The organism is Pseudomonas sp. c313 (assembly GCF_055407145.1).
In genome coordinates, this window is the sequence record NZ_JBUZRD010000002.1 from 909,324 (window position 1) to 966,994 (window position 57,671).

At 60.1% G+C, this 57,671-nt stretch carries 50 protein-coding genes and 1 pseudogene (2 of these 51 cut by a window edge); 23 read left to right on the forward strand and 28 right to left on the reverse strand.

Features of this window, described 5'->3' with window-relative positions:
* The 5 genes from ACZRKZ_RS09145 to codA form a co-directional block, all read left to right on the forward strand.
* Nucleotides 1-234, forward strand: partial view of a patatin-like phospholipase domain-containing protein gene (locus ACZRKZ_RS09145; protein ID WP_463981406.1) — the 3' end only. 846 nt of this gene lie to the left of the window's left edge; the window shows 234 of its 1,080 coding nt (coding positions 847-1,080); the start codon falls outside the window, past its left edge; the stop codon is at nt 232-234.
* A gap of 77 nt (nt 235-311) precedes the next feature.
* Nucleotides 312-668 (forward strand): 6-carboxytetrahydropterin synthase QueD, encoded by a 357-nt coding sequence (queD, locus tag ACZRKZ_RS09150; RefSeq protein ID WP_019692825.1) that lies wholly within the window; start codon nt 312-314, stop codon nt 666-668.
* Between the two features lie 111 nt (nt 669-779).
* The gene (locus ACZRKZ_RS09155; protein ID WP_463981407.1) at nt 780-1,403 is read left to right on the forward strand and encodes an NUDIX hydrolase; all 624 of its coding nucleotides are present in this window, start codon (nt 780-782) and stop codon (nt 1,401-1,403) included.
* A gap of 207 nt (nt 1,404-1,610) precedes the next feature.
* On the forward strand, nt 1,611-2,879 hold the full coding sequence (gene codB, locus ACZRKZ_RS09160; protein ID WP_463969333.1) for a cytosine permease: 1,269 nt from the start codon (nt 1,611-1,613) through the stop codon (nt 2,877-2,879).
* Nucleotides 2,880-2,945: 66 nt separating this feature from the next.
* Nucleotides 2,946-4,181 (forward strand): cytosine deaminase, encoded by a 1,236-nt coding sequence (gene codA, locus ACZRKZ_RS09165; protein ID WP_463981408.1) that lies wholly within the window; start codon nt 2,946-2,948, stop codon nt 4,179-4,181.
* Between the two features lie 2 nt (nt 4,182-4,183).
* Here the strand turns inward: codA and ACZRKZ_RS09170 are convergent, their stop codons facing one another.
* The 6 genes from ACZRKZ_RS09170 to ACZRKZ_RS09195 form a co-directional block, all read right to left on the reverse strand.
* Nucleotides 4,184-6,340 carry a lipase family protein gene (locus tag ACZRKZ_RS09170; RefSeq protein ID WP_463981409.1) on the reverse strand — a complete coding sequence of 719 codons (2,157 nt, stop codon included), beginning with the start codon at nt 6,338-6,340 and terminating at the stop codon, nt 4,184-4,186.
* 12 nt (nt 6,341-6,352) lie between these two features.
* Nucleotides 6,353-7,147 (reverse strand): hypothetical protein, encoded by a 795-nt coding sequence (locus tag ACZRKZ_RS09175; RefSeq protein ID WP_463981410.1) that lies wholly within the window; start codon nt 7,145-7,147, stop codon nt 6,353-6,355.
* Nucleotides 7,140-7,988 carry a DUF4123 domain-containing protein gene (locus ACZRKZ_RS09180; protein ID WP_463981411.1) on the reverse strand — a complete coding sequence of 283 codons (849 nt, stop codon included), beginning with the start codon at nt 7,986-7,988 and terminating at the stop codon, nt 7,140-7,142. The genes ACZRKZ_RS09175 and ACZRKZ_RS09180 overlap by 8 nt, the downstream gene beginning before the upstream one ends.
* Nucleotides 7,988-10,033: a type VI secretion system Vgr family protein gene (locus ACZRKZ_RS09185; RefSeq protein ID WP_463981412.1), complete on the reverse strand. Its 2,046-nt coding sequence runs from the start codon at nt 10,031-10,033 to the stop codon at nt 7,988-7,990. The genes ACZRKZ_RS09180 and ACZRKZ_RS09185 overlap by 1 nt, the downstream gene beginning before the upstream one ends.
* A 336-nt stretch (nt 10,034-10,369) precedes the next feature.
* A complete protein-coding gene (locus ACZRKZ_RS09190; RefSeq protein ID WP_463981413.1) occupies nt 10,370-11,350 on the reverse strand; it encodes a diaminopimelate epimerase in 981 nt (326 codons plus the stop codon).
* Nucleotides 11,347-12,108 carry a FadR/GntR family transcriptional regulator gene (locus ACZRKZ_RS09195; RefSeq protein ID WP_463969326.1) on the reverse strand — a complete coding sequence of 254 codons (762 nt, stop codon included), beginning with the start codon at nt 12,106-12,108 and terminating at the stop codon, nt 11,347-11,349. Before ACZRKZ_RS09195 ends, ACZRKZ_RS09190 begins: the two co-directional genes overlap by 4 nt.
* A 234-nt stretch (nt 12,109-12,342) precedes the next feature.
* On the opposite strand from ACZRKZ_RS09195, the gene ACZRKZ_RS09200 reads away from it, so the two are divergent.
* From ACZRKZ_RS09200 to ACZRKZ_RS09230, 7 genes are read left to right on the forward strand one after another with little or no spacing between them, the layout of a single operon-like run.
* Nucleotides 12,343-13,083, forward strand: a complete 741-nt coding sequence (locus tag ACZRKZ_RS09200; protein ID WP_463969325.1) for an SDR family oxidoreductase — start codon at nt 12,343-12,345, stop codon at nt 13,081-13,083.
* A gap of 28 nt (nt 13,084-13,111) precedes the next feature.
* Entirely contained in the window at nt 13,112-13,957 is an 846-nt protein-coding gene (locus ACZRKZ_RS09205; protein ID WP_149494034.1) for an ureidoglycolate lyase, read from the forward strand.
* A 20-nt stretch (nt 13,958-13,977) separates the two neighbouring features.
* On the forward strand, nt 13,978-15,255 hold the full coding sequence (locus ACZRKZ_RS09210) for an L-fuconate dehydratase (protein ID WP_463981414.1): 1,278 nt from the start codon (nt 13,978-13,980) through the stop codon (nt 15,253-15,255).
* Nucleotides 15,256-15,292: 37 nt separating this feature from the next.
* Nucleotides 15,293-16,153: an amidohydrolase family protein gene (locus ACZRKZ_RS09215; RefSeq protein WP_463969322.1), complete on the forward strand. Its 861-nt coding sequence runs from the start codon at nt 15,293-15,295 to the stop codon at nt 16,151-16,153.
* Entirely contained in the window at nt 16,150-16,923 is a 774-nt protein-coding gene (locus ACZRKZ_RS09220; protein WP_463981415.1) for an L-fucose dehydrogenase, read from the forward strand. Before ACZRKZ_RS09215 ends, ACZRKZ_RS09220 begins: the two co-directional genes overlap by 4 nt.
* Nucleotides 16,920-17,267 carry an L-rhamnose mutarotase gene (locus ACZRKZ_RS09225; RefSeq protein WP_463981416.1) on the forward strand — a complete coding sequence of 116 codons (348 nt, stop codon included), beginning with the start codon at nt 16,920-16,922 and terminating at the stop codon, nt 17,265-17,267. Before ACZRKZ_RS09220 ends, ACZRKZ_RS09225 begins: the two co-directional genes overlap by 4 nt.
* Nucleotides 17,268-17,318: 51 nt before the next feature.
* Entirely contained in the window at nt 17,319-18,542 is a 1,224-nt protein-coding gene (locus ACZRKZ_RS09230; protein ID WP_463981417.1) for a sugar MFS transporter, read from the forward strand.
* Nucleotides 18,543-18,592: 50 nt separating this feature from the next.
* Here ACZRKZ_RS09230 and ACZRKZ_RS09235 read toward each other — a convergent pair whose 3' ends face one another.
* Nucleotides 18,593-18,844, reverse strand: a complete 252-nt coding sequence (locus ACZRKZ_RS09235) for a hypothetical protein (protein ID WP_463981418.1) — start codon at nt 18,842-18,844, stop codon at nt 18,593-18,595.
* Here ACZRKZ_RS09235 and ACZRKZ_RS09240 point away from each other — a divergent pair.
* Nucleotides 18,834-19,985 carry an MFS transporter gene (locus ACZRKZ_RS09240; RefSeq protein WP_463981419.1) on the forward strand — a complete coding sequence of 384 codons (1,152 nt, stop codon included), beginning with the start codon at nt 18,834-18,836 and terminating at the stop codon, nt 19,983-19,985. The genes ACZRKZ_RS09235 and ACZRKZ_RS09240 overlap by 11 nt on opposite strands.
* A 54-nt stretch (nt 19,986-20,039) precedes the next feature.
* Here the strand turns inward: ACZRKZ_RS09240 and ACZRKZ_RS09245 are convergent, their stop codons facing one another.
* From ACZRKZ_RS09245 to ACZRKZ_RS09285, 9 genes are all read right to left on the reverse strand, one after another.
* Complete coding sequence (locus ACZRKZ_RS09245) at nt 20,040-21,002, reverse strand: hypothetical protein (protein ID WP_463981420.1); 963 nt, start codon at nt 21,000-21,002, stop codon at nt 20,040-20,042.
* 241 nt (nt 21,003-21,243) lie between these two features.
* Nucleotides 21,244-22,116 (reverse strand): hypothetical protein, encoded by an 873-nt coding sequence (locus ACZRKZ_RS09250; protein ID WP_463981421.1) that lies wholly within the window; start codon nt 22,114-22,116, stop codon nt 21,244-21,246.
* 354 nt (nt 22,117-22,470) lie between these two features.
* The gene (locus tag ACZRKZ_RS09255) at nt 22,471-24,876 is read right to left on the reverse strand and encodes a TonB-dependent siderophore receptor (protein ID WP_463969314.1); all 2,406 of its coding nucleotides are present in this window, start codon (nt 24,874-24,876) and stop codon (nt 22,471-22,473) included.
* Between the two features lie 96 nt (nt 24,877-24,972).
* Entirely contained in the window at nt 24,973-25,944 is a 972-nt protein-coding gene (locus tag ACZRKZ_RS09260; protein WP_463981468.1) for a FecR family protein, read from the reverse strand.
* Between the two features lie 32 nt (nt 25,945-25,976).
* Complete coding sequence (locus ACZRKZ_RS09265; RefSeq protein ID WP_463981422.1) at nt 25,977-26,477, reverse strand: sigma-70 family RNA polymerase sigma factor; 501 nt, start codon at nt 26,475-26,477, stop codon at nt 25,977-25,979.
* An 80-nt stretch (nt 26,478-26,557) separates the two neighbouring features.
* The gene (locus tag ACZRKZ_RS09270) at nt 26,558-27,913 is read right to left on the reverse strand and encodes an MATE family efflux transporter (RefSeq protein WP_463981423.1); all 1,356 of its coding nucleotides are present in this window, start codon (nt 27,911-27,913) and stop codon (nt 26,558-26,560) included.
* 94 nt (nt 27,914-28,007) lie between these two features.
* Nucleotides 28,008-29,306 (reverse strand): NAD(P)/FAD-dependent oxidoreductase, encoded by a 1,299-nt coding sequence (locus tag ACZRKZ_RS09275; protein ID WP_463981424.1) that lies wholly within the window; start codon nt 29,304-29,306, stop codon nt 28,008-28,010.
* A complete protein-coding gene (locus ACZRKZ_RS09280) occupies nt 29,303-30,391 on the reverse strand; it encodes a polyamine ABC transporter substrate-binding protein (protein WP_463981425.1) in 1,089 nt (362 codons plus the stop codon). Before ACZRKZ_RS09280 ends, ACZRKZ_RS09275 begins: the two co-directional genes overlap by 4 nt.
* Before the next feature lie 79 nt (nt 30,392-30,470).
* Nucleotides 30,471-31,829: a glutamine synthetase family protein gene (locus ACZRKZ_RS09285; protein WP_463981426.1), complete on the reverse strand. Its 1,359-nt coding sequence runs from the start codon at nt 31,827-31,829 to the stop codon at nt 30,471-30,473.
* A 162-nt stretch (nt 31,830-31,991) separates the two neighbouring features.
* On the opposite strand from ACZRKZ_RS09285, the gene ACZRKZ_RS09290 reads away from it, so the two are divergent.
* Nucleotides 31,992-32,903, forward strand: coding sequence for a helix-turn-helix domain-containing protein (locus ACZRKZ_RS09290; RefSeq protein WP_463981427.1), 912 nt, complete (start codon nt 31,992-31,994; stop codon nt 32,901-32,903).
* Nucleotides 32,904-32,966: 63 nt separating this feature from the next.
* On the opposite strand, the gene ACZRKZ_RS09295 is transcribed toward ACZRKZ_RS09290, so the two are convergent.
* From ACZRKZ_RS09295 to ACZRKZ_RS09305, 3 genes are read right to left on the reverse strand one after another with little or no spacing between them, the layout of a single operon-like run.
* The gene (locus tag ACZRKZ_RS09295) at nt 32,967-34,076 is read right to left on the reverse strand and encodes an acetoin dehydrogenase dihydrolipoyllysine-residue acetyltransferase subunit (RefSeq protein ID WP_463981428.1); all 1,110 of its coding nucleotides are present in this window, start codon (nt 34,074-34,076) and stop codon (nt 32,967-32,969) included.
* Complete coding sequence (locus tag ACZRKZ_RS09300; protein ID WP_463969307.1) at nt 34,073-35,092, reverse strand: alpha-ketoacid dehydrogenase subunit beta; 1,020 nt, start codon at nt 35,090-35,092, stop codon at nt 34,073-34,075. Before ACZRKZ_RS09300 ends, ACZRKZ_RS09295 begins: the two co-directional genes overlap by 4 nt.
* Nucleotides 35,093-35,131: 39 nt before the next feature.
* Entirely contained in the window at nt 35,132-36,109 is a 978-nt protein-coding gene (locus tag ACZRKZ_RS09305; protein WP_463981429.1) for a thiamine pyrophosphate-dependent dehydrogenase E1 component subunit alpha, read from the reverse strand.
* Nucleotides 36,110-36,418: 309 nt separating this feature from the next.
* Between ACZRKZ_RS09305 and ACZRKZ_RS09310 the strand changes: the two genes are divergently transcribed.
* A complete protein-coding gene (locus tag ACZRKZ_RS09310; RefSeq protein WP_463981430.1) occupies nt 36,419-38,284 on the forward strand; it encodes a sigma-54-dependent Fis family transcriptional regulator in 1,866 nt (621 codons plus the stop codon).
* A gap of 119 nt (nt 38,285-38,403) precedes the next feature.
* On the opposite strand, the gene ACZRKZ_RS09315 is transcribed toward ACZRKZ_RS09310, so the two are convergent.
* Nucleotides 38,404-39,183 (reverse strand): acetoin reductase, encoded by a 780-nt coding sequence (locus ACZRKZ_RS09315; protein WP_463969304.1) that lies wholly within the window; start codon nt 39,181-39,183, stop codon nt 38,404-38,406.
* Nucleotides 39,184-39,386: 203 nt separating this feature from the next.
* On the opposite strand from ACZRKZ_RS09315, the gene ACZRKZ_RS09320 reads away from it, so the two are divergent.
* The gene (locus ACZRKZ_RS09320; RefSeq protein WP_463981431.1) at nt 39,387-41,591 is read left to right on the forward strand and encodes a TonB-dependent siderophore receptor; all 2,205 of its coding nucleotides are present in this window, start codon (nt 39,387-39,389) and stop codon (nt 41,589-41,591) included.
* On the opposite strand, the pseudogene ACZRKZ_RS09325 reads toward ACZRKZ_RS09320, so the two are convergent.
* From ACZRKZ_RS09325 to ACZRKZ_RS09340, 4 genes and pseudogenes are all read right to left on the reverse strand, one after another.
* Nucleotides 41,592-41,857, reverse strand: a pseudogene (locus ACZRKZ_RS09325) (carboxymuconolactone decarboxylase family protein).
* Between the two features lie 123 nt (nt 41,858-41,980).
* Entirely contained in the window at nt 41,981-43,423 is a 1,443-nt protein-coding gene (locus ACZRKZ_RS09330) for a mechanosensitive ion channel domain-containing protein (RefSeq protein ID WP_463981432.1), read from the reverse strand.
* Nucleotides 43,424-43,634: 211 nt separating this feature from the next.
* Nucleotides 43,635-44,261 (reverse strand): isochorismate family cysteine hydrolase YcaC, encoded by a 627-nt coding sequence (ycaC, locus tag ACZRKZ_RS09335; RefSeq protein WP_133100476.1) that lies wholly within the window; start codon nt 44,259-44,261, stop codon nt 43,635-43,637.
* A gap of 135 nt (nt 44,262-44,396) precedes the next feature.
* Entirely contained in the window at nt 44,397-45,263 is an 867-nt protein-coding gene (locus tag ACZRKZ_RS09340) for a pirin family protein (protein ID WP_463981433.1), read from the reverse strand.
* Between the two features lie 106 nt (nt 45,264-45,369).
* Between ACZRKZ_RS09340 and ACZRKZ_RS09345 the strand changes: the two genes are divergently transcribed.
* Nucleotides 45,370-46,278: a LysR substrate-binding domain-containing protein gene (locus ACZRKZ_RS09345; protein ID WP_463981434.1), complete on the forward strand. Its 909-nt coding sequence runs from the start codon at nt 45,370-45,372 to the stop codon at nt 46,276-46,278.
* 82 nt (nt 46,279-46,360) lie between these two features.
* Here ACZRKZ_RS09345 and ACZRKZ_RS09350 read toward each other — a convergent pair whose 3' ends face one another.
* A complete protein-coding gene (locus tag ACZRKZ_RS09350; protein ID WP_463981435.1) occupies nt 46,361-47,596 on the reverse strand; it encodes a M20/M25/M40 family metallo-hydrolase in 1,236 nt (411 codons plus the stop codon).
* 68 nt (nt 47,597-47,664) lie between these two features.
* Nucleotides 47,665-48,723 carry a diguanylate cyclase gene (locus tag ACZRKZ_RS09355; protein WP_463981436.1) on the reverse strand — a complete coding sequence of 353 codons (1,059 nt, stop codon included), beginning with the start codon at nt 48,721-48,723 and terminating at the stop codon, nt 47,665-47,667.
* 240 nt (nt 48,724-48,963) lie between these two features.
* On the opposite strand from ACZRKZ_RS09355, the gene ACZRKZ_RS09360 reads away from it, so the two are divergent.
* The 3 genes from ACZRKZ_RS09360 to ACZRKZ_RS09370 all read left to right on the forward strand — a co-directional run bounded on the left by ACZRKZ_RS09360 (nt 48,964) and on the right by ACZRKZ_RS09370 (nt 53,248).
* On the forward strand, nt 48,964-50,352 hold the full coding sequence (locus tag ACZRKZ_RS09360; protein WP_463981437.1) for an amidase: 1,389 nt from the start codon (nt 48,964-48,966) through the stop codon (nt 50,350-50,352).
* A gap of 95 nt (nt 50,353-50,447) precedes the next feature.
* Nucleotides 50,448-51,800, forward strand: coding sequence for a citrate-proton symporter (locus tag ACZRKZ_RS09365; protein WP_463981438.1), 1,353 nt, complete (start codon nt 50,448-50,450; stop codon nt 51,798-51,800).
* Nucleotides 51,801-51,901: 101 nt separating this feature from the next.
* Nucleotides 51,902-53,248, forward strand: a complete 1,347-nt coding sequence (locus ACZRKZ_RS09370) for an OprD family outer membrane porin (protein ID WP_463981439.1) — start codon at nt 51,902-51,904, stop codon at nt 53,246-53,248.
* Nucleotides 53,249-53,308: 60 nt separating this feature from the next.
* Here ACZRKZ_RS09370 and ACZRKZ_RS09375 read toward each other — a convergent pair whose 3' ends face one another.
* Nucleotides 53,309-54,214 carry a LysR family transcriptional regulator gene (locus tag ACZRKZ_RS09375; protein WP_463969292.1) on the reverse strand — a complete coding sequence of 302 codons (906 nt, stop codon included), beginning with the start codon at nt 54,212-54,214 and terminating at the stop codon, nt 53,309-53,311.
* Between the two features lie 208 nt (nt 54,215-54,422).
* Between ACZRKZ_RS09375 and ACZRKZ_RS09380 the strand changes: the two genes are divergently transcribed.
* From ACZRKZ_RS09380 to ACZRKZ_RS09390, 3 genes are all read left to right on the forward strand, one after another.
* Nucleotides 54,423-55,286 (forward strand): LysR family transcriptional regulator, encoded by an 864-nt coding sequence (locus ACZRKZ_RS09380; RefSeq protein ID WP_350615855.1) that lies wholly within the window; start codon nt 54,423-54,425, stop codon nt 55,284-55,286.
* A 105-nt stretch (nt 55,287-55,391) separates the two neighbouring features.
* Nucleotides 55,392-56,078, forward strand: coding sequence for a sterol desaturase family protein (locus ACZRKZ_RS09385; RefSeq protein ID WP_463981440.1), 687 nt, complete (start codon nt 55,392-55,394; stop codon nt 56,076-56,078).
* Nucleotides 56,075-57,172, forward strand: coding sequence for an SMP-30/gluconolactonase/LRE family protein (locus tag ACZRKZ_RS09390; RefSeq protein WP_149413174.1), 1,098 nt, complete (start codon nt 56,075-56,077; stop codon nt 57,170-57,172). Before ACZRKZ_RS09385 ends, ACZRKZ_RS09390 begins: the two co-directional genes overlap by 4 nt.
* 135 nt (nt 57,173-57,307) lie before the next feature.
* Here the strand turns inward: ACZRKZ_RS09390 and ACZRKZ_RS09395 are convergent, their stop codons facing one another.
* Nucleotides 57,308-57,671 carry the 3' end of a lipocalin-like domain-containing protein gene (locus tag ACZRKZ_RS09395; protein ID WP_463981441.1) on the reverse strand. It continues 704 nt past the right edge of the window, so 364 of the gene's 1,068 nt are visible here — the last part of the coding sequence; its start codon lies off the right edge, out of view; its stop codon occupies nt 57,308-57,310.

Genomic DNA, 57,671 nt, shown 5'->3' on the forward strand with positions numbered 1-57,671 from the left:
GGCAGTCAACAGGGCCTACAGAATGTATTGCTACTGTCACCGTCGAGGGAATACCTGGCCCGCCTGCCCCACGGCAAACTGCCAGACCGTAGCGACTTCAAGCGTTTCATGGGCGATGACGCGAGCCGCAATAAATACTGGCAAGCAGCAATGAGCGAAAGCCGTCGATTGGGCGATGAGTTTCTGGCGTTGGCCGATAGCGGACAATTGGGTGAACGCCTGACGCCCCTCTGATCAGCCGGTGTGCCCTGCGCCGGATCAAGCTGTTAAACTCGCCGCCTGCCAGACACCTGACCGAGCTGAAAAACACTGTGGAAATTTTTAAAGAATTTACCTTCGAGTCCGCCCACCGCCTGCCTCACGTGCCCGAAGGCCACAAATGTGGGCGCCTGCACGGCCACTCGTTCAAGGTGGCCATCCACCTGAGCGGCGACCTCGACCCGCATACCGGCTGGATCCGCGACTTCTCGGAGATCAAGGCGATTTTCAAGCCGCTCTACGAGCGCCTCGACCACAACTACCTCAACGACATTCCAGGCCTCGAAAACCCAACCAGTGAAGTGCTGGCCAAGTGGATCTGGAATGAGTTGAAACCGTTGTTGCCGGAACTCAGCGCGATTCGGATTCATGAAACGTGCACCAGTGGCTGCATCTATCACGGCGAATAAGCCGGCGTTGTGAAAAACCACCTTTATAGGTGGTTTTTTTATGCCTGCCGGCCTTGCTCCGCAGGCCAGCAGCGATTAAAACGGGACTTCCCGGCATTCAAGGACCCCACCATGGAAAATACCTGGCTGGCTCAGGCCAAACGCCTGCAAGCATTGGCCTCAACAGGGTTGCACTTTTGCAAGGATGACTTCGAGCGTGAGCGCCTGGAGGAAATCGCTCATATTGCCCACAGCATGCTGGCGCAGTTGGGTAACTTGCCGCTGGAGCGCATCACCGGGCTGGTCTCGGACTTTGCCCAGCGCTATTCAACGCCGATGATTGATGTGCGCGGTGCGGTGATCGAGGGCGACCGTATCCTGCTGGTGCGGGAACTGACCGATGGCTGCTGGGCATTGCCCGGTGGCTATGCCGATATCGGTTTGTCGGCCGCTGAAAACATCATCAAGGAAATCCGTGAAGAGGCGGGCTTAACCGTCACCGTACGGGCGCTGTACAGCGTTACCCATAAAGCCAAAGGCTTATACCGGCCCGATGTTCGGGACTTCTACAAGCTGTACTTTCTCTGTGAGCGAATCGATCAGGCCGCACCAATGGCCGGTTTCGAGACCACGGATGTCGGCTTCTTCAGTCTGGATGACCTGCCGCCACTGTCACGGGGCCGGACCATTGAGAGTGATCTTGAGGCAGCGTTTGCGTTTCATCGCGGTGAGACGACTCACACCCTCTTCGATTGAGGCAACGGGGCGGTGATCCAATTTGTATCACCGTCGCACCGCTTTCGCGCCTGATCGGGCTTTGCAGTACAACTATTCCCACCGAACTCCCCTGCTTGGCTATAAATACTGTGCAACCTGCACAGCAAGCACCGTGCGCCTCTCACTGCCGCGCAATTGGCACGACCGGTGCAACAGGCCTGCGTCACTCATTCAAGGGAAAGGCACATGACGCAGAAAGAACCGGGCAACGATTACCCTCTCAGCGAAGTACCCATGCACGCGCGCAAGGGCCTTGCCTCCACGGCCATGGTGCTGCTGGGTTTCACCTTTTTTACCGCGACCATGTTCGCCGGCGGCAAGCTGGGAGTGGCCTTCAGTTTTACCCAGATGCTCGGCGTCGTGGCCCTGGGTAACCTGCTGTTGGGTATCTACGCCGCAGGCCTGGGTTACATCGCCTTCAAGAGCGGTTTGAACTCGGTACTGATGGGGCGCTTCTGCTTCGGCGAAGTGGGCAGCAAGTTGAGTGACCTGATCCTCGGCTTCACCCAAATCGGCTGGTACGCCTGGGGCACCGCCACCGCCGCCGTGGTGCTGGGCAAATATTTCGAATTGAGCCAGGGCAGCGTGCTGGCATTGATGGTGCTATTTGGCATGGTGTTCTGCGCCACCGCCTACGTGGGGTATCGCGGGCTGGAGATTCTGTCGTATATCGCGGTACCGGCCATGTGCATCCTGCTGTTTCTATCGATGTGGGTCGCCACGGTGAAAGTCGGCGGGCTCGACGGATTGCTGGCCGTGGTGCCCACGAGCGAGTTGGGTCTGTCCACGGCCATTACCCTGGTGTTCGGCACCTTTGTCAGCGGCGCAACCCAGGCCACCAATTGGACCCGATTTTCCCGCTCGGCCAAGGTGGCGGTGCTGGCCAGCCTAATTGGCTTCTTTATCGGCAACGGTCTGATGGTGCTGATTGGCGCCTATGGTGCCATCGTCTATCAGCAACCAGACGTGGTGGAAGTGTTGCTGCTGCAAGGTTTCGCCCTGGCGGCAATGGCCATGCTGCTGCTCAATATCTGGAGCACCCAGGACAACACCATCTACAACTTCGCCGTCGCCGGTTGTAACCTGCTGCGCACCCGACGCCGCAAGACCGTGACCCTGATCGGCGCGGTGATCGGCACGCTACTGGCGCTGCTGGGCATGTACGACATGCTGGTGCCTTACCTGATTCTGCTGGGCACGGTGATTCCGCCGATTGGCGGGGTGATCATGGCCGACTTTTTCTACCGTTATCGCGGCCACTACCCACGCTTGGCCGAGGCCCGCTTGCCGGCGTTCAACTGGCCTGGGCTGACGGCCTACGCGGTTGGTACCGTGCTGGCATTCAACTCACCATGGGTGGCACCGTTGGTGGGGATTGCCGCCGCGTCCGCAACCTATATCATGCTGACCGCTCTGCTGCGGGTACGCGCACCGTTGGCTGACGCCCAGGTATGAGCCTGACCCTGGCGGATGTGCTGGCCGCTGTCGCCTGATTGTTTTTTGCCAAAGAGGAACTTGCCCATGCACATCATCAACGCTCGCCTGCGCAACCGTGAAGGCTTGCATGATCTGCACCTGGAACATGGCCGGATCGCCAGCATCACCCCACAAGGTGCCGCACCGACACTGGGGGCGGACGACCTGGATGCCGGCGGCAACCTGGTGGTGCCACCCTTCGTCGAGCCGCATATCCACCTCGACGCCACCCTCACCGCTGGCGAGCCGCGCTGGAACATGAGCGGCACACTGTTTGAGGGCATCGAGTGCTGGGGCGAACGCAAGGCCACCATCACCCAGGAAGACACCAAGACTCGCGCCAAAAAAACGATCCAGACCCTGGCCGCCCATGGCATCCAGCATGTGCGCACTCACATCGACGTCACCGACCCGGACCTGACCGCGCTGAAGGCCATGTTGGAAGTGCGCCAGGAAAGCACGCACTTGATCGACCTGCAGATCGTCGCTTTCCCCCAGGAAGGCATCGAGTCCTACCGCAACGGCCGCGAACTGATGGAAGAAGCCATTCGCCTCGGCGCCGATGTGGTCGGCGGTATCCCGCACTTTGAGTACACCCGCGACCAAGGCGTCAGCTCGGTGAAGTTCCTGATGGACCTGGCCGAGCGCACCGGTTGCCTGGTGGACGTGCATTGCGACGAAACCGACGACCCACATTCGCGCTTTCTTGAAGTGCTGGCCGAAGAGGCCCGCAGCCGAGACATGGGCAGCCGGGTTACCGCCAGCCATACGACGGCGATGGGCTCCTACGACAATGCCTACTGCGCCAAGTTGTTTCGCCTGCTAGGGCATTCGGGTATCAGCTTCGTCTCCTGCCCCACCGAAAGCATTCACTTGCAAGGGCGCTTCGACAACTTCCCGAAACGCCGAGGCGTAACCCGAGTCAACGAATTGCTGGAAGCCGGCATGAATGTCTGCTTCGGCCAGGACTCCATAGTCGATCCCTGGTATCCACTGGGTAACGGCAACATCCTGCGGGTGCTCGAAGCCGGGCTGCACATCTGCCATATGCTCGGCTACCGTAACCTGCAAAGCGCTCTGGACCTGGTCACCGACAACAGCGCCCAGGCCATGGCACTGGGGAATCGTTACGGGCTGGAGCCGGGGCGTCCGGCCAACCTGCTGATCCTTTCTGCCGACAGCGACTACGAAGTGATTCGCAGCCAGGGATTGCCGTTGTACTCAATTCGCGGGGGCAAGGTATTGATGAAGCGCCAGCCCGCCCAGGTGGAGTTTTTGTAGCTTTACACGATCGAATCGATATCCAGGGTTTGCGCCCTTCCCGGTCCCCAGTCGTCAGCCGGTTGCGGCGGGATACTTGCCACTTGCGACAGTTCGCGGTTCTCCTGATGGGTAAACCAGCGTTTCAGGCAGGGCTGCAGTGTTGGGGATTGGGCGTGACTGCCGTATACATCCCGGACTTGCAGCCGGCGCCAGCGTAGTGTTTCCAGGCGTTGACGGGCGGTGTCCAGGCGGTCGACTTCGAGACTCAAGGCCTGGCTGTCCTCGTAGCCTCGCTGGTTGGCAGGACGGCGCAGATCCAGCTCACGGTTCTTGTCCCGAAGTTGTTGCTGCATGGCGGTGAGGGCCTGTTCGATTCGCTCAAACTCCCGAGGAGTCACCAGCGTACCGCGGGCGTCCAGGGTTTGTTGCCAGCGACGCAGGGTGGCCCAGGCTGCCGGGATGTAGCTGGCGACCATAAAGTGCTGGCTGGATTGGACCAGTTGCTTGATCAGGTTTGCTCGATCAGGCATGTCTGCGTTGAGTCGCAAGGCGCGATTGCAGGCTGCCTCCTCGATGGATTCACAGCCTGGGGTCCACAAGACAGAGGACTGAGTGCCGTCCGGCAAGATGATCGGCATAAAATGTTGTTGCGCGCCGTGATGTTGATAGGGGTTGCCGTTCAGGCGCACCAGCCCCAGCGCAAATAGCAGGCCGCCGGCTGCAGGATGGCTGAACAGCGCCACGGCACCCGGGACCCAGAGTTTGGCAGTGGTGTTCATCCAGGGTGCCGGGACGCTGGGGACCGGGTCGTTGTGATTGACGATGCGGTGGTGTACCAGGGCGGTGGCGCCGTTGGTGAACTCAGAGTCGGCGGCGCGCGGGGCGCCGTAGGTGTAGAGGAGGATGTTGTAGTGGACATCTTGGGTTCTGCGCAAACCCTCCGCGAGTAACAAGGCGATCGCGCCACCCAGGCTGTGGCCACAAATTACAATGCGTTGCCCTGAATAAAATTGGTCCAGATAACGCAGCACAAAATCGCGCATGGCTTGATAAGCCTGATAAAACCCTTCATGGGCTTTCCCTACCCCACTAACGAATGGAACCTGATGGGCGTTCGCGTCACGTATCCCATCGGCACCACTGGCCGTGCCCCGTACCGCAATCAGGATCACTTCATGGTGATGGCAGATAAATGCCTGCGTATCAGTACCTCGCTCAACATCGTCGAAAAAGTGCAACTGCGCAGGATGCTCCTGTTTATTCCCCAACTCCGGTCGATTTTGCGCATACAACTCGGGATCAAACGGCAAAATTTCAAAGCGTTGTGAGTACGGCACATCTTCATACAACGGGTAAAAGCATTGCACCTGGGCGGGATCAACTTTCCAGGCCTCCTGATAACCCGCTAATTTTTCCGCAAAGAGATGACCAACGCTCGGGTCCAGGGGAAAGCTCACCTGATCCACCGGCTGAGTCGCAGGTTGCTGACCGAAATCGCAGTAACTGAGGGTTGCCATCAGGGCCAACTGATACAGATTCAAAGCGCAGAATTGGTCATCGGTTGACAGTATCGGGCGCAGTGCTCGCAGCGGGCGAACTTCCAACACTGTGTGTTGATTGGGAAACAGGACCAATCCTGCCAGTGATGGTTGAGGTGGTCCGAACCCTAGGTCTGCCATCATTTTCAGCGCATGCCGCTGAGGCTGATGAGTCCGCGGCGCCGGTGGCGGCAGGTGCGCAACGTGCCGGACTAAATCGCGCACTTCGACCTGATAGAACTTGTCCGCTTGCTGCCGCGCCGGATTACTCTCTGGGCGCTGAGCGTCGGCACGAGAAAAACGGGTATGTTCGGCACGGACTTGGAGTTCGGTGATGGGTAATGGATACCTATCGCGGCGCTGCAGAACTCCGTGGTAATCCTCACCTGCCAAATAGGCTGCATCGAAGATCACTACCACGGGACCGCGATATTGATTGTCCAGCCTTGCAAAACCGTTTCCGTTCAAACGTCCCGCGTGTTGCTGCCCTGTGCTGTCGAATACCTTATAGGCAAGGCCTCCGTAGGCGTTCCCATCACCCGAGTCGTCCACAAGACAAAAACTCAGCCAGCATCCACGCAACGGACAAACCGGCATTTTTCCGCTAAAAAAAGGTTGCTTCCATTCTTCAAGAGCCATGGCCGAATATCCTTATTCAGTGCACGTTGGATAAATATTGCATAGACGCCCATCAGGCATTTTGAAAGGCTTGAAATCAGTGGTATTTCCCCGACAAAACGCGTATTGATCTTCTAGGTTTCTCCCCATGCAACGCTTCCAGCCCTGGGGAAAGCGAACCCAATTGTCTCCCATGTAAGGTCGCTCCTCCTCCGTAACGGCCAACACCATCCTCACTGTGTTTCCCCTCAGCTCATCCCACTGCACAAGACCACCTGCTCGGCCTTTATGCATTTGTCCGTCGACATTCAACGAACTGCACCTCATGACCTTCCTGATCGCGTGTAACGGCCCTGACGTCCGAAACAACCACTGACACTGCGCCGCCAGCTCTTGAACACCAGACGCAGGCATTCCGGGCATATCAGACTCCAACCGATCCAGTACATTGATATAGGCATAATCCCCACCAACCGCTGACCAGTGCTCGCCCCACTTGCCATAAATATCAAACGTAATACTGCCCAATACCAACGGGCAGCCATTCACCTGCTCCGTCAACGGCACGTTAAAACTGACCCGATTAGCTACCGGTTTGCCAGCCGTATCGAAAACCTTGAACTCCGGCCGCTTGCCCCGACGTTTGGGCAACGTACAGGTCTCGCCTGTCGCGGGACGATAAACCGCGTCGCCTCTGAATCTAAAGTTCGCCGGCAGATCGACCTCCAAGTTGAAGCTTTCAGCAGGCTTCGACGCACATCCCGATATAGCAAACACAGCACTGACGAGTAGCATCCGCCTTACGATCAATGTGATCCGTTCACTCATGACATTTCTCTCCCTGCGACCGACGCCACTGCTCAACCACCCGCTGAAAATGATCCGCGGCCACCTCCCCCGGCATCGACTGCCAGCGAATTACCGCTGTTCCAACTGCCTCAGCCAGACGTTGAACCACCAGAAACTCCAGCTGTTCCGGGCTTTGCCACTGCCAGACACGTGCCTGCTCCAGCACGTTGTTCAACCAGACTTTCGGGTCTTGGTGTTCTGCCAAACGAGAGAGGTCCTCACTGTGTTCAGCCAACAGATAGCGCAAAATATTGGTCTGCAAAATCGTCATGGCCTGAGGGTTCGGCACTTTGAGCCAAGGCGCAGGATCAGGCACCGGATACTCACCCGGCATCGGGTTGTCGGCACTACACCAATGCTCACCCTGCCAATAACACACGCTGATAAGTGACCCGAGAAAGGCGGGCCATTGCTGGGTTGGCAGGTGGGCCAAGGCTCGCGCCAAGGTGCGGTTATCATGAAAACGGTACAGTGCCTGGCTTCCCGCTGGCCCCACCAACAGCCGCTCACGCCAATGCCGGATAACGGCGCCCAAGTCGTCATCGGCCAGACTGCCCAACCATCCCCAATGGGTTTGCGGGGCTTGCAGCAAGGTTTGCAGCGCGGGCTCGCTGATAGTTTCGAGCAACAGGATCAGCGGACCATTTGCCGCCAACTCCGCCACCGCAGTTTCACTATAGAAGCTGCGGTATTGCGACAAGGTGCGGCTCGCCAGCAGTTGCTGACGGGTTTCGAACGGGGCCACATCTTGTAGTACCAGGCATAGTTGGTGCCCTGCCTGCTGCTGTTTAGTCATCCACTTGCCAAGGGTGATATCCATCAGGCCACCCTCCCCATCGGCTCACGCATACCTTCCCGGCAACGCACACACACCGGACAGAAGTCCGCTCCCAGTTGCCTGGCCAACTCCATGATTGCGCCTTGTGCAGCAGCAACCTTTGCACTGGCTGCAACGAGTGGCGCCAGCGCCGCTACATCACCCGGCGCCAACGGAGTTGCCGACCGCGTAGCGCCAGGCATTCCTCCAAAGGTAATGGGTCGGCTGCTAAAAATGCCCCCCGCCTGAATCAGCAAATGCTCACCGCCCGCCTTTAAGCTCAACTGCGCACCGGCATCGATCACCAGGCTGGCGCCAGCCTTGAGATGAACCTGTTGCCCGGCCTCGATTATCAGGGTCTGGCCAACATGGGTCTGGCTGTTGCCCTGCACCTGTAAATGATCATCCGCCTCAAGCCTGACTTTGCGATCACCGACCCCGCTACGATGCTCCTCAGCCTGGAGCATGACAGTGCTCAAGCCATGAATGGTTTCCCGGCGCTCGCCCGAAACCTCCAGGCGGCTGTCGTTGCCGATGACATGTTCCATATCCCGTTGAGCCCGCAGGTAGACAAGCTCCTCGCCACGGCGATCTTCCAGATGCAATTCATTGGCGCCACCGGGCGGGGAACTGCGAGTGCGCAAGACACTCCGGGTCTTGTGTTGCGGCAACGGATAAGGCGTGGTTTGCCGGGCGTTGGGCAGGCAGCCATTGATCAGCGGCTGGTCCGGGTCGCCCTCCAGAAAGGTCACCAGCACTTCCATCCCCACCCGCGGGATCATCACGGCGCCAAAGCCGTCGCCCGCCCAACCTGAAGCCACCCGAACCCAGCAACTACTCTTGTCGTCATCCTTGCCGGCCCGATCCCAGTGGAAGCGAATCTTGACCCGACCATGCTGGTCGCAATGCACATCCTCACCCGCAGGCCCCGTGACAGTGGCGGTCTGGCTCCCGCTGATGCGCGGCTTGGGGTGTTTGAGCGGTGGACGGAAAGGCGCACGCCAAGGCGTCGCGGTGAATCGGTTGCGGTAGCCGTGGAAGGCGCCGGTGTCCACGGTCGCCTCCTCCAGCACTTGGGGTTGGTAGCCTTCATGACGTACGCCGGTCACCAGCCACAGGTCGTTACACGACGCCTGTGGATGATCCTGCAATTGGAGAAAGTGCCCACTGCGCAACGCCAACTGATCGCTCTTGCCCAATGCCCGATGTCGGTCCCGCTGATGCCGCTCCAGCCCGCGTCGAGCCAGTTGCGCACCGCGCTGATGGCCGGTGAAACCCGCCGGGTAATAAAAGTCCTCAAGGACCTCACTGGATAATGGCCCGGCCTGATCCTGCAGGCGCAGGGACGGGTGCTCGAAATCGTAGTCCCGCCGCACCACCTGGCGACTACGGGTCGAGAGACGTACATCAAACCGCTGGATCACCCGTTGCTCGGCCACCAGCCCGCCCCTGGGCCGATAACGTTGCGCCGCCAGCCGGCGGAACACCGTCTGGTCATCACCGAACACCAGCATATGGCCGTCCGGGCTATGACGCAGGTGGTAATGAATACCCTCCTCTTCACACAACCGATGGATGAAATACAGGTCGGTTTCGCCGTACTGCACACAAAATACTCTCGGCGGGTAGACCACGGGGCCCAGCTCGAACGTATACGCATCCGCCAGGATGCCGTGCTGCTCCAGCACCGCCGCAATGATTTGCGGCACGCTGCGTTGTTGGAAAATCCGTTGGTCGCGGCGATGGGAGAGATACGCCAGGCGCGGTGCCAGCGTCAGGTGATAACGGGTTAACCGCTCACCCGTTTCATCCCGGCCAATGGCGTAGATCTGCCCGTGAAGGCCTTCACCAGGGTCCCCGAAATCCAGATAAGCGGGCTGGTGCAGGAAGCTTTCCAGGTCCAGGGAGGGGTTTTCACTGACCAACTGTACATGGATGGAAAAAGGTTGATTGATGGATTCACTGCCCTTGAAGGCAAGTACCTGAAAGTCATTGACCAGCCCCGCAACGATCAGTTTGAAACGTGGTGCAACAAACGCGTTAAACATCCATTGTTACCCGCCATTAATTACAAAACTAAAATAACGCCTCCTACACAACCGCGCACAATGCTGTTTAAACATTGAAATGCACGGATGATAAAAAGCGTCTGGACGGCGTTAATCATAGCTATTTCAGGCAAAATTCGGCCTCTGCAAAATAAAACAGAAGTTTCGTACGACGATATTGGAAGTATCTTTTATTAAATAGAGAAATGCAGCCAAGTAGCCAGCATTGAACAATAGGAAAAGTCTTACGCCATTATTCACATTGGGAACTTAACCATTAGGAATTAACTGAGCGCACTCATTAAACCGAAAATAACCCTATACAACGTCCAGCCCTCAAAAATCCTGGCGCCGCGCCGTTCCAAACAGGCTGACACTACTCAACTCACCCTCATGCTCCTCAAGCCGAACAGGTGCCGTGCCACCCGGCATGACCACCGCCACCGCTCCTGCCGCAACCCAGCCCACATGCCAAGCGGCACAGGCCACCGCGCTGGCACTGGTGCCGGAAGACGCTGTGGGCCCTTCGCCACGCTCGAATACCCTGGCCATCAGGCGATTGTCAGACTCGCGGGCCACCCATTGCAGGTTGACCCCGGCCGGACAAGGTCGTCCCACGCCAGCGGGAGGTGCGAAGGCGACAGCCATCAACGGCTCAAACAGCGCCGGTTGCAGCATCTGCTGATTGCTCGGCAGCGCCGAAGCATCAGGCACGAAGGTCACGCAATGGGGATTGCCCACCCGCACAAACTGACTGCGATTCCACAGGGGATTGAGCCTAGAAAGCCCTGGGACATGGCTCGGTCCGCTGCTGTTGAGCACCAGCGACGGCGCACCCACTGCCAACGGCCCGAACTCAGGCCGCCCCAGCGCCAACCAGAAACCCTGGACCTCTTCGAGAAGTGCAGGCTCGACCCCTGTCACCACCGGCGACAATGCATCCGCCTTATCGTGATGGACTCGCAACTCACACGCCCCGGACATCAACCCCTCATCAGTCAGCGCCTGGGCAAATATCGTCAAGCCATTGCCACTGCGTTCGGCCAAGGTGCCGTCGGTGTTGACGATCAACAGGTCAAATGGCGGCGCGGCCTGAAACGGCCCCACCAACAGGCCGTCACAACGATGGGCCTTGGCGTCCGGCGGGCGCGGCAACGAGCCCCAGCCGCACTCGGATGCGATGGCCGCCAGCGCCCAGGCCTGCCGAGAACCGGCGGCCAGGACGGCGGTGGCCGGCAACTCTATGCCCAGCTCACGCAGCACGGCCGGGCTGACCACTCCATAGATATTGCCGCGCGCGTCGTAAAACCGGGTCATTGCGCCGTCCGCATAAAGATCCGCACCACTTCCTCCAGATGCTTGCGCATGGCCTGGCGGGCGCCTTCGGCATCCCGTTGTTCCAGGGCGTCGAGGATGCGGCGGTGCTCGTCTTCGGAGCGATGGGGCATGTCGTCAGATGTGTAGTGGGCCTGCAAACGCTGGAACATGCTGCCGTAGCGATGTCCCAGCAGGTGCGCGATCATCAGTGCATAGGCCGGGTTGCCCGATGCCTGGGCGATGCGGATATGGAATAGGCGATCGCCGGGATGGGTGTGGGAACCGTCACGGTTGTCCTGGGCGTTGCGCTCGAACGCCTCGCGGATACCCGCCAGTTCTTCGTCGGTAGCGTGCTTGGCCGCCAGGGCGGCGGTTTCCGGCTCGATCAGGCGACGGGCCTGGAGCAGGGAAAACGGCGGGATCTCGGCGTTGAAGTCGACGTGCAGGTTCAGCTCCGGATCAAATTCCTTCCATTGGTCACGGGTGGCCTGGGCCATCACCGGTTCCTGGCTGATTTTCGGTTGCGCCGGTTCACAAACCAACACGCCGTTGCCGACCCGCACGTCCACCAGGCCGATGACCTCCAGAGCAATCATCGCCTCCCGCACCGAGGCGCGACTCACCCCCAGCAATTTGGCCAATTCCCGCTCCGCCGGTAGACGGCTGCCAGGAGGAAATTCGCCGCTGTCGATCAAGGCCCGCAACTGGTCGGCAATCTGACGATAAAGACGTTGGTTATCAATAACTTGAAATGGCATCTAGGCTCAGCTCGGTTCACGCACAGCACGCCGACTGGGTTCAACTTGCAAAAAAGCCGCTTGTTGACTGGGAAGTCCCGTGCTAAAAATTGGACCAATGGCCTGACCATTGGATCGTTTCCAGTGCAGTGATCATAGCAAACCCGCAAGGATTGGCTATGGGCTACGTCGAGGCTAGCTACGCCCTTAATGGCCTGACCATTGAGCCAATAATAACAATCATGGGAGTCTGTCATGGACCTCACCGGTAAACGCGTGCTGATCACCGCCGCCGCCCAGGGCATTGGTCGTGCTAGCGTCGAAGCCTATCTGGCTGCTGGCGCCGAGGTATTTGCCGCCGACATCAATCAACAGGCACTCGCTGACCTGCCTGGCGCACGTACCGTGCTGCTGGATGTAACCGATGCAGCCGCCATCCAACGCATCGCTGAACAGTTGGGCCCGATGGATGTGCTGTTCAACTGCGCCGGGGTGGTCCACGCCGGCAATATCCTCGAATGCCCGGAAAGTGACTGGGCGTTTGCCATGGACCTCAACGTCACCGCCATGTACCGCATGATCCGCGCCTTCCTACCCGGCATGTTGGCCGCAGGTGGCGGATCGATCATCAATATGTCGTCGGTAGCCTCCAGCATCAAAGGCGTGCCCAACCGCTTCGCCTACTGCGCCAGCAAGGCAGCCGTGATCGGCCTGACCCGCTCGGTGGCCGCCGATTTCGTCACCCAACGCATTCGCTGCAACGCCATCTGCCCCGGCACCGTTGAATCGCCGTCACTGCATCAACGCATCGCCGAACAGGCCACTCGCGAAGGGCGGCAACAGGATGAGGTGTACGCCGCATTCACCGCCCGCCAGCCAATGGGCCGCCTGGGCACGCCGCAGGAAGTTGCCCAACTGGCGCTGTACCTCGGCTCTGACGCCAGCGCATTTACCACCGGCACCACGCAGATTATCGACGGCGGCTGGAGCAACTGACCGCCCCACCTTTATAAGAGGATTGCCCATGAAATTGTTGCGCTATGGCGAAAAAGGCCAGGAACGCCCGGCCCTGCTGGATGCGGATGGCCAGTTGCGAGACTTGTCGGCCCATATCAGCGATATCGCAGGTGACACCCTGCTGCCGCACACTCTCGCCCGCCTGCAAGACCTTGATCCCGCCAGCCTGCCGTTGGTGCCCGGCAACCCGCGCCTGGGTGCCTGTGTCGGGCAAGTAGGAAAATTCATCTGCATCGGCCTGAACTACGCCGATCACGCAGCGGAAACCGGCGCGCCAATCCCTGATGAGCCGATCCTTTTCAACAAGTGGACCAGCGCCATCGTCGGACCCAACGACAATATCGAAATCCCCCGCCACTCACGCAAGACCGACTGGGAAGTGGAACTGGGCGTGGTGATCGGCCAAGGCGGACGCTACATCGACGAAAGCCAGGCCATGGAACACGTGGCTGGCTACTGCGTGATCAACGATGTCTCCGAACGTGAATTCCAACTGGAACGCGGCGGCACCTGGGACAAGGGCAAGGGCTGCGACACCTTCGGTCCACTCGGGCCGTGGCTGGTGAGCCGCGATGAAATCGCCGACCCCCATCAACTGGCGATCTGGCTGGAAGTCGACGGGCATCGCTACCAGAACGGCAACACCCGCACCATGATTTTCCAGATCCCCAAGTTGATCAGCTACCTGAGCCAGTTCATGAGCCTGCAACCCGGAGATGTGATTTCCACCGGCACGCCACCCGGCGTCGGCCTGGGGATCAAGCCTATGCCGGTGTACCTCAAGGCCGGGCAAAAAATCCGCCTGGGCATCGAAGGCCTCGGCGAACAGAACCAGATCACCGTCGACGCCTGACAAGAGCCAAGGAGCCGTTCATGACCACCCTTACTGCGATTCTCGTCGAAGATATCCGCTTTCCCACATCCCAGTCCCTGGACGGCTCCGACGCCATGAACCCGGACCCGGACTACTCGGCCGCCTACGTGATACTGCAGACCGATAACCCGGGCCTTGAAGGCCACGGCCTGACCTTCACCATCGGCCGGGGCAACGAGATTTGCTGCGCAGCGATCAAGGCCATGGAAAACCTGCTGGTGGGCCTGACTCTGGAATGGATCACCGCAGACATGGGCCGCTTCTGGCGCCATGTCACCAGTGACAGCCAGTTGCGCTGGATCGGTCCGGACAAGGGCGCGATCCATCTGGCCACCGGCGCTATCGTCAACGCGGCATGGGATTTGTGGGCCAAGGCTGAAGGAAAACCCCTGTGGCGCCTGGTCGCCGACATGAGCCCGGAGCAGTTGGTGCGTTGCATCGATTTTCGCTACATCACTGACTGCATCACACCCGCCGAAGCCCTGGCCTTGCTGCGCCAGCGCACCGAAGGCAAGGCCGAGCGCATGGCCGACCTGCAAGCCAATGGCTACCCCTGCTACACCACCTCGGCGGGCTGGCTCGGCTATGGCGATGAAAAGCTGCGACGCCTGTGCCAGGAAGCAGTGGACGCCGGTTTCAACCACGTCAAGCTCAAGGTCGGCCACGACTTGCAAGATGATCTGCGCCGCGTGCGCATCGCCCGTGAAGTGCTGGGGCCAGACCGGCAACTGATGATCGACGCCAACCAGGTGTGGGAAGTTGACACTGCCATCGACTGGGTGAGGGAATTGGCATTTGCCAAACCCTGGTTTATCGAAGAGCCCACCAGCCCCGACGATATCGAAGGCCATCGCAAGATTCGCCTGGCCGTCGCACCGGTCAAGGTGGCGACGGGCGAGATGTGCCAGAACCGCATCATTTTCAAGCAACTGATCATGCGTGAAGCCATCGATGTGGTACAGATCGACGCCTGCCGCTTGGGCGGGGTCAACGAGGTGCTGGCGGTGATGCTGATGGCCGCCAAGTATGGCTTGCCAGTGTGTCCACATGCCGGTGGCGTCGGGCTTTGCGAATATGTGCAGCACCTGTCGATGATCGATTACCTGTGCATTGCCGGCACCCATGAAGGACGAGTCATCGAGTTTGTCGATCACCTGCACGAACATTTCGAAGAGCCTTGCGTGGTTCGTGGTGCGGCCTATATGCCGCCCCAGGCGCCGGGGTTCTCGATCCAGATGAAAGCCGCGTCCCGGGAGCAATTCCGCCACCGGCCGTGACCTGAACCGCACTTTGAATGGACGGAGCACAATAATAATGTCGTCCCCATCACTGCTCAGGCTCGATGCGCACCAGCATTTCTGGCGCTACCGGGCCGCTGATTATCCGTGGATCGGCGTACCTGAAGCCGGCCTGCGCCGGGACTTTATCCCACAGGATTTAAAGCCCTTGCTCGACGCCGCTGGCCTGGATGGCTGCATCGCCGTGCAAGCTCGCGCCGGTGAACAGGAAACCAACGCGCTGCTGGAAATGGCACGCCAACACCCGTGGATATTCGGCGTGGTGGGTTGGGTCGACCTGTGCGACCCAGCCCTTGAACAGCACCTGCATCAGTGGCGTGACCAGCCCCCACTTAAAGGCTTTCGTCATCAGATCCAGGATGAGCCCAGGCCGGCGACGTTCATGGCTGATCCAGCCTTTTCCCGCGGCCTGCAGCAGTTGCAACAGCAGGGCTACGTTTATGAAGTGCTGATCCGCTGCGCCGACCTAAGCGCCGCCACTGCCCTGTGCCAGTGCCACGACCAGCATCATCTGGTACTCGATCACCTGGGCAAGCCGGACATCGCCAAAGGCCCCGGCGCCTGGGCCGATCACCTGGCACCCTTGGCCGCCCTGCCCCATGTCAGTTGCAAACTGTCGGGCCTGCTGACCGAAGCCGGACCCGGTCAACGTAATGCCCAGACGCTGCGGCCGTTTATCGAACTGGCCCTGGAGCTGTTTGGCGCCGAGCGCCTGATGTTCGGTTCCGACTGGCCGGTGTGCCTGCTGGCCGGCGAGTACGAAGGTACCTGCCAATTGCTGGAGCAGACCCTCGACCAGTTGTCCCCCAGTGAACACCAGGCTATCTGGGGCGGCACCGCCCAACGGGTCTATCAACTTGAAGGAAACTGCCCATGAATCTGCACTTGCAGGACCGCGTTGTGATCGTCACCGGCGGTGGCTCGGGGATTGGCGCGGCCATTTCCCTGGGGCTGATCGCCGAAGGGGCGATCCCGGTGATTTTCGGCCATCAGCCTTTATCCTCCGCGTTTTGCGCACAACTTGAAGAGCAAGGCCAAAGTCATTTCGTGCGGGTCGAGTTGCGCGATGAAGAGGCTTGCCGTGGGGCAGTCAATGAAGTGTTGCAGCGCTTCGGGCGGATCGACGGGCTGGTCAATAACGCCGGAGTGAATGATGGCGTGGGCCTGGAAGCGGGCCGCGCGGCCTTCATCGAGTCCCTGGAAAAGAACCTGATTCACTACTACTTGATGACCCACCTGTGCCTCGATGCGCTTAAGGCCAGTCGCGGGGCCATCGTCAATATCAGCTCCAAGACCGCCCTCACCGGCCAGGGCGGCACCAGCGGTTACACCGCCGCCAAGGGCGCGCAATTGTCCCTGACTCGGGAGTGGGCGGCATCGTTGCTGGAACACGGCATTCGGGTCAATGCGGTGGTACCCGCCGAAGTGCTGACGCCGTTGTATCAGCGTTGGATCGACGGCTTCGACAACCCCGAGGACAAGCTGGCCGCCATCGTCGAAAAAATCCCGTTGGGCAAGCGGATGACCACGCCTGAGGAAATCGCCGACAGCGTGTTGTTCCTGCTCTCACCCCGCGCCTCCCACACCACCGGGCAATGGCTGGTGGTGGACGGCGGCTACACCCATCTGGACCGGGCGCTGACGTGAGCGGCCAACGCTACTGCCTGGCCCTGGACCTGATCGACGACCCGGTCCTGATCGCCGAATACCAACAGTTGCATCAACGCATCTGGCCAGCCGTGGCCGAGCATTTGCGCAGCCAACAGGTACTGGACATGCAGATCTGGCGCCTGGGTACGCGGCTGTTCATGGTCATGGACACCGGACCCGATTTCAGCTTCGACGGGATGGACAGGGCCGCCCGCGACAACCCCGAGGTGCAAGCCTGGGAAACCTTGATGTGGCGTTTCCAGACGCCCACGCCATGGACCGCTGCCGGCGAAAAATGGCAGCCCATGGAGCAGATCTTCAGCCTGATGGAACAACCGTAACCCCCGCTGCATCGCACGCCTTGATCCAATAAAAACAACAGGAGAAGCGTCATGTTAAGCAAAGACACACAAGTGGCAGACGGCGCCCACGCCGTGCCGACCTATCGCTGGGCGCTGATACTGGTGACCAGTCTGTTCTTCCTTTGGGGCTTGTCCTACGGGCTGCTGGATGTGTTGAACAAGCACTTCCAGGAAACCCTGCACGTCAGCAAAGCCCAGTCTGGGCTGTTGCAGAGCGCCTACTTCGGCGCCTATTTCCTGATCGCTCTGCCGGCGGGCCTGTTGATGGATCGCCATGGCTACAAGGCCGGGATTCTTCTGGGCTTGTGCCTGTATGCGGCCGGTGCGCTGCTGTTCATGCCGGCAGCGGCGGCGGCCAGTTTTCCGTTTTTCCTGCTGGCGCTGTTCGTCATCGCCTGCGGCCTGGGCTGCCTGGAAACTGCGGCCAATCCTTACGCCACGGTGCTGGGCGAACCCGAGGGTGCCGAGCGGCGGCTGAACCTGGCGCAATCGTTCAACGGCCTCGGCCAGTTCTTCGGGCCGCTGATTGGCGGTGCAATGTTTTTCAGTGCCGGCAGCACACCCGCCTCAGACATGAGTTCGCTGCAAACCACCTACGTGGTAATCGCGATTCTGGTGTTGCTGGTGGCGGTGCTGATTGCCCGCACGCCACTGCCGGACTTGCGCGCCCAGGAGCAGGCGCTGCAACCGGCTGCCGGCAAGGGACTGTGGCAGCATCGGGAGTTTGTTGGCGGCGTTATCACGCAGTTTTTCTACGTCGCAGCCCAGGTCGGTGTCGGTGCGTTTTTCATCAACTATGTCACTGAGCATTGGGCGCAAATGAGCAGTCAGCAGGCCGCGTATCTGCTGTCCATTGCCATGCTGGCCTTCATGTTTGGGCGTTTCTTCAGCACTTGGTTGATGGGGCGGGTCAGCGCCCAACGGTTGCTGCTGATTTACGCACTGATCAATATCGCCCTGTGCGCATTGGTGGTGATGGGGCTGGACGGTGTGTCAGTGATTGCGCTGATCGCGGTGTTCTTTTTCATGTCGATCATGTTCCCGACGCTGTTTGCCATGGGCGTGAAAAACCTCGGCCCTCATACCAAGCGTGGCAGTTCGTTCATGATCATGGCGATTGTCGGTGGCGCGTTAATGCCTTACCTGATGGGCAAGGTGGCCGATCACAGTTCGGTGGCTATGGCATACCTGTTGCCGCTGGGCTGTTTTGTGATTGTTGCGGTGTATGCCCGCAGCCGGTTGCGTCAGGGATAACGCAGAGGGTTCATCTGGAAGGTGGTAATCCACTGCAAGAAGCCCGGGGTTCACCAGTTCCCAAGCGGATTACGCACCTTCCAGATGACCTCATACAACAAGCAGGCAAGTGCCATACAGATCAGTGATACATGAGTGGCTGGGAAGCTGAATAGTGTTCCATCCCTATAAAAATAAAGATCCATTGCCCCCTGCCCCGGCAAACCGGGGGAACCCTGCTCGCTCGATACGGCCTGATATGCAAGGATGTTGCGCTGCACATCGTCGTTGAACGCAAAGCCAAGGATTTTCATGACTGCCATCAGCACCCCAGCACCCGTGCTCCCCGGGCGGTTGGAACAAATGTCGACCCGCATCGCCTTTTTCATCGCAGGCTTCAGCATTGCCGCCTGGGCGCCGCTGGTGCCTTACGCCAAGGCCCGCGCCCAGCTCGATGAAGGCACCCTCGGTTTGTTACTCCTGTGTCTGGGGGTAGGCTCAATCATCGCCATGCCGGCCGCAGGTGCCCTGGCGTCACGGTTCGGTTGCCGGCGAGTGTTGATTGGCGGGACGATTTTGATCTGCCTGGCCCTGCCACTGCTGGCCACTGTCAGTTCGATCCCACTGCTGATGGCTTCGCTGTTTCTGTTTGGCGCCGGCCTTGGCACCGTGGATTCCACGGTCAACCTGCAAGCGGTGATCGTCGAGCGAGCCAGTGGCAAAACCATGATGTCAGGCTTCCACGGGCTGTTCAGCCTGGGCGGTATTGTCGGTGCGGCGGGTGTGAGCGGATTGCTGGGGTTGGGCTTGTCGCCGCTGCAGGCAATCCTGGTGGTCATCGTGATCATGGTGATAGCGCTGCTCAAGGCGGCGCCACACTTGTTGCCCTACGGCAGTGAAAGCTCGGGGCCAGCCTTTGCCATTCCCCATGGCGTAGTGCTATTTATCGGTTGCCTGTGTTTTATCGTGTTTCTCGCCGAAGGCGCCGTGCTGGATTGGAGCGCGGTATTCCTCAGCGCCGAACGCGGTCTGGACGAGGCTTATGCGGGGCTCGGTTATGCCGCATTCGCCTTGACCATGACTGCGGGGCGCCTGACGGGAGATGCCATCGTCCGTCGTCTGGGCGCCACCAAGATCATCATTCTTGGCGGGGCTCTTGCGGCGCTCGGCATGCTACTTGCCACCTTTTCCTCCGACTGGGCAATGGCATTGCTCGGCTATGCGCTGGTAGGGGCAGGAGCCTCCAATATCGTGCCGGTGTTGTACACCGCCGTCGGCAAGCAGAATGTCATGCCTGAACATATCGCCGTGCCGGCCATCACCACGCTGGGTTACGCGGGCATCCTCGCCGGACCGGCATTGATCGGATTTGTCGCTCATGGCAGTAGCTTGAGCACGGCGTTTCTGTTGATTGCGCTGTTGTTGGTCGGTGTGGCAGTCAGCGGAAAAATCCTGCGGGTTTGACAGCTCAGCGCTTGAGATGCTTCGAGGCGTCTCAAGCACCGATGAGAGGATGTGTCACATGTCCTTTTCTTTCTTGTCGTTCTTCAGCCAGCGATCAATGCTGTAGTTCTTTAGCCAGCCATCGTCATTGTGGCTGCCAAAAATATTGGTACCGTTGGCTTTGGTGCTGTCCAACGAGGCCAGCAAGCCAGGACGTTCAACCAGGTTCTTTGCCATGTAAACCTGTTGTTCGCTGTATTTTTTCTTGGGCAACCCATTCGCTGGATCGAGGACCACATTCGCGCTCTTGTCGACTTCGTCAGGGTCCTTGCTCATCTCGATGAGCTTGTCTTTATTCACGTAACGGTGTTTTTCGAAAAAGAATGACCGGTCTTCTGACTTGTCCCTCAAATCATCAAATACGCCTCTAAACGCCTTGACGAGTTGGGCGTTGCTCATTGAATGAAACGGATCAGCGCTCTGCGTATTGGGGTCGGTGTTGCCCACCAGGCTGTCAGCCGCCTCGGCAAGGCTTTTCTCGGTGATTTTGCCACCATTGCCAAGGATCGCTTCGTTCAAGCGCGGACGATTGAGGATCGCCTTGGCCAGCATGATGTTGCGGTCCTGCCCTTCACTCTCGCCCACTTTTTCAGCAGCGATTTTCTGCAGGGAGGATTGAGTCAATTTTCCATCTTTTTTAAATTTATCCAGCTCTGAGAAGTTGTTCTTCAAGGCAGTTGCCAACAGGTTGTCCGGCGAACTGACGTAGGGATTTCCAGAAGTCTGCATCCCGCCATGGATGTTCTGAAAGTCCACGTGCCGGGTCTGGGGGGAAGGCATGCCTGGAAACTGCAAAGGGGCGGCATAAGCAGTGACTTGACCAGGTGCACCAAGCGCTCGGGCATCCATTCCCGGACGAGTGTAACCCGTTCCACCGGATGCCACCGGGGCTGCCCGCTGCTCCGGGCCAAGTATTGCCTTAATATTCGGCGGTATGAAAGGTCGTGTGCCGCCGGAATTGATACCGTTGTTAGTCATAATTCACTCCACATATTTGAATTGTGATGCCTTGGCCCTGACAACCGTAATATCCGAGAACAGGTCGTCTATTAATGCGGGGCAAGCAAAACCTGTGTGGCAAACCAGCGAAAATGGTTCCTGCCCATTGAGCAAAGCTGACAAGACACCTCAAGTTTATCCAGATGCAGTTGTCAGCGGCTCAAGGCAGGTCATTACGACTTCAATATCTATGAATAGTGTGGACGAAAACCACCTGGCTTTAGCTTGGCGAAGACGATACTTTTACTCCGTCACCGTAATACGGATTGCTATTACCCCTGGACTTATCTACTGCAATCTGTAGATTTTTTCGATCAATAAGCCCGTCATACTTTCCGGTTTCAGAGTGTTTATCTGAAAGCCCGAGAAGATTGGGACGCATCAAGTACTCTTGAGCCAGCAGAGTGTCACGATCCTGCGAGAAATTACCGGAAGGATATGGACGATCAGCAATCGCCTTGAGTGATTTTTCAGAGATATATCCACGTCGTTTCGGATCTTCGAACGTGCCAAAGCTGTTTTGCAGTGCTTGGGCAAGACTCGCATCAGACTGCTGGGAGAACTCATTTCTGGGGGGTTGCCCGTAGGATGGCGGCGGGCAATACCCCGGATCCGGCAAAGGCTGCGGGAAAACTCCGGGCCCACAGCCATTCCCCGGCTGGGCGGGCATGCCTCCACCCCAACCTGGGCCGCCCCCACCCATAGGAGGTTGACCCATCATCTGCATGAAAAAATTCATCATATTCATATAGAGCCGCTGGATCGGGTTCGTATAGGAAGTCTGTGCCTGGCCATAAGAGGGCGCCGCGTTATTGCCCGGTGCCTGGAATGAGTTCGAACGTGTGAAGTCCATCATATTCGGGGAGCCAAAAACCTGGTTCTGGCGTTGCGATTCAAAGAATTGAAGCCCTTGCGGCGCCCCCCCTCCGTTGAATACAAACGGAGCCTGTGTCGATTGATACCCTGAATGCTGTCGCGGGCAACAGGTGCTTTGCATGCCGGACATCGCCTGTTGAGGATCAGGCTTTTGACCGGCAGAAATGGACACAATCACTCCATTACTACTGCGAAACTCAGTTTGTGCGTATGTCATGTGAAACCCTCTGCTCAGTTTGTGAAAACACACCACTTGCCGACGTCCGGGCGCCAGCAAGTACACGTTATGTGGCAAGCCAGCAGAGTTGGTTCCTCGATATGATTTTTATGCGTTATTGGCTGATGGAAAAATCCGATATAAATCTGTTAACAGTCCTTATTGCGCCGTCAGATAATAATCAGCCAATACTCATCGGCAGGAATAGTCCTACCCACTTGAATCACCTAGTCATCACGCCGACTCAATGTCGAGTATGGAACCGATTGGAAAGGCCCAACGTCCTCTATCAAGCTAAATAGACTCCCACAGACCTGCATTGCGCACTCTGTAAGAGTCTGCTTGAGCGGGTACTTAGAAACCTACGCTGGCCTGCACAAAGAACGTGCGCGGTTCGCCCAGGTAAAGCCCGGCATTGTTATCACTGGAACGGGTGTAGTGCTGCTGGTCGAAGACGTTTTTCACACCGACGCCCAGTTTCAGGTTCGACAGTTGCGCACCGAAGTCGTAGCCGCTGCGCACGTTGACCGACACGTAGCCTGGGATATCACCGTACTGACCGTCAGCGGTGGGCTGGGTGACGTAGGTACTGGTAGTACCCGGCGCACGCTGACCGGACTGGGCGTAGACGTCGAGGTTGTGGGTCCAGTGGTTGACGTCGTAACGCAGCCCCAGGGTCGCCACTTCTCGGGAGTACAGCGGCAGGTCACGGCCCTTGAACGGCACATCGCCCTCGGAGGTGGCCTTGGTGTAGGTGATGCCGGCATTGGCGGTCAGGCCTTCCAGGCGCGGGTCCAGGTTCGCCAGGTCGTAATGGGCCGAGGCCTCGATACCGGTGTGTTTGGTGGCACCGAGGTTGGTCCAGCCCACGTCGTTGCTGACGTATTGAAGCTCATCAGAGAAGTCGATGTAGAACAGCGTCACTTCGCCGCCCCAGACGTTGTCGTTGTAGCGCGTACCGATCTCGTAGGTCTTGGCTTTTTCCGGTTGCAGGCCGTTGGCGGTCTGGTCGCCGTTACCGCCCTGGCCGAGCTGAAAGTATTGCAGGCTGCCAAAAGACGTTTCGTAGTTGGCGAACAGTTTCCAGGCATCGGAGAGGTGGTACATCACGCTCAGTGCCGGCAGCGGTTCATTGTTTTTGATCTGGCGACGTTTCTCCTGGACCGTGGTGCCGTTCAGCGCCACCACCGGGCGGTCATGCCATTCGGTGCGAATGCTTTCGAAGCGAATGCCCGGCGTGATGGTCCATTTGCCCACGTCGATCTTGTCATCGATATAAAATGAGTTGGCCTCGGTGCCACCGGTGCGGTCCTGGTAGACATGGCCGTCATTCTGGCCGACCGGCGTGGGCAGGTTGTTGACCAGTGCCAGGCTGGTGGCCTGCTCGTGCATGCCTTCTTTCAGGTAGCGATAACCGATGCTGGCTTCCTGGGTGGTGGGGCCAAGGTCAAAGACATGGGACACCCGTGGCTCGATGCCGAAGGTGTAGTAGGTGCGCGGGTAGGAACTGAGGGCTTTCAGGTCGCGGTTGGCGATGTTGCTGCCACGGAAACTGTCCGAGTAATAGGTCAGCACTTCGGCCTGGGTGCGGTCGTCGATCTGCCGGATGTATTTGAAGGACACATCCTTGCGCCGGCCACTGAAGTTGTCCCAGTCACGCACCGATTGATACGGGTTGGCGTCGAACTGCTTCTGGGTCAGGCCGCCGGGCATGTCGGCACTGGCATCGTAGTAGTGAAAATTCAGCGAGAAGTCGTCTTGATCGGTCGGCGCCCAGTGGGTCTTGAAAATCACATCGTCGATGTCGTTGGCGTTGTTGCTGTTGCGATAACCGTTGCCGTTGACTCCGGAGTACAGCAGCGCCGCACCGATGCCGTTGTCGGCCGTGCCACCGATAAAGGCGTTTTCCACATGCTTCCAGCCGCCGTGAGCGGAGGTTTGCAGGGTGGTGCCGACTTCACCGGAGAACTTCTCGGGGATCGCGCGGGTCACGAAGTTGATCACGCCGCCGACGTTCTGTGGCCCATAACGTACGGAACCGGCGCCGCGCACCACGTCGATGCTGTCCAGGTTGCCAGCGGAAATCGGCGCCATCGACAGCTGAGGCTGACCATACGGAGCAAAGGCCGCCGGTACGCCGTCGATCAGCACCGTGGAACGTGGCGACAGGCGCGACGTCAGGCCGCGCACGCCGACGTTGAGGGAAATATCGCTGCCACCGGTACCGTTGGACTCCTGCACCTGCACACCCGGCACGCGCCGCAGCACGTCACCGACGTTCATCGCGCCCTGCTCTACCATGGCTTCGCGGCGAATCACCGTTCGCGCGCCGGGGTGGTTTTGCACCACTTCAGCATTGGCATCGCCCAGCCAGTCGCCGACCACCTTGATGTCGGTGGCGCCCAGCTCCAAGGGCGAACCGGCTTCACCGGTGCCGCCGGACAACGGGCGCAGCGTCACCGACCCGGAATCAATCTGGTAGTCCAGGCCGCTGCCTTGCAGCAATTGGCGCAAGGCTTGTTCTGGCGACAGGTTGCCGTCCACCGCAGGCGCTTGCTTGCCGGCCACCATGTCTGGGCTGAAGAACACTTGCAGGGAAGTTTGCTGCCCCAGCTGGCTCAGCGCCGAACTCAAGGGTTGAGCCTGGATATGAATGGCGTCGTCAGCATAGGCCGCCGGGATCGCGGCACTGACCGCAAGAGCCAGGGCCAGTGGAACCCAACGGAACAATTTATTGTTTTTCACGGCGAGTTTTTTCACGTCGAACCTAGTCCTGTGATCGCAAGAGAGTGCGTCTGTTAATGCAAACCAGTTGCAGTTGGACAAGAAGACGAAGAACTCGGAAAAAACCTGAATCTAGCGTGAAATTATTTCCTGGCTGCCGTCGGGAAGTGTGCGCAGGGCCACCGGCAATATGTGCGGCAAGGCCTTGAGCAACGCGTCGGTGTCGTTGGATTTGAACACGCTGGTCAGGCGCAGAGTGCTCGCCGCCGTGCTGACCCGAAGCGGTTGCTCACGGTAGCGGGAGACTTCCCGGGCCACTTCACCGAGGGTCGCGTTGTTGAACACCAGCTTGCCCGTGCGCCAGGCTGTGAGTTCTTCTGGATTGACGGCGTAAGCCGCCGCCACCAGCCCCTGACCATCAATCGCCGTGCCCCGGCCTGCCGTCAGCGTGACGAGATGCTCCGGGGATCGGCCCTGCACCTTGACCGTACCGGCCTCTACCACTACTCGGGTCTGATCCTCATCGCGGCGCACGTCGAAACGGGTACCGGTGACCGTCACCTGCCCTGCTCCGGCCTTGACCACAAAGGGCCGGCTGCTGTCGTGCTCGACACTGAACATCGCTTCGCCCTGCTTGAGTTCAATGCCGCGCTGGCCCTTTTCGTAATGCACAATCACCACGCTGCGACTGTTCAAGTCCATCAGCGAACCGTCCGGCAACGCGACCTGACGGCGCTCACCCAGGGTTGTACTGAATTGGGCCTCATAAGCCTGCGGATGATTCAAGCCGCTAAACAGCCCAAGGCCAACGGCGAGCGCCAACACACTGGCCGCCACCGCATAACGCAGCAACGGGCGGCGCTTGGTACGTGCCGGTGGCGTATCGCACAACGCCTGTAACCGATCCTTGGGCAACAAATCAGTGGCGCTCCACAGCCCTTGCAACACGTCAAATTCGTACTGATGCTCAGGACTTTCCTCACGCCAGGCGTCGAAACAGCTGCGTTCCTCGGTGCTCAACGGGCTGTCCTGCAGACGCACGAACCATTGCGCAGCCTCGTCTCGGGTCGTCGCACTGCCGCCGGCACACTCACGGGCATCCATCATGGAAGGTCCTGTTTCAAAACGGGCATGGGTCATGGGGCTATCGCGTCCAGGCGCTCGCGCAGATGCCGCAGGGTGCGGATCATATACTTTTCCACCATGTTTTTAGAAAGCCCCAGGCGCTCGGCGATTTCCTGCTGGGTCAGCCCTTCGATCTTTTGCCAGATGAAAATCTTGCGGCAATTGAGCGGCAACTCGGCCAAGGCCCGCTCGATGGAGGCCGCCAACTGGATCGCGTGCATGAAGTGCTCCGGGTCGCCGCTGGGTGGCGAACTCTGATCAACGGCTTGCAACGCCATCGCCTCCCGCCGGTCCTCGCGACGATAGGCATCAACGGCGATATTGCGCGCGGTCTGATGCAGATAGGCGCGAGGCTGCTCGACCTGGGTCGATTTGGACTCAAGCACCCGCACGAAGGTATCGTGAGCCAGGTCCTCAGCCTGCTGACGGTTTCTCAGGCGACGCGTCCAGGTCCCGATCAACTCTTCGTAGTGCTCGAAAAAGCCTGTTCTGCGGGGCGGCTGAGGAGTCATCGGGATGCACTGGGTAGGCGGGGCGTGAATAGTAATGCTTCCTATTAAGTGGAGCAATTGCTTCCCGTCGCCCAGGCCATTCAAACCAACCGCTTAATCTGCTTATGCCGCCAAACCAACCGGTAATACGCCGTCTGCAACGCCAACATCGTCAAATACGTCACCGGAAATGCCATCCACACCCCTTCCAGCCCAAACCGCGCATTGAGCAGATACGCCACCGGCAACTCCACCCCCAGCACGCAGAAAATCGAGATCGCCACCGGCATCAACACCACGCCACTGGCGCGCATGATCCCGCCCACCACCGCCTGGAAGCCGAACACCAGGATGCTCCAGAGCATGATGTGCAGCAGGTGCTCGGCCTTGATCCGCGCTTCGTTGTCGGTGATGAACAGCCCCAGCAACCAGTGGGACAACACATAGCCCAGCACAATCAACCCGCCCGTCAGGCAAGTGTTGATCAAAAGCCCCGCGCGCAAGATCGGCCCGATGCGTTCCAGGCGTCCCGCACCAATGGCCTGGGCGCCGAGGATCGAGGCCGTGATGGCAATCGACAGCGCCGGAAATTGCACATAGTTGACGATCTGCGTCACCGCGCCATAAGCCGCCGTGGCTTGGGAACCATGGCTGTTGACCAGCGCCAGGATTACCAGCTCCGACAGCGACAGCACTACCATCTGCAAGCCAGTGGGCAAGCCGATGCGCAAGACCTTGCCGAGGATCGCGCGGTCCAGACGCAGGGCCTTGAGCAGTTCGCGATCCGGCGCCATAACGTGTTTTTTGTGGCGCAGGCGCAGTACCAGAAACAACATGGCCAGGGCGTTGCCTACCAGCCCGGCCCACACCGCGCTCTGAATACCCATGGGCGGCAAGCCGATCCAGCCGCGAATCAGCGCTGGGGTCAGCAGCAGGCCCACCAGTGTCGACACCACCAATGCCAACAACGGCGACACCGTGTCGCTCACCCCCCGCAGCAACTGGGTGTAGAGGATAAACACCAACAGCAGCGGCATGATCAACATCATAATCTGTGCATAGCCGACCGCGTCGTCCAGCACATCCGCCGGCGTGCCCAGGGCCTGCATCGCCGGGCGGGCGAACAGGCTGCCCAACACCGCCGCGATCACCCCGATCAACGCACCCAGCGTCAAGGTGGCACCGGTGATCGACTTCACCAGGCCCGTCTCCTGCGCCCCCCAGGCCTGGCCGATCAGCACCGAGGCGCCCGCCCCCAGGCCGATCACCAGGGCGATAAAAAAGAACACGATGGGAAACATCCCCGATACCGCCGCCAACGCCTGGGTGCCGAGCATTTGCCCGACATAAATGCCGTTGAGGGTGCCGGAAAAACTCTGCAGGAAATTGGACAGCACCATCGGTGCCAGAAAGATCAGGTAGACCTGCCACAGCGGGCGTTGCAAAGGGTTTTGCATGAAATGCGGGGCCTCGGGAGAACAAAGCGACCGAGGGGTTATACCGTAAATGGATCCAATCGCGCTGCGCTTTATCCGCACTCGGGCTCGACGATCAATGCAACATCTCCCGCAGCCGATACCACAACATCCCCAGCGCCAGCAGTGGCGAGCGCAACGCCTTGCCGCCGGGGAAGGTCATGTGTGGCACCCGGCTGAAAATATCCAGGCCCTGGCTGTGCCCGGCGTGAATGCCTTCAGCCAGCAACCGCGCGCACCAATGAGTAACGTTAAGGCCATGGCCGCTATAGCCCTGGGCGTAGAACACATTGGGGTATTGGCTGAGCCGGCCCACCTGGGGAAACCGATTGGCGGTGATGCCGATCTTGCCGCCCCACTGGAACTCAATGGCGGTGCTGGCCAGTTGCGGGAAGACCTTGAGCATCTTCGGCCGCATGTAAGCGGCAATATCTACCGGGTCACGACCGGAGTAATGACAGGCACCACCAAACAACAAACGGCGATCTGCCGAAAGCCGGTAGTAATCGAGCCCGACCTTCTGGTCACACAACGCCAGGTTCTGCGGGATCAACTGGCTAGCTACTTCAATCGATAACGGTTCGGTAGCGATGATATAGCTGCCAGCGGGAAGCACCTTGCCACTCAAGCGCGGCTCCAGGTCTTCCAGATGCGCATTGCACGCCAGCACCAGGCTGCCCGCGCGCACGGTACCAAACTCACAACGCACCTGCACCGTATCGCCATGGATCAATTCCAGCACCGGGGTGTTTTCGAAGATTCGCACACCAAGGGATGCAGCGACGCGGGCCTCCCCCACGACCAGGTTCAGCGGATGCAGGTGTCCTGAGCCCATATCCACCAGGCCTCCGGCATACAAACCCGAACCCACCACCTGCTGTATATCCTGCGGTCCCACCCGCCGGGTTTCATGGGCATAACCCAAGGTTGCCAAACTCTCCAGCTCACCCTGAAACGCCGCGAACTGCGCTGGCGTGTTGGCCAGTTCGCAAAAGCCCCAGCGCAAGTCGCAGTCTATGGCGTGTTCGCGGATGCGCTCGCCCACCAGCGCCACCGAATCGATTCCCGCCTGTTGCAGGTAACGCACGCCCTCCTCGCCCACATAGCGGGCAAAACCGGAGACGTCATGGCCGATTCCGCGTATCAACTGCCCGCCGTTGCGCCCGCTGGCGCCCCAGCCAATGCGCCGGGCTTCCAGCAGGATCACCGAAAGTCCGCGCTGGGCCAATTCAATGGCGGTGTTGACTCCGGTGAAACCACCGCCGATCACGCAGACATCGGCGCTCAGGTCAGCGTCCAGTGATGGATGCCGGGGCATGGCGTTGGCCGAAGCCAGGTAGTAGGACCGGGCGTGGTCTGAAGACGAGAGATTCATTGATTGGACTTCACTTTGCTCCAACTGCGAGTCATCACGCGCATGATCGCCGGGCTTGGGGTGGTCGAAATGTAGAGTTTGTCGAGCACTTCCTGGGGCGGGTACACCTCAGGATTGTTCACCAATTGCGGGTCCATAAAGGCCTTGGCTGCGGGGTTCGGGTTGGCATAGCCGACGGAGGCGCTGACCTTCGCAATCACCTGCGGGTCCAGCAGGTAATTGATAAAGGCGTGGGCTTCTTTCGGGTTGGCGGCGTCCGCCGGAATGGCCAACAGGTCAAACCACAGGTTGCTGCCTTCCTTGGGAATCGAATAGGCAATGTTGACGCCGTTGTTGGCTTCCTTGGCACGGTTGGCGGCCTGGAACACGTCACCGGAGTAACCGAAGGCCACGCAGATGTCGCCGTTGGCCAGGTCGGAGATGTACTTGGATGAATGGAAATAGGTGATGTACGGCCGCAGGGTCAACAGCTTGGCTTCGGCCTTTTTGTAGTCTTCAGGATTCTCACTGAGCGGGTCCATGCCCATGTAGTTGAGGATCGCCGGGAACACTTCATCCGCCGAGTCCAGTACAGCCACGCCGCACTGGTGGAGCTTCTTCAGGTTCTCGGGTTCAAACAACACCGCCCAGGAATCGATATGGTCGATGCCCAGCACCTGCTTGACCTTGTCGACGTTATAGCCAATGCCGTTTGTGCCCCACAGATACGGCACCGAATGCGCGTTGCCCGAGTCGTTTTTCTCCAGCAGCGTGAGCAGTTTGGGGTCCAGATTCTTGTAGTTTGGCAACTGCGAGCGATCCAGTTTCAGAAACGCCCCTGCTTGTACCTGACGCGCCAAAAAGTGGTTGGATGGCACCACTACGTCATAGCCGGTGCGGCCCGCCAGCAGTTTTCCCTCCAGGGTTTCATTGGAGTCGAACACGTCGTAGATCACCTTGATCGAGGTCTTGGCCTGGAAGTCGACCAGGGTGGTCTCGCCGATGTAGTCGGTCCAGTTGTAGACGCTGACCGTCGGCGCGGCCTGACTCGTAGCGCTGAACAACACCGCCAAGGCCAGTGGAAGAAGCTTTTTCACACGACGCATATCGACACCCCTTTGCATGATTTTATTGTTATGTAATCGCCCACCCACGACGACAAGCTGTCGAGGCGTGTTTAGGGCGTTAGACGCTCAGCAACAAAAACTCGCGCTCCCAGGAACTGATCACCCGCTTGAAATTCTCGTGTTCGGCACGCTTGACCGCGACGTAGCCACGGACAAACTTGTCGCCCAGGTACTGCTTGATGGTTTCGCACTCTTCCATCTTGGTCAGGGCGTCTTCGAGGGTGATCGGCAGGCGAAAACTGCGCCGCTCGTAGGCTCGGCCTTGCACTGGGGCGCTCGGCTCGATCTTTTCGATCATCCCCAGGTAGCCGCACAACAGGCTCGCGGCGATGGCCAGGTACGGGTTGGCGTCGGCTCCCGGCAGGCGGTTTTCCACGCGCATGGCGTCGGGGCTGGAAGTGGGCACGCGCAGGCCGACGGTGCGATTTTCTTCGCCCCACTCGACGTTGACCGGCGCCGACGTCTCCGGCAGGAAGCGGCGAAACGAGTTCACATTCGGCGCAAACATCGGCAGCAGCTTGGGGATGTACGTCTGTAAGCCGCCGATGTAGTGCAAAAACAACTGACTCATCTTGCCGTCATCGTCGACAAACACCGGCTGGCCGGTGGCGATATCCACCACGCTCTGGTGCAGGTGCATGGCGCTGCCAGGCTCGTCGGCCACCGGCTTGGCCATGAAGGTCGCGGTGACGTTGTGCTTGAGCGCCGCTTCGCGCAGGGTGCGCTTGAACACGGTGATCTGGTCTGCCAGGTCGAGGGCGTCGCCGTGGCGGAAGTTGATTTCCATCTGCGCCGGGCCGTCTTCGTGGATCAGCGTGTCGATGTCCAGGCCCTGGGCTTCGCACCAGTCGTAGACGTCTTCGAACAGCGGATCAAATTCGTTGGCGGCGTCGATGGAAAACGACTGGCGGCCGCTTTCCGCGCGACCTGAGCGGCCTAGCGGGGTTTTCAGCGGCAGGTCCGGATCTTCGCAGCGCTGGGTCAGGTAGAACTCCATTTCCGGTGCGACAATCGGCTGCCAGCCCCGGTCGGTGTAGAGCTGCAAGACCTTTTTCAGCACGTTGCGCGGCGACAGTTCGATGGGGTTGCCGTGCTTGTCGAAGGTGTCGTGAATGACGATGGCAGTGGGCTCAATGGCCCACGGCACGACGTAGGTGGCGTTGGATACCGGGCGGCAGATCATGTCGATACCGGCCGGGTCCAGCAGGTCGTAGTAGATGTCGTCGTCGACAAAGTCCCCGGTGACCGTTTGCAACAAGACACTTTCCGACAGGCGCATGCCTCGCTCATGCAGGAACTTGTTGGTGGGTGCAAACTTGCCGCGTGCGATGCCAGTAAGGTCACTGATCACGCATTCGACTTTGATAATCTTGTGTTCTTTCAACCAGTCGGACAGCTGATCGAAGGGGGTGTGCATAAAGACCTCGGTATAGGTTTGAAAAGCGCCGGCAGTTCGATCAGGCTCCAATGGCCCACTTCCCCCGCAGCGCGTTGAGGTCTATCTTGAACCCGCCTCTCGACGGCATCTATCCACTTTTCGCCAACCATAACGCACCAATAGAGTGCGCCCAGGTTACCCATGACACAGGCAACAGCTTTGCGCGTACAGGCCTTCACCACCGGTGATGTGGCCGCCCAATGCAGTGCGACACCCGGCTGGGTACAGCAGTATCAGCAGATGTCCCCGGGGCATTTTGCCGGGCATATTCGCTATCTCGACCTGCAAGGGGTCCATGTGTACGAAGAGCGGATGAACACGCGTGTGGAGCAAAATTTCAACGCGCCGCCGGGTTCGTTGGCGTTCTGCTTCGATGGCAGCGACAACGCGCTGTATATGCTCAATGGCGAAAGCCGCAACATCTGGATCACGCCAGAGAACTACCGTGAAGTGGCGGTGGTATTTGGCCCGCAGTTTGTCCAGAGGCATGCCCTGGACGTTGCGAAACTGGAAGGGCTGTTCATGGCCCCGCTTAATTCGCTGCAAAACGCCCTGTTCAGTCGCTGGCTCAGCACAACGCTCACTCGCTTGTCACAAGTAATCGATGCGCCCAGCTGCGACGCCCTGACTCAGCAGTTGCTGGACGATTGCCTGTTCATTCTCGATAACGCTTGCGTATGCCTGGACAAGGGTTCGTTTCAGCGCCGTACCGAAGAGCGAATCATCATGGCGCGGATCGGTGAATGGGCGGCGGATATGCCGGATGAAACCGTCAACCTGATGGAGCTGGCGCGCATTGCCGGGGTGCCGTTGCGCCAGTTGCAAAACGGCTTCAAGTCCTACACCGGAATAAGCCCGGCGCAATGGTTGAGGCTGCGTCGGTTGAACAGTGCGCGGCGGGAACTATTGAATCCGCCGTCAGTGGAGACGACCGTGACCGAGGTGGCAATGAAATGGTCGTTTTGGCATTTGGGGCGGTTTTCCAATAGTTATCGGGCGTTGTTCCAGGAGTTGCCCAGCGAGACTCTGAAGCGCCACCAGAAACTTCGGTGACATGCTATCCATGTGCGTGGTTTACCTGCGATGGCCATCGCAGGCAAACTCCTTTTTTCTCTACTAGCCTTGGGTTTTGAGAAACGCCGCCATCAACTCATTAACCCGCTCCGCCGCTTCCAACTGCACCATATGCCCCTGCCCCGGCAGGATCTCCACCAGGGCCTCCAACCCCTGGGCATGGCTTGCTGGAATAATTGCGTCGTCACTACCCCAGATCACCAGGCTCAGCTGTTGCCCCACCACATTGCGCAAATCCATCAACTGCCGGCCACCGCTGAACAACTGCCCGATGATTTGCCGCAGCGCCTGATCCACGCCTTCCAGCCGCTTGAACTTGAGCATGTCCTCCAACATCTGTCGATTGACCAGCTCCGGGTCGCTGAACAGTTGGATCAACTGCGGTTTGAGAGCATTGCGGTTGTTCGCCTCGGTGAAACCTTGCAGGTAGTCGCCGTTGATCTCAGTGCCCAGGCCGGCACTGGCGATCAGGGTCAGGGACGCCACTCGCCGGGGTGCCTGACGGGCAATGTCAAGGCACACCAGCCCACCCATGGAATGCCCGGCCAAATGGGCCCGCTCGATGTTCAAGTGATCAAGCAATGCCAGCACGGCTTCGCTCAACTCGCCCAGGTTGCCGTTTTGCAGGGCCTTGCCTGACTCGCCATGCCCCGGCAGGTCCAGGGCAATCACCCGCCGTTCGCTGGCCAACGCCGGGTGGTTGAACAGCCAGTTGTTCAGGTCGCCACCAAAACCATGGACCAGCACCAGTGGCGTACCGTCTTCACCGAGGTCCAGATAACGCAGCAAGCGCCCGCCCACTTCGACTTTCTGCGCTGACGGACCTGAAGCTTCGGCTTGCTCGGCAGTCGAGACAAATCCGGCCTGGAATGCCTCGATCACTGCGTCAATCTCGGCCTCACTGGCCTCGCCCTCCACCACAATCGCCAACAGTGCGCCCACTGGCAAGGTTTCGTCAGTCTTCGCCAACACCCTGCGCAACACCCCGCTGAACGGCGCCTCGACGCTGCTGGAAATCTTGTCAGTCTCAACATCCAGCACTTCCTCGCCCTTCTCGACTCGCTCGCCTTCCCGCTTGAGCCAGACATCCACCCGGCCTTCGGTCATCGACAACCCCCACTTGGGCATGGTCAGTGTATGGATCTGGCTCATACAGCGTTCCTCTTGTCAGCGATCTTCAACACCGCCGCTTCGATCTTCGCCGCGTTGGGGATATACAAGTCTTCCAGGGCATCGGAGAACGGCACCGGCGTATGGGGCGCAGTGACCATTTCGATGGGTGCCCGCAGGGACGCGAACGCCCGCTGCGCCACCAAGGCGCTGATGTCGGTGGCAATGGAGCAGCGTGGATTGGACTCATCGATCACCACCAGGCGCCCGGTTTTCTCCACGCTTTCAAGGATGCTGTCTTCATCCAGCGGGCTGGTGGTGCGCAAGTCCAGCACTTCGCAGTCGATGCCCTGGCGGGCCAGGTTGGCCGCCGCTTCCATGGCGATGTGAACCATGCGCCCGTAAGTCACCAGAGTCACGTCGTTGCCTTCGCGCAGAAAGTTGGCTTCACCAAAGGGCACGGTGTACAGCTCTTCTGGCACTTCGCCCTGGAGGCTGTAGAGCATTTTGTGTTCGAGGAAAATCACCGGGTCGTTGTCGCGGATCGCCTGGATCAGCATGCCCTTGGCGTCATAGGGCGTGGCCGGGCACACCACTTTAAGGCCAGGGATGTGGGTCCACATCGAGGTGAGCATTTGCGAGTGCTGGGCAGCGGCGCGCAGGCCGGCGCCGTACATCGCGCGGACCACCAGGGGCGTAGTGGTCTTGCCGCCGAACATGTAGCGAAACTTCGCAGCCTGGTTGAGCAACTGGTCCAGGCAGCAGCCGATAAAGTCGACGAACATCAATTCGCACACCGGGCGCATGCCACGGGTGGCAGCACCCACCGCCATGCCGACATAACCGACCTCCGACAGCGGCGCGTCCAGCACGCGGTCGGGAAACTCCGGGTACAGGCCCTTGGTGACGCCGAGCACACCGCCCCAGGCGTCCTGTTCACCAGGCGCTCCAGTGCCGCCGGAGACGTCCTGACCGATGATGAACACGCTCTGGTCGCGGCGCATTTCCTGGGCCAGGGCTTCGTTGATTGCCTGCTGATAGCTGATTTTTCTAGCCATGATGAAATCTCCACGGATTGTTTTTGTAATGGGTGGGTTCTAGCGGTAAGCGACGTAGACATCACTGAGCAGGTCGGCGGCCTGGGGCTTGGGGTCGGACTTGGCCAGGCGCACGGCATCTTCGATCAACTGGGCGACCTCAAGATCGATACGCTCGAACTGCCCGGCATCGAGCCAGCCTTCGGCCATGCAGCGCTGGCGAAACAGAGTCAGGCAGTCTCGGGTTTCCCGCAGGTTTTTGACTTCATCGGGGCCACGGTAGGTCTGCGCGTCGCCCTCAAAATGGCCGTAGTAGCGGCCCAACTTAACCTCCACCAAGGTCGGTCCGCTGCCACTGCGCGCCCGCTCAACGGCCACCCCAAGGACTTGGTGTACGGCGAAAAAATCATTGCCGTCGACGATCACCCCCGGCATGCCGAAACCCACTGCGCGGTCGGCGATGTCCTTGCAGGCCACCGACCAGCCGGACGCGGTGGCTTCGGCATAGCCGTTGTTCTCGGCAACGAACAGACACGGCAGGTTCATGATCGAGGCCAGGTTCATGGCTTCAAACACCGCACCTTCGTTGGAGCCGCCGTCGCCAAAAAACGCCACGGCCACGCCCTGGCTGCCCTTGAGCTTGGCCGCCAGGGCCGCGCCTGCTGCCAGCGGCGCACCGGCACCTACAATGCCGTTGGCGCCGAGCATGCCCTTCTCCTGATCGGCGATGTGCATGGAGCCGCCCTTGCCGCCGCAGACGCCGGTTTTTTTTCCATAGATTTCGGCCATCATGCCAAACACATCCACGCCCTTGGCGATGCAATGGCCGTGGCCACGGTGGTTGGAGGCAATGCAATCTTCATCGTTAAGGTGGGCCATGACCCCGGCGGCACAGGCTTCCTGCCCGGCATACAAGTGGACGAAACCGGGGATCTCGCCGGTGGCAAATTCAACGTGCAGGCGTTCTTCAAAATCACGGATGGTGCGCATCACGGTGTAGGCATGGAGCAATTGATCGGTGGACAGGTGAGTGGACATCTTGTTGTTCTCCAGGTTGTCTCGACACACAAAAGGCTGGATCAGGCCAGCTGCATGGCATTGAGCACAGCCTGTGCCAAGCTGCGCAAAAACCTGGAAAAGCCTTGACCCAGAGCAGTGCCAGACGGTTGTTCCGACGCTCCTGATGCCCGCAGAATGAGACGCGCCGTTGCAAGCTGCCCGCGCTGTCTCAGCCCCGGTGAGACGCTGCGTCTCAGCCTGGCCTGTGGTCGGTACGCGCTTGTCCCCTGCCACCGTTGCGCGCTTAATGGCGGGCATAACAACAAAGACCGAGAACCGGAGGCTTCAATGCTCGCCGTGAACTCCAAGGACCATGTCGACTGCGTCAGTCGCGTGGTTCGTAATGCCGACCGCCTGCCCCAGGCTCCGGTGCCGTCGCTGATTTGCGATTCCTGGCGGCGCTCCATGGAGCAGCACCACCTCGACCCCGGTTCCCTGCAAGGGCCGCGCATCCTCACCGAATCGCTGCTCAAGGAATGCCGCGAACGCGCCGAACTGTTCCTGCGCATTGCCAGTGAAGAAGTCGGGCAGATCCACAGCCGGGTGCGCCATGCCGACTACTGCGTGATGCTCACCGATGCCCAGGGCCAGACCATCGACCACCGGGTCGACGCCGCCATTCGCACCGATTGCCGCAAGGCTGGCCTGTACCTGGGCACCTGTTGGTCGGAAGCCGAGGAAGGCACCTGCGGCGTGGCCACGGTGCTGACCAGCAAGGCTGCGGTGACCGTGCATAAGCGCGATCACTTTCGCGCCGCCTTCATCGGCCTGACCTGCTCCGCCGCGCCGATCTTCGATCCCCAGGGCAACCTGCTGGGTGTGATGGACGCCTCGGCCCTCAAATCCCCGGATGACCGGCGTAGCCAACACCTGGTGCGCCAGATGGTGGCGCAAAGCGCGCGGGCCATCGAGAACGCGTTTTTTATGCACAGCGCCCGCCAGCATTGGGTATTGCAGGCCCACAGCACGCCCGGTTATGTCGACAGCCAACCGGACCTGCTACTGGCCTGGGATAACGATGGCCGCCTGCAAGCCCTCAACAGCAAGGCGCGCCAGGCCCTACGCCTGCGCTTTGGCAAGGTACCGGAGCATATCGGCGAGGTTTTCAACTTGGACGCCTTGCGAGCGGTCACCGCTCAGTCCTCGCAGCACTTGCACTGGCTGGGGGAACCTGGAGCGTTGCAGGTGCGGGTCAGTGCGCCCCGGCGCAAACCGCCGCGCGCCTTGGTATCGGCCAATAGCCAGATCGACCCCCGCATGGAAGAACACATGCGCCTGGCTGTGCGGGTCAAGGACCGCAACCTGCCTGTGCTGGTGCAAGGCGAAACCGGCGCAGGCAAGGAAGTCTTCGCTCGTCAGTTGCATGAACACAGTGCTCGGCGCGACGGGCCTTTTGTCGCGGTCAATTGCGCAGCGATTCCGGAAAATCTGATTGAAAGCGAGCTATTCGGCTACGTGGCCGGCGCCTTTACCGGTGCGTCGACCAAGGGCGTGACCGGGCTGTTGCTACAGGCCGATGGCGGCACGCTGTTTCTCGATGAAATCGGCGACATGCCGCTGGCCTTGCAAACTCGCTTGCTGCGGGTGATGGCCGAAGGCGAAGTGGCGCCGTTGGGCGCAGCGAAAACCCAGGCTGTGGATATCCAGGTGATCTGCGCCAGCCACCGCGACCTGGCGGCGCTGGTGAGCGGCGGAACCTTTCGCGAGGACCTGTACTTTCGCCTGGGTTGCGCGCGTTTCTGCCTGCCGCCGTTGCGTGAGCGTACGGACAAGCTGGCATTGCTCAATCAACTGCTGGAGCAGGAAGCCCGCAATAGCGGCGTGTCGGTGGGCATCGGCGCGGCGGCGTTGGAATTGCTGCTGGGTTACGCCTGGCCAGGGAACGTTCGGCAATTGCGCCATGTGCTGGCCTATGCCTGTGCGGTGTGTGACGGGGCAACGATTCAGGTGGCGGATTTGCCGGTGGAGATTCGTGGTGAGCATGCGCAGGCCCAAGTGCAGGAGAGTGTCAGCCCTGAGCGGCAGTTGGTGTTGGATGCATTGATTCGTCATCGCTGGAAGCCAGTGCCAACAGCGCAGGCGTTGGGAATTTCACGGGCGACCTTGTATCGACGGGTCAATCAGCTGGGGATTGATATGCCCGGGAAACACTGATCAAAAGCCGCTGATTTTGAAGCTTAGAAAACCTCCTGTGGCGAGCGAACTTGCCCCAATGCCGCTCCTAAGGGGATCAGTGCTCAGAAGATGTGTAGGTTCACCACAGGAGGAATGACTCAGCGGTAAAGTATGCCGCCATCAATCAACGGCGCCTGCCCGGTCATGTAGTCAGAATCCGGCCCCGCCAGGTACGAAACGAACCCCGCCACATCCTCTGGCGTTTCTGCCCGCCCGAGGGCAATCCCGCTCACAAACTTGTCATACGTCGCCCCCACCTTGGCCCCGGTAATCTCGGCCATGCGCTTGTCGATCTCAACCCACATATCGGTCCCCACCACGCCTGGGCAATAGGCGTTGACGGTAATCCCATCGCTGGCCAGTTCCTTGGCGGCAGCCTGGGTCAAGGCACGCACAGCAAACTTGCTGGCCGAGTACACGCCGAGCAAGGCAAAGCCGTCATGGCCGGCGATGGAGCAGGCATTGATGATTTTGCCCTTCTGCTTGAGCGCCTTGAATTTCTTGCCCGCGGCTTGAATCCCCCAGAGTGTGCCCTGGACGTTGATGCGCAGGGTGCGGTCGACTTGCTCGGGCGTCACGTCCAACAACGCGTCAATCTGTGCCACCCCAGCATTGTTGACGATGATATCAAAGCCGCCCAGGGTCTGGTGGGCATGTTCGACCGCCGCGACCACTTGCTCCAGTTGCGAGACGTCGGCGACAAACACCGACGCTTTACGCCCAAGGGCCACGACCTCGGCCGCCACCGCCTCGATCTTGGCGCTGTTGATGTCCACCAAGGCAATGTCGGCGCCGTCCGCCGCCAGGCGCAGGGCGATGGCCCGGCCAATCCCCTGCCCGGCGCCGGTTACCAGTGCAACCTTTCCAGCGATGCTCATGACGATCTCCTTTAACGGTGACAGAAGACTTGTCTATCGCAGATGCAAGGGCTGGGCGTCGAGGGCTTTGCTGATTGGCGTGGGACCTGAGACGGGATGTCTCAAGGGCTCAACCCAAAGCGAACCATTGTCGAAAACTTGTAAACCAGCGTCGTTATGCCTAGTTTAGGCGCCCTTCGCTCTGCGCTCTCAGGCCTTCCCCCATGGTTTTGCGTTTTCGTCCTGCCGTTACCTCGCGTTTTGCCCTTGATGTGCTCACCCTTGGCCTGCTGCTCAGCGGCGGCATAAGCAGCAGCCTGGCCGCTGAAATAGAGCTGCCAGCGGTAAAAATCCAGGGGCAGGACACGTCTGGCTACCAGAACGACACCGCCTCGGTGGGCGGTTTCGACGAAGCGCCGTTACTGGACACGCCCTCCTCGATCGCGGTGTTCAACGAATCCTTGATCAAGGATCAGCAGGCGCGCTTGCTCAGCGAAGTGCTGCGCAACGATGCCTCGGTCGGTGAAAGCTATGCGCCCATCGGCTATTACGAAAATTTCGTGGTGCGCGGTTTTTCCCTGAACGCCGCCAGCAGCTACAAAATCAATGGCCGCACCATCACCGGCGAGCAGAACGTCGCCCTGGAAAACAAGCAGCAGGTGGAATTACTCAAGGGTTTGTCGGGCCTGCAAAGCGGGATTTCCGAGCCCAGCGGCGTGATCAACTACGTGACCAAGCGCCCGGAAGATGTGCGTTCGGTGACGGTGTCCACCGATGATCGTGGCAGCGGCTATATCGCTACCGATGTCGGTGGCTGGTTTGGCAGCGAGCAGCAGTTCGGCCTGCGAGCCAACGTCGCCCATGAAGACCTCAACTCCTATGTCGAACACGCCAATGGTCAGCGGGATTTCCTGTCCCTGGCGTTTGACTGGAACATCAGCCCCGACGCGGTGCTGCAACTGGACGCGGAGTATCAAAACAAGGAGCAGCGTTCGGTGCCGGGGTATCAGTTGCTTGGCGGTACCGAAGTGCCCCACGACGCTTCGCCGAAAAAGCTGCTGGGCCATCAGAGCGGCGCCAAGCAGGTGGGCATCGATTCGCTGAACCTCAATGGCAAGTTCGAGTACCGCTTCAGCGATCAGTGGAAAGGCAGTGTCAGCGCGGCCCGCAGCAAGGTGGTGATTGATGATTACAGTTCGTTTGCCTGGGGTTGCTACGGTTCGACCAACTGCTCGGCGGCCAAGGTACCGAACTACTTCAGCCCCGAAGGCAACTACGACATCTACGACTTCCGCAGCCCCGATGACACCCGACGCAATGACGAAATCCAGGCGGCAATGACCGGGTTGTTCAACACCGGTGGCCTGGGGCATGAGCTGACGTTTGGGACCAGCGCGTTTCGGCGGGTTGTAGACAAGCGTGAACCGATCAATTTCATGAGAAATATGCTGCCTGACGGCACAGTGCTCGGCACGGGCAATATCGATCATGACCCAGAAAACTTCCCGGCTTACGACGGCCCACTGAACGACAGCCACCGCCGCCTCGACAGCCGCCAGTACGGGCTGTTCGTCACCGACCGCATCAGCTTCAACGAGCAATGGCAGACCGTATTGGGCGGCCGTGAAGTGCGCCTCGACGAACAGGCCTACGACAAGGACGGCAACGAGTCCCGCCATACCCAGCAATATGTATTCCTGCCTCAGGCGGCGCTGATCTACAAGCCGATAGAAAACCTGTCGCTGTACACCAGCTACAGCAAGGGCCTGTCCCTGGGTGGCGAAGCACCGTGGTTTGCCCTCAACAGTTTCGAAACCCTCGCCCCAACCGTCTCCCGGCAAATCGAAGCCGGCGTCAAATACGACTGGCGCCGTATCAGCTTCGCCGCCGCCGTTTTCCAGACCCGCCAGGCCTACCAATACGCCAAGCCGGATGCAGCCGGCGACTACACCTACGTCCAACAGGGCGAGCAGAAAAATACCGGCCTGGAATTGTCCGCCAACGGCTGGGCCACCTCGCGCTTGCAGATTGCCGCCAGCGTGGCGGCGATTCGCGCCCGCGTCAGCGGCAGTGGCACGCCGGAGTACGAAGACCATCAGGCGATCAACGTGCCCAAGCTGCGGGCCAGCCTCTACGCCGACTACGCCCTGCCCTGGGTTGATGGCCTGGCCGTGCTCGGTGGCGTGCAATACAGCGCCAGCAAGTACGCCAATCGCACCGGGCAAGTTGAGGTGGGGGATTACGCGGTGGTCAATGTCGGCAGCCGCTACAGCACACGCATCGACGGCTATGAAACGGTGTTTCGCCTGAGCGTCGACAACCTGTTCGACAAGCGCTATTGGCGCGACGCGGGCGAGTACATGGGCGATGACTATCTGTTCCAGGGCGCACCGTTGACGGCGCGCTTGAGCGCGTCGGTGAACTTCTAACTATTTAGGCATCTTGCGAAAGCCCACTGCCAGGCGGTTCCAGCTGTTGATGGTGGCAATGGCCACGCTCAGGTCGACGTGCTCTTGCGGGCATCGGCGATGTGCATGTCCAGGCAGAAGGCACAGCCATTGATCTGCGAGACACGCAGGCGCACCAGTTCCAGTAGCGGCAGTTCGATGGAGAGTTTGCCGACTGCGGCTTCGAGGGCGAGCATGGCTTTCATCGCATCGGGGGAAGCGGTGTAAAAATCGGTACGAGCTTGCATGGTGATGCTCCAGGACTGTGGGGATTGGTGACCAGCTTAGTCACCTCACAGGCGTGGACAAATAGCCAATTCGGACGAAGAGCAGGTAGCCAATGCAAGCCCATGCTGCTACGCAAATCAGAGTCAGGTGCGGCTGCGCAACCACTGCATAAAGCCCTTTTTCACCGGCACCACAGGGCTTTCCTGAGTCAGGCTCTGCGCTGCGTGCAAGCGGAAATCCAGCAGGTTTTTCATCGCTTCACTGATGTCGTGGCGCGCGTCCAGGCACGGTTTGAGGTATTCCTTTTCAATACGGTACAGGGTGCAGTAGGTCTTGGCGGTGAAGTCCGCCTGCATGGCCTGGCCCGACAATATCCCGCCCTCCCCAATCACTTCGCCCGGCCCCATGCGACCCGCTTCAAACTTGTGCCCGGCCTTGCTCAGGATCACCGAAATCACCCCGGATTCGATGATGAACAGGTGATCGCTGATCTCGCCTTCAGGCAGGATCATGTCGCCGGCGCGGAAGGTTTGCAGGGTCATGTTCTGGCTGAAGGTTTCTTTCTCTTCCTGGCGCAGCGTGGAGAAAATGTTCGAGCTTTCCAGCAGCGTCCGCGCCCGGGAAGTGGGAACAGGCGTGGCGCTTTCGGCGGATGACAGCAAGCTCACCCCCGCCGCCTGCAAGTGCCGATAAGCCAGGTCGTAGAGCTGGTTGCGCACCTCACGCTTGAGGGTCATGGCCGGCACAAAGCCGCTGATTTCATATTCCACGCCACCGCTGGCGGAGGTCTTGAAGGCGACACTGGGTGCAGGTTTGGCCAGCAGCGGCCGGCAGCCTTGCATGGCCCGCTCCAGGGCATCAAGGACGGTTTGCGGTCGCGCATGGGGGCTGACTTGCAGGCTCACCGCCAGGCCGAACATGTCTGCCGGGCGCGAGAAATTAATGATCTTGGCCTTGGCCGCCAGCGAGTTGGGAATCACCGCCATGCTGCCCTGGGAGGTTTGCAGGCGCGTGGCGCGCCAGTCGATATCGGTGACCCGGCCTTCGGTGCCGTCGATAGAGATCCAGTCATCAAGCTGATAAGGCTTGGTGGTATTGAGCACAATCCCGGAAAACACGTCGCTCAAGGTACTTTGCAACGCCAGGCCGACGATGATCGCCACGGCGCCGGAGGTGGCCAGCACGCCCTTGACCGGCAGGTCGAGCACGTAGGCCATGGCGGCGATGATGGCGATCAGGAAAATCACCGCGCCCATCAGGTCCTGCAACAACCGCCCGGTGTGGCCGACCCGTTGCATCATCAGCGCACCGAGCAACACCGTGAGGGTGCGCGCGGCAAACAACCACCAGCCGATCTGCAAGGCCGTGGCAGCCAAGTGCAAGGGCGTGTTGTCGGCATAGGGCGCGATCAGCATCGGGTTCATGCCGTCGTTGAACAGCACAGCGCTGAATACGGCAAAGATCACCAGGCGTGCCACCAACTTCCAGTTGCCGGGGTTGACGGAGAAAAGGCGCCAGACGGCGATGTCGATGAGGATCAACACCACGGCGCAGAGCATCGGGTGATCGGAGATAAATGAGAGCATCCAGGCGACTCCAGGGCGAATGGGGTGAAGATCGCATGAAAAGCGGATGGCGGGTATAGGGCCAGAATGCAAATACCCGCAACGCTGCAAAACAGTGTGGTTTGCCCGCGATGCGGTCACTGCATAGGTATGGCTGGCGGACTCCCTGTGGCGAGCGGGTTTGCCCGCTCGCCACAGTAAGCCCTGCCCACATGAGAGCGGCAGTGTTGTTTTATTTGGCGCCAGTCAACGCGTTGTAGCTGGTAAACAGGTTGCGATAGTCCGGGATGTGGTTGGCGAACAAAGCCCCCAAACCTTCCACATCGTTGCGCCAGTCGCGATGCAGCTCACAGGCCAGGCCGAACCAGGTCATCAGTTGCGCGCCGTTGGCCGACATGCGGTCCCAGGCCGAATGACGGGTGATCTCGTTGAAAGTGCCGGACGCATCCGTCACCACAAACACCTCAAAACCTTCCGCCAGGGCCGACAGCGCCGGGAATGCCACGCACACTTCCGTCACCACGCCCGCAATGATCAGCTGTTTCTTGCCGGTGGCCTTGATCGCCTTGACGAAGTCTTCGTTGTCCCAGGCATTGATCTGGCCTGGGCGGGCGATGTACGGCGCGTCCGGGAACAGCGCCTTGAGTTCCGGCACCAGCGGGCCGTTGGGGCCGGTTTCGAAGCTGGTGGTGAGGATGGTCGGCAAGTTGAAGTACTTGGCCAGATCGGCCAGGGCCAACACGTTGTTCTTGAATTTGTCCGGTTCGATGTCACGCACCAGGGACAGCAGGCCAGCTTGATGATCAACCAGCAGAACGGCGGCGTTGTCCTTGTCGAGACGTTTGTAGGCTGTAGTCATGGGGTAGTCCTCGTTTCAGTGGTTATGCCGAGTCGGTTCGGCGTGGGTGAATCGGGTGCAGCCGGGCGCCGCCCACCAAAAGGTCGGCGCACGCAAGATTAAGGAGTAAAGGCCATCCATGGCCCCGGCGAACGCTTATCCGTGCATCTGGCCAAACTGGCCGGACTGGAAGTCGGCGAAGGCCTGGTGGATTTCCTGCTCGGTGTTCATTACGAACGGACCGTGGCCGACGATAGGCTCGTCGATGGGCTCGCCGCTGAGCAGCAGGACCATGGCGTCGTTGTTGGACTCCAGGCTGATCTGATCGCCATCGCGTTCAAACAGCGCCAGTTGCCCTTCGCGCACCAGTTCCGAACCGTTGACCTGCACCGTGCCCTTGAGCACTACCAGGGCCGTGTTGCGTCCGGCGTGCAGGTCCAGGGTCACGGACTTGCCGGCGTTGAGTCGCACATCCCACACGTCAATCGACGTGAAGGTGCGCGCCGGGCCTTGGGCTCCGGCAAATTCGCCGGCAATCAGGCGCAGGCTGCCGGCACCATCGGCCAGGGGCAGCGACGGGATATCGCCGTCGAGGATGGTCTGGTAACCGGCGTCGGCCATTTTGTCCTTGGCCGGCAGGTTGACCCACAACTGGACCATCTCCAGCGCGCCGCCACTGCGGGCGAAGGCCTCGGAATGGAACTCCTCGTGGAGAATCCCCTTGGCGGCCGTCATCCATTGCACATCGCCCGGGCCGATTTTGCCGCCGGCGCCGGTGGAATCCCGGTGCTCGACTTCGCCCTTGTAGACGATGGTCACGGTTTCAAAACCGCGATGAGGGTGCTGGCCTACGCCGCGACGTTGTTCGGTGGGGGTGAAATCGGCAGGGCCGGCGTGGTCCAGCAACAGGAACGGGCTGATGTGCTTGCCCATGGTGTCGTAGGAAAACAGGGTGCGAACCGGAAAGCCGTCGCCCACCCAATGGCCTCGTGGGCTGGTGTAGATACCGATGATATTTTTCATGGTGTGTCTCCAAATGGGTGAAAGCAGTTCATGGACACACCTTAAATCCGTTACCTTTTCAGCACTAGACAGCAAAAATGACCCTTAGCGTTCTATTTGGAGAACGATGATGGAAGACCTCAACACCCTCTATTACTTCACCCAGGTGGTTGAACACCGTGGTTTTGCAGCGGCAGGCCGGGCGCTGGACATGCCCAAGTCCAAGCTCAGCCGACGTATTTCGGAGCTGGAAGAGCGCCTGGGTGTGCGCTTGATCAACCGCTCCAGCCGCCATTGTTCCCTCACCGAGATCGGCCAGGCCTATTACCAGCGCTGCCTGGCGATGCGCGTGGAAGCCGAAAGCGCCGCCGAAGTGATCGAGCGCAACCGTTCCGAACCCCAGGGTATCGTGCGTTTGAGCTGCCCCACCGCCCTGCTCAACTCCTGGGTCGGGCCAATGCTGACTCGCTACATGCTCAAGTACCCGCTGGTGGAATTGCATATCGAGAGCACCAACCGGCGGGTCGATGTGATCCACGAAGGCGTTGATGTCGCCCTGCGCATCCGCTTCCCGCCACTGGAAAACACCGACCTGGTGATGAAGGTGTTGGGCAACAGTACCCAGTGCCTGGTGGGCAGCCCGCTGTTTGTGTCACACCTGTCGAACCCACCGCTGCCGGCCGACCTCAATGGCTTGCCGAGCCTGCATTGGGGCTCGGCGCAGCGGGAGTATCAGTGGGAGTTGTTTGGTGAGAACGGCGCCAGTGCGGTGATCCGGCATTTCCCGCGAATGATCACCGATGACCTGCTCGCCCTGCGGCATGCGGCGTGCGGTGGTATCGGCGTGGCGCACCTGCCCAGCGTGGTGGTGCGCGAAGACATCGCGGCGGGCCGCCTGGTGAGCCTGATTCCCGGCTGGTCGCCGAGAACCGGGATCGTCCATGCAATCTTCCCGTCACGCCGGGGCTTGTTGCCGTCGGTGCGCACCTTGATCGATTTTCTTGGCGAAGCGTTTGCGCAAAGCGATATGGCGTAGATAGGTATCCACCTCTATGACGGTCAACGCTCGCGTAGCTAATGACGAGTATCAAAAGATGAGTAAGTACTTATTCTTCATATCAGCGCTTGGAAAGCTCCATGATCATCCGGCTCAACAGGTAAATCCGTGGCGCCACGCTCTCCACTTCGGCATATTCCTCTGAAGTGTGGATATTGCCCCCAACAATCCCGAAACCATCCAGCGTCGGCGTACCCACGCCTGCCGACAGGCTGGCATCAGCCGCGCCGCCGCTGCCTTCGATGGTCAGCTTGCGGCCCAGTTCGCCATAGATCCCCTGGGCGATGGCCACCAACTTGTCCGACTCCGGCGTTTGCGGCATCGGCGGCAAGCCGCGTTGCAGGGTGGTTTTAACTTCGGTTTCCGGGATCAGTTTATTGGCCGAAACCCGCGCCAGATCCTTCTCGATGCGATCAAACTCTTCCGGTAACGCCGCTCGCACGTCAGCCTTGGCGATGGCCTGATCGGGGATCACGTTGGTGCGGTCGCCAGCCTTGAGCACGGTGAAGTTGATGGTGGTCTTCTTCTCCTCGTCCCCCAGCTTGCCCAGTTGCAGGATCTGGTGCGCCACTTCCATCGCCGCGTTGCGACCCAGTTCCGGCGCGACACCGGCGTGAGCGGCCTTGCCCTTGACCTCGACCACGGCGGTGGCGCTGCCCTTGCGCCAAACCACCAGCCCATCGGCCGGGCGACCCGGTTCCAGGTTGAGGGTGACGTCATGGGCCTTGGCGGTTTTTTTGATCAGATCGGTGGCGGCGTCGGAGCCGGTTTCTTCGCTGGCGTCCAGCAGGAAGGTGATCTGCGCGTAGTCCTTGAAGTTCTGGTTTTTCAGCACTTTCAAGGCATAGATCCCGGCAACGATGCCGCCCTTGTCGTCCATCACCCCTGGACCGTAGGCGCGGCCATCCTTGATATGAAACGGCCGCTCGGCCGCCGAACCTTCCTTGAACACGGTGTCCATGTGCGCCATCAGCAGGATTTTCGCTTTGCCGGTGCCCTTGAGGGTGGCGATCACATGGCTGTTGTTGGCGGCGGCATCCGGCACCAGCTCGATGCTGAAACCGAGTTGCTTCAGCTCATCGACGGCGATGTCCCGCACTTGGGTCAGGCCGGGCTCGTAGCCGGAACCCGAATCGATATTCACCAGGCGCTCCAGCAGTTTCAGGGCATCGGCCTTGTACTGTTCGGCATCGGCCTGGATCAGCTTGTGAGGTTCGGCGCTGAAGGCCGGCATTGCCAAGCCAAAAGACAGCGCCAGGGTGGCGGCCAGTAAGGTGCGGTGAAAATTGAAGGTCATGAACCGATCCTTATTTTTGTTGGAAGGTAGCGCCACACCCTACCTGACAAAAACCGGTTTGTTGATCCTCAAACCGACCTCAGCCAACTCCCCTGCACTGCACTGACCCGATTGCGCCCGCTGCTCTTGGCCTCGTACAACGCCTGGTCGGCATCGTTGAGCCAACTGGTGGCATCGTCGTGAGACGGTTGATACGGCGCCAGGCCGATGCTCAGGCTGGCGCACAAAGTCGGGTCCTGGGCGTAGCCGAGGGAACTGAAGCGGTCGCGCAAGGCCTCCATCACTTCGGTGGCGCGGCCCAGGGGCATGTCCGGCAGAATCACGCAAAACTCATCGCCGCCATAACGCCCGGCCAGATCAGTGGCCCGCAGGTTCTGGCGCAGCACTTTGCTCAACTGGCGCAGCACGATATCGCCGGTGACATGGCCGTAGGTGTCATTGATGACTTTGAAGTGGTCGATGTCGATCAAGGCGATGGCGGCGCCCTGCTGCTCTTCGCGGCAGCGTTGGAACTCGATTTCCAAGTGGTCTTTCCAGGCACCGTGATTGAGCAAACCGGACAGGCTGTCAGTGCGGCTCAGGGCCAGAAACTCGCGTTTGTGCTGGGCCAGGGTGATGGCCTGGCGGTAACAAATCCAACCCAGGGCCAGGGGGTAGATCATCAGGATCGGCAGGCAGGCGTAGAGCTGGGTTTCGCTGGTCAAGGCGATGAATGTCGGGGTGAATATCAACATCGACACGCCTATCCCCAGCGCCTGGGCCAGCCAACCGATGAGCATGAACCGTGGGCCGCCGATGGCGACGTTGTTCATGGTCATCATCGACAAGGTGGTGACACTGGGCAGCGGATTGAACTGCATGGCAGCGACCCAGAAACCACCGCAAAACGAATCGAACAGCAGGTTACGGTGCTCGCTACGCAGGGAGTTTTTGGCGCGGCGCGACCATTGGTAAGCCAGGTGCGGCCAGACAAAGGCGTTGATGATCATCCAGGCCCAGACCCAGTTGGGTGGGGCCAATGGATACATGCCGGCAACCACGCAGATAAACCCGAGGCTCAGCCCAAGGCTGCGGGATTTGTACAGGCGTTTGGCGAGTGGAAGTCCTTTTCCTCCTGTAGCTGGCATGGTCTCGTTGATCCTGGATGAATGCAGGAAGTCTATCAGGGCAACGGCCAATAGCCACTACCGTTCAGAGGGTTAATCACCGCGGAGATAGGCGTGCCGACTTGCTTGCGCCACCCCGAGTGCACACAAAAGCGCAACACCGCACTGCCTCGTTTGTGATGGCCGATCCCCCAAAGGGTTTATATAGTCCAGACCAATAACCACCCGCCATGAGCCCAGGCCCATCCAAGGAAGCGCTCGATGACTGATCTGCACACCCTCACGGCCGCGCAACTGCTGGAGCAATTTGCCAGCCGGCAACTGTCCCCCATCGACTACTACGACCACCTGCTGGCCCATATCGACCGCTGGGAACCAAAAATCCGCGCCCTCTACGCCTTCGACCCGGGCCAGGTCCGCCAGCAAGCCCAAGCCTCCACCGAGCGCTGGAACAAAGGCCAGCCCAATGGCGTACTCGACGGCGTCCCCGTCACCGTCAAGGAACTGATCGCCACAAAAGGCACCTCGATCCCCCTCGGCAGCGCCGCCACCCGCCTCACGCCGGCCTTGAACGATGCCCCTCCTGCCGCACGAATGCGCGAAGCCGGCGCCATCATTCTCGCTAAAACCACCGCCCCCGATTTCGGCATGCTCTCCTCCGGTCTGTCGAGTTTCCACGGCATCACCCGCAACCCGTGGAACATCGCCAACAACACCGGCGGTTCCAGCTCCGGCGCCGCCGCTGCCGCCGCTGCCGGTTACGGCCCTCTGCACATCGGTACCGACATCGGCGGCTCGGTGCGACTGCCCGCCGCCTGGTGTGGCCTGGTGGGTTTCAAACCGACGCTGGGGCGAATCCCCATCGACCCGTATTACACCGGCCGCACCGCCGGCCCCATGACCCGCACGGTCGACGACTGCGTGTTGATGATGCAGCACCTGGCTCGCCCCGATGCCCGCGACGCCACCAGCCTGCCGCCACTCACCACCGAGTGGAGCAACCAGCCGCTGTCGGTCAAGGGCCTGCGCGTCGGTTTGATGCTCGAACCCGGTGCCGGTCTACAACCGGAGGGGTTTGTCTGCGAGGCGGTCGAGCAAGCCGCACGGTTGTTCGAGGCCCATGGCGCCAAGGTCACGCTGATCCCTCCGATCATGGACCGTGCGCAACTCGACGGCCTCGACCAATTCTGGCGCGCCCGGCAATGGGGCGACTTGTCGGCCTTGAGCAGCGAGCAGTTCGACAAAGTCTTGCCCTATATCCGCGACTGGGCCGCACCGGGCGCCGACATCACGGGCGTGCAAGCCGTGCAGGGCTTCAATCAGACGTTCGAAATGCGCCGTCGCGCAGCGCAAGCGTTCAGCGATCTGGACCTGATCCTCTCGCCCACCAACCAGGTCAACGCCTTCCCCGCCGAGTGGCCGTCACCGAGCAATGACCCGCAACAACCGTTCGAGCACATCGTCTTCACTGTGCCGTGGAACATGGGCGAACAACCGGCGCTGTCGATCAACTGCGGTTTCGCCGCCGACGGCATGCCCATCGGTTTGCAAATGATCGCACCGCGCTTCGCCGATATCTGGCTGCTGCAAATCGCTAAAACCTATGAGAGCTGGCGTGGCGCAATCCACCACTGGCCGAACCCGTCCTGACTTTAATGCTGTAACTGAACTGCCCACCCACACGCCTGTTCCTCGGCCACCCGGCCGGGGTCTGGACGACTTATAACTAAAATCGAGGGGCTGGTATGCACACTGAACAATTGACCCGATCCGATCCGGATCAGACACCCGAAACACCGTCCCCGGACGCTGGTAAAAAGAGCATCTTTGCCGTGGTGCTGGGCAACGCGGTGGAGTTTTTCGACTTTGGTGTGTACGCGACTTTCGCGGTGATGATCGGCCACACGTTTTTCCCCTCCGACAGCGCTTTCGTCAGCTTGATGCTGTCGGTCACAGCCTTCGGCATCGGCTTTATCGTCCGGCCGTTGGGCGCCGTGCTGATTGGCGCCTACGCCGACCGTGTCGGGCGCAAACCGGCGATGTTGCTGACCCTGGTGATGATGGCTGTGGGCACCGGCAGTATTGCGATCTTGCCCGGCTACGAGACCATTGGCATCGCCGCGCCGATCCTGCTGGTGGTCACCCGCATGATCCAGGGCCTGGCCTGGGGCGGTGAAGCCGGCCCCGCCACCACTTACATCCTGGAGGCCGCACCACCGCACAAGCGCGGCACTTATGCCTGTTGGCAAGTGGTCGCCCAAGGCGTCGCGGCGATGGCTGCAGGCCTGGTGGGTTATACCCTGACCAAAGTCATGTCGCCCGAAGACCTCAACAGCTGGGGTTGGCGCGTGCCGTTCGTGTTCGGTCTGCTGGTGTTGCCCATCGGCATCTACATCCGCCGCAACCTGGCAGAAACCTTCCACGGCCACGGCGAGCAGACCAGCACCGGAGAGCTGGTGCGGGAAGTCTGCGGCAAACATCGGCGGGCGCTGGTGCTGGGCTTGCTGATCCTCTCCGGCAGCACCATCACCCAGTACTTCCTCAACTATATGACCACCTTCGCCCTCACCGAACTGAAGTTGCCCACCAGCATTTCCATGCTCTCCACCCTGGTGGCCGGGGCGGCGATGGCGGTGTGCGCAATCGCCGGCGGTATGCTCTGCGACCGCTTCGGCCGCCGCGTGATTCTGATGACGCCACGGGTGGTGTTGCTGCTGATCCTGTTCCCCGCGCTGCAACTGATGACCGAACACCCCAGCCCTTCGACCTTCCTCATCACCCTGGCTGTACTGTCGGGCCTGCATGGCATGAGTGGCGCGGCGTTGATCGTGTTGCTGGTGGAGAGCTTTCCCAAGTCGGTACGTTCCACCGGTTTCTCCATCGTCTACGCCTTCGGCGTGGCGGCGTTTGGCGGCACCGCGCAGATCATTATCACCTGGCTGATCGGCACCACCGGTGACCCGATGTCGCCGGTCTGGTACTTACTGATCGCCAACGTGGTGTGCCTGACCGCCGCCTGGTTTGCCAAGGAAACCCGGCCATCGCTGCCTGGCCAACCGGCCCGCGAAACCCGGCTCGCAGAAGCCCCGGTTCGCTGATACCGCTTCCCACTGTCGCGCGTCTTTTCGCCACTGACCGGTCGAGCCCATAGGCTTGACCGAGACGGTCGCCTTACGTCTTATTTGTGTGGGGATTCACCATGTATCCACGTCTTTTGCTGGCCGTCACCCTGGCCACAAGCACCGAGGCTTTTGCTCAAGAGAATGCCCAGGCCAGCGCGCCCGGTTTTCTTGAAGGCAGCACCCTGGACCTGAATCTGCGTCACTACTATTCCAACCAGCACACAAAGCGCACCACACACCTGAGCATCAAGAAACCCGGCGGCATCGAGCCGACCCGCGTGCGGGAAACCTGGGTACAGACCAGCATGCTCAAGTACAGCTCCGGCTACACCCAGGGCCTGATTGGCGTCGGTGTCGACGTGGGCGTATTCAGCGCGGTCAACCTGGAACGTGGCCATGGCAAGGTGGCCAATGGCGGCGACCGCGTGCTGGTGGACAGCGACGGCGACGCCATCCCGACCTGGAGCCGGCTGGGGGTGGGCGATGTGCGCGTTCGGCTGTCCAGCACCGAACTCAAGGCCGGCCGCCTGATGACCGACAACCCGATACTGCGCTACAAGGACAACCGCGCCCTGCCCTCCAGCTTCCAGGGCGTGGGGCTGTACAGCAACGAACTGGATTGGCTGTCGATTCAAGGCGGCAGTTTCGACCGGGCGATCCCCCGCACCGGCACCGGTGCCGAACGCCTGACCACCACCTTCGGTAACCGCGCCTACAGCGGTGCGCGCATCAGCTACCTGGGCGCCACGATCAAGCCGGGCTATGGCCTGGAAGCCAGCCTCTACGGCTCGCGCTTCGAAGACATGTGGGACCAATACTATGTCGGCCTGGCTCACCGCATCGGCGACAAATCCGACCTGGCCCTGAAGACCGCCTTCAACTACTACCACACCCGCGATTCTGGTGAGCAACGCCTGGGCTACATCGACAACAACGCCGCCAGCCTGGCCGTCACCGCCACCCACCAGGCCCATAGCCTGACCCTGGCCTGGCAGCAGGTGTTCGGCAACGAGTACTTCGACTACGTGTGGGAATCCACTGGCAACTACATGGCCAACTCGCTGTACTCGGACTACAACGGCCCCAACGAAAAGTCCTGGCAACTGCGCTACGACATCGACCTGGCGGCCTACGGTGTTCCCGGCCTGACTGCCAGCCTGTGGCACGCCAAGGGCTGGGGCATCGACGGTACTCACTACGACGGCGACCGAAACGGCCACAACACCGGCTACAACGTGCGCGGCCTGGACAATGCCAAGCACAACGAAAACGGCCTGATGCTGGCCTATGTGGTGCAGTCCGGAAAACTGAAAAACGCCGTGCTGCGCACCATCGTCTACAACCACCGCGCCAGTGGTGGACAGATTGATGGCAGTTACGATGAATTCCGGATTGTCGGCAACTTCCCGATCAACCTGTTCTAAGTCGAGCCCGTCAGCCGTCGACAGGCTGACGGGCATCGAATGGCGCACCGGATTGATGACTCATTCCACCAACGCATAGTGCTGCATGGCACTGGCCAACATTTCCTGGCACTTGAGCACCGCCACCGAACGGGGGCGATTGCGGTACACACACAGGTCGATGCGAATCCGGCCCAGGTATTCATCGGCAATCGGCACGGCCACCAGACCATCCCCCAGGTCCCGCGCCTCGGCATCTACCTGAGGCAGGATCAACACTGCCGCCCGCTGCCGGGCCAGGCTTTTCTGCACCTCCAGGGAACTGGTGGTGAACACCGCTTCAAGGGTTACTCCACGCTTCCTTGCCGCCACTTCCAGGGCCTGGCGCGCGCCATAGGCGGAGTCGGGAATGGCCAGGGGTTGGCCTTCCAGTTCGCTCAATTCAATGCTGTCGCGCTGGGCGAAGGGATGCTCGGTGCTCACCAGCACCCGGTGCCACAACTCACATTGTGCGGTGACTTCGACGTCGGCCCGCTCCTGCAGGTAGAACGCCAGCCCAAGGTCGGCCTCACCGCTGCACAAGGCATCGAGGGTGGCCGATGCACTGGCGATGACGATATTGAAGGTGACCTTGGGATGAGCGCGATAAAACGCGGCGAGCACCGGCGCCAGCACGGTGGAAACGATACTTTCTGACACATGGATGCTGATATTACCCGCCACCTGGCTTTGTCGGCTGGCAATCACATCACGCACTTGATCGAGGCCGCGCAGTGTGGAAGTTACCTGTTCGGCCAAGCATTCGCCTTCCACCGTCAAACGAATACCTCGGGGCCCGCGCTCAATCAGGGCGGCACCAAAGAAGTGCTCCAGGTGCTCGATCTGCCGGCTCACGGCCGTCGGCGTGACGTACAACCGCTCAGCCGCCTTACGCAACGAAGCGCAGCGCGCGACCTCGTGGAAATACCGCAAGGCTCGTAATTGCATGGTCGGGTTGCTCCTGCATAAAGACTGAGCGGTGAAGGGAGGCAATTACTGCGCCAGACCTGTTTGCGACCCTTCTTGACTGAAAACGAGGGTATGTACTCAATCAAATCCAGCATCCCGGCCGGCTACCAGGCCGCCATCGAAGGCAAGCCAGCCCCCACATTTGATCTGCTCTACAATGCTCGTCCTACTCACCCTCGGGACCGACATGGACATCGAACTGGCACGCACCTTCCTGGAAATCACCCGCTGCGGCAGTCTGGCCGCCGCGGCCGAGAAACTCCATGTCACCCAGACCGCCATCACCGCCCGCGTGCAAAAGCTGGAAAGCCAACTCGACAGCACGCTGTTCGTACGCAACCGCGCCGGCGCCCGGCTGACCGCAGACGGTGAGGCCTTCGTGGTGTATGCCAATCAGTTGGTACAGACCTGGGAAGCGGCGCGCCGCGACCTGCCGCTGCCCGACGGTTACCGCAACGTGCTGCACATCGGTGGCGAAGTCAGCCTGTGCAACCCGCTGATGCTCAGTTGGGCCCAGGCCCTGCGCGAACACATCCCCGGTCATGCCCTGCGCACGGAAATCCGCGACGGTGAATACCTGTTGCGCCAATTGGAACTGGGAGTACTGGATGCTGCGCTGGTGTTCCAGCCGCAGTACTGGCCGGGGTTACAGGTGGAACAAGTGCTGGAAGAGAAGTTGATCCAGGTGCGACTGGTGGCTCGGCCCGATCCCTATGTGTATATCGACTGGGGCCCGGGTTTCCGTAAGCAGCACGACGCGGCCTTGCCGGACAAGGCGCGGGCGGCGGTGAGTTTCAATCTTGGGCCGTTGGCGTTGCAGTACATTCTGGAGAACGGCGGCGCCGGGTATTTCCGCACGCGGGTGGTGCAGAGTTATCTCGACAGTGGGGTGATGGAGCGGGTGCCCAAGGCGCCGGAGTTTGGTTTCCCCACCTACCTGGTGTATTCGCGAGAGCGCGATTGTGCGGTGTTGCAACAGGCGCTGGTGTTGCTTCGGGGCGTGGTCAAGGCGGAAAGTGATTGGTCACAGCGCTGGGACCCGGTGATTTGAGCCACGGGTTGCCCGCGCCTGGTCGACCCTAAAGCCGCCACGAGCTCGCATAATCCCCACAAGCAACTAACCTCACCTCCAATAAAAAAACAACGAGCCCCGCCCATGAACCACCCCACCGAGGCTTTCCGCACCCGCTATCGCGCCAGCGTCCACCCCCGCTACAACCCCTGGCTGCATGCCTGTTTCGTACTGGGTTACGGCCTGCTATGCATCACCCTATCCTGGCGCAGCACCCACCAGATCCAGCCCTGGGAATGGCTGACCATCCCCCTGGCCCTGGTGTTCTTCAACCTGTGCATCTACCTCGTCCACCGCTACCTGGGCCACCACAAACACGGCTTTGCCAAGCTGTTCTACGCCCGCCACACCGGCGACCACCACAGCTTTTTCACCCCTGGCCACATGACCTACGACAGCCCGAAAGACTGGCGAGTGATCCTGTTTCCCGCCTGGCTGATCGTCCTTCACAGCCTGGCCATCACCCTGCCCGCCTGGTGGCTGCTCAAACAGCTGAACCCCAACGTCGCCGGGTTGTTCGCCGGGTGCATGATCCTCGGCTACCTGCTCTATGAAATCTTCCATGCCTGCGAACACCTGCACGAGAACCATCCCCTGGCCCGCCTGCCATGGATCAAGCAGATGCGCCAGTTGCACGCGCTGCATCACCGCCGCGAACTGATGCAAGGCCGCAACTTCAATATCGTGCTGCCGCTGATGGATTACCTGTTCGGCACCCTGCACTGGGAGCCGGCCGCCCCTCAACCCAAAGACTCACGGAAATTGTCATGAGTACCCGTTCAAGAAAAGTTCGCCATTTACTCCTGCTGATCCTGATTGTGGTCGTTGCCTTCCTGCTGTTGATGCCCACCAAGGTCCAGCCTGTCAACTGGTCGCCCCCCAAGGCGCCGTCGATGAAGGATGGGCCCTTCGCCGAAAACCAGCGCCTCAAGGACGTGCAACGCATCGGCGCCCAGGAGATCGCCGGGCCCGAAGCGTTGCTGGTGGATGCCCAGGGGTTTCTCATTACCGGCCTGCATGACGGCCGCATCATCCGCACCTCGCCCGAAAGCAAAACCCTGGAAGTGCTGGCCAATACCGGTGGCCGTCCCTTGGGCCTGGCACTGCACCCGGACGGTCGCCTGATCATTGCCGACGGTGTCAAAGGCCTACTGGCCCTGGATACCCAGCACAAACTCACCACCCTGAGCACCAGTGCCAACGGCCTGCCGTTCGGTTTTACCGATGACGTTACCGTGGACGCTGCCGGGCGTTATGCCTACTTCAGCGATGCGTCGAGCCGCTGGGGTTATGGCGAGGACGGTGAAGCAGTGATCGAACACGGCGGCGATGGTCGACTGTTGCGCTACGACTTCAGCAACAACCAGACCGAAGTGCTGCTCGATCAGTTGCAGTTCGCCAATGGCGTGGCGTTGGGCCCTGACGAGAACTATGTGCTGGTCAACGAAACCGGTGCCTATCGCATCAGCCGCTATTGGCTCAAGGGCGGCAAAGCTGGCACCCATGACCTGTTTATCGACAACCTGCCGGGGCTGCCGGACAACCTCAGTTTCAACGGCCAGGACCGTTTCTGGGTGGCCCTGTATTCGCCGCGCAACCCGCTGCTCGATGGCTTTGCCGGTTATCCGCTGATGCGCAAGGTGATGGTGCGAGCACTGATGGTGGTGCCCAAGCCGATAGAGCGCAAAGCCTTTGTCCTGGGGCTGGACGTCAATGGCCAGGTAATCGCCAACCTGCAGGATGGCAGCGCCGGCAACTACTCACCCATCACCACCGCCCGTGAATATGGCGACTGGCTCTACCTGGGCTCGCTGAAGAACACCAGCATGGCACGCTTGCCGATGAAGCTGGCGCTGGCGCACTAACGAAAAAAGGTAGTTGTCGAGCTTTAGCGAGGCTACGTTGGCCGCACACTGCCATCAAGCCAGGCAAAGGAACCGCGGCGCGCCTGACGCAGCCTCGCCAAAGTTTGACCATAAGCAGAGTTACGGCCCGCAGACCTAGTACCCGGTCATCTCCAGATACCCTACCCCACCCTGGAACTTCACCGGCCCTTCCCAATAAGGAATACTCAGGTTCATCCACGCCTTGGGATTGACTGCTTCGGTGGTGATATCAAGATTTTTTCCAGGGACTTTCAGCGACCAGCGCGTGGGTACGCTGCGCCCGTCGATCTCGGTACTGGTCAACGGCGTGAGCTGGATATCCTGATTGTGCAGGATCTGGGTGCGGCCCTGATGGTCGATCCAGGTGCCCATCAGGTAGGCCGCGCCTTCTTTTTGCCGCACACGAAACAGCATCAACTGCTCGCCGCTGTCCAGATGCAGGGAGAACCAGTCCCAGCCGGTCTGGTTGGCGGTCAGG

Coding starts and splice junctions, on each gene's coding strand:
- ACZRKZ_RS09210 (WP_463981414.1), top strand. CDS start 13,978: ATGACCACCCTTACTGCGATTCTCGTCGAAGATATCCGCTTTCCCACA.
- ACZRKZ_RS09195 (WP_463969326.1), bottom strand. CDS start 12,108: ATGCCATTTCAAGTTATTGATAACCAACGTCTTTATCGTCAGATTGCC.
- ACZRKZ_RS09200 (WP_463969325.1), top strand. CDS start 12,343: ATGGACCTCACCGGTAAACGCGTGCTGATCACCGCCGCCGCCCAGGGC.
- ACZRKZ_RS09295 (WP_463981428.1), bottom strand. CDS start 34,076: ATGAGCCAGATCCATACACTGACCATGCCCAAGTGGGGGTTGTCGATG.
- codA (WP_463981408.1), top strand. CDS start 2,946: ATGCACATCATCAACGCTCGCCTGCGCAACCGTGAAGGCTTGCATGAT.
- ACZRKZ_RS09185 (WP_463981412.1), bottom strand. CDS start 10,033: ATGTTTAACGCGTTTGTTGCACCACGTTTCAAACTGATCGTTGCGGGG.
- ACZRKZ_RS09275 (WP_463981424.1), bottom strand. CDS start 29,306: ATGAATCTCTCGTCTTCAGACCACGCCCGGTCCTACTACCTGGCTTCG.
- ACZRKZ_RS09360 (WP_463981437.1), top strand. CDS start 48,964: ATGACTGATCTGCACACCCTCACGGCCGCGCAACTGCTGGAGCAATTT.
- ACZRKZ_RS09355 (WP_463981436.1), bottom strand. CDS start 48,723: ATGCCAGCTACAGGAGGAAAAGGACTTCCACTCGCCAAACGCCTGTAC.
- ycaC (WP_133100476.1), bottom strand. CDS start 44,261: ATGACTACAGCCTACAAACGTCTCGACAAGGACAACGCCGCCGTTCTG.
- ACZRKZ_RS09220 (WP_463981415.1), top strand. CDS start 16,150: ATGAATCTGCACTTGCAGGACCGCGTTGTGATCGTCACCGGCGGTGGC.
- codB (WP_463969333.1), top strand. CDS start 1,611: ATGACGCAGAAAGAACCGGGCAACGATTACCCTCTCAGCGAAGTACCC.
- ACZRKZ_RS09370 (WP_463981439.1), top strand. CDS start 51,902: ATGTATCCACGTCTTTTGCTGGCCGTCACCCTGGCCACAAGCACCGAG.
- ACZRKZ_RS09260 (WP_463981468.1), bottom strand. CDS start 25,944: ATGGATGCCCGTGAGTGTGCCGGCGGCAGTGCGACGACCCGAGACGAG.
- ACZRKZ_RS09235 (WP_463981418.1), bottom strand. CDS start 18,844: ATGGCAGTCATGAAAATCCTTGGCTTTGCGTTCAACGACGATGTGCAG.
- ACZRKZ_RS09310 (WP_463981430.1), top strand. CDS start 36,419: ATGCTCGCCGTGAACTCCAAGGACCATGTCGACTGCGTCAGTCGCGTG.
- ACZRKZ_RS09240 (WP_463981419.1), top strand. CDS start 18,834: ATGACTGCCATCAGCACCCCAGCACCCGTGCTCCCCGGGCGGTTGGAA.
- ACZRKZ_RS09245 (WP_463981420.1), bottom strand. CDS start 21,002: ATGACTAACAACGGTATCAATTCCGGCGGCACACGACCTTTCATACCG.
- ACZRKZ_RS09230 (WP_463981417.1), top strand. CDS start 17,319: ATGTTAAGCAAAGACACACAAGTGGCAGACGGCGCCCACGCCGTGCCG.
- ACZRKZ_RS09215 (WP_463969322.1), top strand. CDS start 15,293: ATGTCGTCCCCATCACTGCTCAGGCTCGATGCGCACCAGCATTTCTGG.
- ACZRKZ_RS09205 (WP_149494034.1), top strand. CDS start 13,112: ATGAAATTGTTGCGCTATGGCGAAAAAGGCCAGGAACGCCCGGCCCTG.
- ACZRKZ_RS09170 (WP_463981409.1), bottom strand. CDS start 6,340: ATGGCTCTTGAAGAATGGAAGCAACCTTTTTTTAGCGGAAAAATGCCG.
- ACZRKZ_RS09385 (WP_463981440.1), top strand. CDS start 55,392: ATGAACCACCCCACCGAGGCTTTCCGCACCCGCTATCGCGCCAGCGTC.
- ACZRKZ_RS09350 (WP_463981435.1), bottom strand. CDS start 47,596: ATGACCTTCAATTTTCACCGCACCTTACTGGCCGCCACCCTGGCGCTG.
- ACZRKZ_RS09250 (WP_463981421.1), bottom strand. CDS start 22,116: ATGACATACGCACAAACTGAGTTTCGCAGTAGTAATGGAGTGATTGTG.
- ACZRKZ_RS09285 (WP_463981426.1), bottom strand. CDS start 31,829: ATGCACACCCCCTTCGATCAGCTGTCCGACTGGTTGAAAGAACACAAG.
- ACZRKZ_RS09320 (WP_463981431.1), top strand. CDS start 39,387: ATGGTTTTGCGTTTTCGTCCTGCCGTTACCTCGCGTTTTGCCCTTGAT.
- ACZRKZ_RS09315 (WP_463969304.1), bottom strand. CDS start 39,183: ATGAGCATCGCTGGAAAGGTTGCACTGGTAACCGGCGCCGGGCAGGGG.
- ACZRKZ_RS09345 (WP_463981434.1), top strand. CDS start 45,370: ATGATGGAAGACCTCAACACCCTCTATTACTTCACCCAGGTGGTTGAA.
- ACZRKZ_RS09380 (WP_350615855.1), top strand. CDS start 54,423: ATGGACATCGAACTGGCACGCACCTTCCTGGAAATCACCCGCTGCGGC.
- ACZRKZ_RS09180 (WP_463981411.1), bottom strand. CDS start 7,988: ATGGATATCACCCTTGGCAAGTGGATGACTAAACAGCAGCAGGCAGGG.
- ACZRKZ_RS09340 (WP_463981433.1), bottom strand. CDS start 45,263: ATGAAAAATATCATCGGTATCTACACCAGCCCACGAGGCCATTGGGTG.
- ACZRKZ_RS09265 (WP_463981422.1), bottom strand. CDS start 26,477: ATGACTCCTCAGCCGCCCCGCAGAACAGGCTTTTTCGAGCACTACGAA.
- ACZRKZ_RS09280 (WP_463981425.1), bottom strand. CDS start 30,391: ATGCGTCGTGTGAAAAAGCTTCTTCCACTGGCCTTGGCGGTGTTGTTC.
- ACZRKZ_RS09175 (WP_463981410.1), bottom strand. CDS start 7,147: ATGAGTGAACGGATCACATTGATCGTAAGGCGGATGCTACTCGTCAGT.
- ACZRKZ_RS09305 (WP_463981429.1), bottom strand. CDS start 36,109: ATGTCCACTCACCTGTCCACCGATCAATTGCTCCATGCCTACACCGTG.
- ACZRKZ_RS09270 (WP_463981423.1), bottom strand. CDS start 27,913: ATGCAAAACCCTTTGCAACGCCCGCTGTGGCAGGTCTACCTGATCTTT.
- ACZRKZ_RS09190 (WP_463981413.1), bottom strand. CDS start 11,350: ATGACCCGGTTTTACGACGCGCGCGGCAATATCTATGGAGTGGTCAGC.
- ACZRKZ_RS09330 (WP_463981432.1), bottom strand. CDS start 43,423: ATGCTCTCATTTATCTCCGATCACCCGATGCTCTGCGCCGTGGTGTTG.
- ACZRKZ_RS09290 (WP_463981427.1), top strand. CDS start 31,992: ATGACACAGGCAACAGCTTTGCGCGTACAGGCCTTCACCACCGGTGAT.
- ACZRKZ_RS09365 (WP_463981438.1), top strand. CDS start 50,448: ATGCACACTGAACAATTGACCCGATCCGATCCGGATCAGACACCCGAA.
- ACZRKZ_RS09375 (WP_463969292.1), bottom strand. CDS start 54,214: ATGCAATTACGAGCCTTGCGGTATTTCCACGAGGTCGCGCGCTGCGCT.
- ACZRKZ_RS09390 (WP_149413174.1), top strand. CDS start 56,075: ATGAGTACCCGTTCAAGAAAAGTTCGCCATTTACTCCTGCTGATCCTG.
- ACZRKZ_RS09155 (WP_463981407.1), top strand. CDS start 780: ATGGAAAATACCTGGCTGGCTCAGGCCAAACGCCTGCAAGCATTGGCC.
- ACZRKZ_RS09300 (WP_463969307.1), bottom strand. CDS start 35,092: ATGGCTAGAAAAATCAGCTATCAGCAGGCAATCAACGAAGCCCTGGCC.